The following is a 53,669-nucleotide window of genomic DNA, read 5'->3' on the forward strand; positions in this document are numbered from 1 at the left end:
AACGCGGGCGCCGACGCCGAACTCGTCCAGTAACTCGCGCAGGCGCTCCTGGATTGCATACGAGTGACAGTGGACCAACCCCTTCTCGTCGGGGTGGGCGGCCATGATCCGGACGATCGTCCGGGCGATGTCGGGCAGCGTCTCCTCGCGGTGTTCGTAGGTCATCTTCCCCTGGGTCACGTCGTACAGCGGCCGGTTCTCGACGGGGAAGGTGTGGCCGACCTCGACGAGCGCGACGTTGTCCGGGTCTAGCCCGACGCCGGCGCAGAACGCCTCCTTGTTGAGGATGGTCGCCGACAGGAGGGCAAACCGGTTGCCCCGGTCCCAGACAGTGTGTTTGAGGTAGCGTTCGGGGTTCATCGGTTTGATCGTCACCGCGCCGCCCACGCCGTCGGGCTGGTCGACGACCCAGGTGGTCGCGCTGTCCGTGTCCCGGTAGTCCTCCCGGAACCACTGGAGGTCCTGCCGGAGCGTATTCAGCGAGTCCCGTTCGGCCACCTCGTCGGGCGAGAGTTCGGCGTTGCCCCGAAGTTCCTTCACGCGGCGTTCGGCGACGTGTTCGACGCGTTCGGCGAGGGAGACGGCGTCGTCCAGCCCGTCGAGGTCGGGCACCTCGATGTCGCCCCACAGCGGGATCGTCCCGGGCGAGAGATCGATCGTCGCGTACATCTCGGCCCAGTCGCCCAGCCCGTGGGCCTCGTCGACGACGACCACATCGCGCTTGCCGAAGACGTCGCTGCCGGCGGTCTGCATGAAATACGCCAGCGTCATCGCGGCGATCCGGCGGTTCGAGGCGATGGCGCGGTCCGAGAAATACGGACAGCGGTGTTTGACCTGGCAGTCGAACTCCCGTTCCCGAACGCAGGGGGCCTGGTTCACCGGGGTATCGGTCTCGCCGGGGAGGATGCAGTCGTAGTTGTTCTTCCCGCGGATCACCGACAGATCCGACAGCAGGGGGTCCTCGGCCACGTCGTCCAGTTGGGAGACCTGTGGCGTCGTGTAATAGGCGTCACAGACCTGTTCGGGAGCGGCTTCCCCGGCCGTGCGGGCACAGCCGGCGATCGCCCGGGCCAACAGGGACTTGCCGCTACCGGTCGGCGCGCGCACGAGGACGATGTCGTTGCCGGCTTCGAACGCCGCGCGGATGTCCGCGAGGGCCTGCTTCTGGTTCCCGCGGTAGCTGGGGGCGGGAAACTCGTCGTGAATCCGCGCGGGGTACACGACAGGAGTCAGGGTCAGGGTCGGCGTAAACCTTTCCTGTCGGGCGCCGGCTCACAGAGAGCGGCGTTCCATATGCCCAGATCGCCCGATGGATCGACTCCGGAAGCGTCACCGCTCCGCTGTCGCCGCAGCCAGTCGGGCGTCTCCCCGCCGTTCGTGGGCAGTGGTGACATACACACGGTCGTGTGAGCGGTACTCTCAGAACTCTTATCCCCCGTCCGGCTCTACAGTTATTTGAAATGGCGCAAGGAACTGTTGATTTCTTCAACGACACTGGCGGTTACGGTTTCATCGAGACTGAGGACGCGGACGAGGACGTTTTCTTCCACATGGAAGACGTTGGCGGCCCGGACCTCGAAGAGGGACAGGAGATCGAATTCGACATCGAACAGGCTGACAAAGGTCCGCGCGCGACCAACGTCGTCCGCAACTAAGCTGATTTCGGACCGCCAGCCGGCGGTCACGTCTGAAGCGTTTTCTTCGAAGCTACCCGACGAGCGACCGCGCTGTGGTCGCGTCGAGTTCCCGAGTCGGGAGCCACGCTACTCCTCGAGGGCGGCCACGTCGTCGGCAGTGACCTCGCGGTCGTCGGGCAACCGGTCGATACAGTCGTAACACAGGAACTGTTCGGTGTCGTCGGCCAGTTCCAGGATGATCCCTTCGGTTGGCTGGCTCTTGCTGGCCCAGATGCCGGTGATACCGCCGCCGATCGACACCTCGGTGCCACAGCCGTCACAGGGCTGGGATGCCATACCGGTCGTTAGGGGGTGGTGCGGGAATGTCTTTCCCCGCAGTGACAGTGGGAACGGTACCCGACACGGCAGTATCTCGGGACGAAGCATTGACTACATGTAACGATACATGTAAGCCGTAGGACACTGTAGCGACGGATATGGCGAGCGACAATAGTCCGGAGGAAACGAAAGTCAGCGACCGGGGCATGGTCACTATCCCGGCATCGCTTCGTCGACAGCTCGACATCGAACCCGGTGACAAACTCCGCTGGGACGCCGACGGCGAGGGGAACCTGTCCGTCGAGGTGGTCAAGCAACACTACGGTGCGTTCGACGACTTCGAACCGGTGTCGATGGGCGGTGGGAACTCCGAGACGCACGACCTCGCCGGCAACGAGGACGATCCGGCCGCCTCGGAGAATCGCTGATGGGAGTCGCAGTCGTCGATACGGGCGTACTCATCGGAATGGCAGACGCCGACGACCAGCACCACGAGATCGCGATGGAACTGGTCCGCGAGATGGACCACGGTGACCTTCCGACGGGGCGAGTGACGAACTACGTCGTTCTTGAAACACTCAATTGGATACACGAGCGCAAACACCATCGCACGGCAGTCGAGACGTACGAGCGGCTGAACCGATCTGCAGGGTTCGAGATCGTCCACGCAGCACAGAAGGACTTTGTCGGTGCGATCGCTCGGTTCCGGACGTACGACGGCCTCTCGTGTGGGGATGCGACGATCGCTGCGTATATGCAACGAGAGGGTATCGAGTACCTGTACTCGTTCGACGACGACTTCGACAGAGTCGAGGGGATCACGCGACTAGAGACCCCGGACAACCCGTTCAATTAACCCAAGTCACGATACCCACATCTCACGGTCGTATTGTCGATCGCTCGTTCACCGAGACGTACTTCACCGACCCGTTCGAAGCCGCGTCCATGAAGAAGTCCATCGACGAACACGCCGAGCGGTTCTCTGATCACGCCGCTGACTACGACGAGAGCCAGGACTCCCCGGAGTACCGGGCCTGTGCGGACCTGGTCGTCGAACACGCCGCCCCCGACGGCGACGACGTGGTGCTCGACCTCGGGACCGGCACCGGCGCCATCGCGTTCGGTCTCACGGCCGACGCCGGGCGCGTGATCGGCCGGGACATCAGCGAGGGGATGCTCGAACGGGCCCGCGAGAAGGCCGACGACCGCGGCGTCGAGGCCGTCAGTTTCGGCGAGGGGCAGTTCCGCGAGCCAAACGTCGAGGCGTCCGTCGACGTCGTCACCTCGAACTTCGCGATGCACCACCTGAGTGACGACGAGAAACGCGAGGCAATCGACGTCGTCGCCGACCTGGGACCGCGCCGGATCGTCCTCGGCGACGTGATGTTCTTCGGCGAACCGAACCCCGAAGACCCCTTCTACAGCCCCGAGGTCGACGACCCGGCGACGGTCGGCGTGCTGGCGGACGCGTTCACCGACGCGGGCTACGCCCTGACCGCCGTCGAGCTGGTCAGCGACCAGGTCGGCGTGCTGGTCGCCGAACGACGCTGACGCGGGCCACTGTGACCGTGACACGACGGCCGACCTTTTAACCCGCTGCCGACCCGTGTGGCTGTATGCACGTCCTGGTCACCGGTGCGACGGGGTTCGTCGGCGGACGGCTCGTCGACGCGCTGTGTCGGGCCGGCCACGACGTCCGCGTGCTCGTCCGTGACCCCGCGGGGTACGACCCGCCGGCCGGCGTCGACGTCGCCGTCGGCGACCTGCTGGACCCGGAGAGCTTCGCGCACGCCCTGGAGCGAGTCGAGGCCGCGTACTACCTGGTCCACTCGATGCGTGCCGGCGCGGACTACGCCGACCGGGACCGCCGGGCGGCCCGGAACTTCCGTTCGGCGGCCGACGACGCCGGCGTCGGTCGGGTCGTCTACCTCGGCGGCCTCGGCGGCGAGGACGGCCTCTCGGAACATCTGGCCTCCAGACGTGAGGTCGAGACGGTGCTGGCCGAGGGCGACTACGACCTGACGGTGCTGCGTGCGGCGATCGTCGTCGGCGAGGGCAGCGCCAGTTTCCGGATCATCCGGACGCTGGCGACCCGGTTCCCGGTACTGCTGACACCGAAGTGGGTCCGGACGGACTGTCACCCGATCGCCATCGACGACGTGATCGCCTACCTCGTCGGCGTCCTCGACGCGCCCGAGACGGCCGGGGAGACCTACGAGATCGGCGGGCCGGAGGTGATGAGTTACGCGGAGATCCTCCGACGGACCGGCGACCTGCTCGGCGGGACCGCTCCGCGGATCATCCCAGTACCGTTGTTCACCCCCAGCATCGCCTCCTACGTGGTCGGGTGCCTGACCGACGTCCCGACGGCGGTCGCCCGGCCGCTGGTCGACGGACTGAAGACGCCGGTCGTCGCCGACGACGCGCGGATCCACGACGCCGTCCCGGTCGAGCTGACGCCCTTCGAGGAGGCTGTCAGGCGGACGAGCGCCGACCGAGCCGGGCGGGCGACACCACGGCGTGCGGTCGCCGCCGGCGGTGAGAACCGATGAGCCGCGGGGACCCGCACCCGGTCTACGGCGAGACCTGGGTGTACGAGAGCATCGTCGGCGCGCTGCCGGGGATAGAAGTACCCACGTGGGCAGCCGTGGCGATCCAGCTCTCGATCTTCGAGATCGGTATCGTCGGGCTATCGTGGTACTACGACGTCTGGCCGGCCGCCATCGCCGGGACCGCGGTGGTCATCGTCGCCTCCATCGGCAGCATCGAGATGCTCCGGATCAGCACGCTCGTCCGACGGATCGACGTCCCCGAGACCTACCAGGCGCTGTTGTTCTCCTCGAACGTCGAGGTGGTGTTGTCGGTGCTCGCCTACATCGCGATGCTGACCCACCTGTTCGTGTTCGATCCACAGATGAGCCAGAACCCGATCGTCACCGACCTGTTCGGCGAGGAACCGCCGGTACTGGTCGTCTACCTGATGTTGCTCATTCTCTGGGACGTGAGCTACCGCATCGGGACGGGCTGGTGGGCCAGCGTCACCGGCCTCTGGCGGTCGGCGCGCTACCAGTTCGACCCACAGACCGCGCGCGTCTTCCAGCGGGCGGACCTGGAGACGCTCGGGTTCGGCATCCTCCAACTCGTGTTGGTCCCGTTCGTGCTGAACTACCCCGTGTTGCTGGCGGCGCTGCTCGCACACGTGACGGCAGTGACGGTCGTGACGGGCCTGTCCGTACTGCTGTTACGAGTCAGGTCCAGAACCGGAGACGCTAGTCCGAGTTGATCTGCTTGAACTGATCGAGGAGTTCCTCCGTCGACTCCCCGGAATCGTACTCGACGGACCCGTGATACGCTGTCCGGTCGTCGTCCTCCGAGAGGTCGACCTCGTTGTTCTTGCGCTCACGGCGTTCGTGTTCGTCGTCGTCATACGCTCCCATCGACATAGCTTACCACACTCAACCTTGTGAACTAATGCCTATCAATGTAACGGTCAGCCGGATTTTCCGTTTCGTCCCGTCGAGCGTGTCCCATTCGCCCGATCCAACCCGGTACGGACAGACGGAACCCACAAGACACCAGCCGACCTAGAGGACAGTGTGGCTGGCCCGATCCGATTCCGTCACTCGAAGGAACGCTGGAGCGAGGACCGCGTCCGGCAGGACCTGCTGGCACCGCTCGCGGAGTCGTTTGGCGCCGACCTGAACTCGCCGTGGTTCGCGCCGCCCGAGGGGTGGGCAGCCAAGCGTCTGGAGATGCACAACGGCGACCTGGCGCTGTTTTGCTGGAACGGCCAGGAGGCCTACTGGCTCGGGAACACGGAGACCCCCCGTTCTCTCTGGCAGACGACGAAGTACACCTTCGACGAGGCTCCCGACCCCATCGCGGAGTGGGCACAGCGGGAACTGTTCGCACAACTTGAGGTCGAAGACCCGTGGCTCACCGAGTACGAATCCCTCGCGGAGTTCTTCCTGCCGGTGTTGCTCTCGAAGGACGGCCGGGAGTCGACCCGTGAGTTCTTCCGGGACCACGCCGCGGGCTTTCCCGACGCCGACCGCGAAACGGCGCTGTCCTTCTACGACGAGTTTCTGGGCAGTGGCGTCCTCGACGAGTTCCGGTACACGATGGCCAGCAAACTGGGGACCAGCGAGGGGTTCGACCGGACCCGGATGGCGGCGACGATGGGCGAGTTCAACGTCGCCAAACTCCTCGCGGACGCGGGCAACGACTTCGAGCCGGAGGTCGAACTGGGGTCGGGTCACTCCGTCGACTTCCGTGTCGAGGACACCCTCGTCGAGGTGACCCGTCCCCGACCGCCGACCCGGCGGCAGGTCGATACCGCCATCGGCGCGCTGACGGCCTCGACGGACGCGAAGACCCGCGACCAACTCGCGGCTCATCCCGGGGCCGTCCTCGTGGTCGACTGCTCGTCGTTCCGCGACGACGAGTGGGGCCGCATCTACGCCGAAAAGCCCGACCCCGGCTACCAGCCGACGGTGGTGTTCCGGTGTCGCCCCGACGACAGCGTCGAGGGGTACGCCGTCGGCTCGGTCCCGTTCCCGTTACCGTTCTGAGCGGAGTTTTTAGGCCCCTGGGACGCCACCGACCCGTATGTACGATCAGGTGGCCGATCTCGCGCTGACTGTCGATGACTGTTCCTTCGAGGTGCGCGAACGTGCCACGTCCAGCGGGTTCGACCGGGCGACGACGACCGTCGCGCTCTCCGGCGCCGACGAGACGGGCCGCGGGGAGGACGTTACCTACACCAACGCGGCCCACGACGCACTGGCCGACCACACTGTCGAGGTGGCCGGCGAATACACGCTCGATTCGTTCTCGGACCGCCTCGATGCCGCTGCCCTCTGGCCCGAGCCACCCGACGAGGAGCGGTTTCGTCACTACCGCCGGTGGGCCTTCGAGAGCGCCGCGCTGGACCTCGCACTGAAGCAGGCCGACACGGACCTCGGTGCCGCGCTCGGCCGGTCGTACGACCCGGTGACGTTCGTCGTCTCGACGCGGCTCTCGGCCCCCGACGACGACGCGCCGCCGTCGACCGACCGGCTCGACGGCCTCCTGGCGATACACGACGACCTCGCGTTCAAGCTCGATCCGACCCCAGACTGGGACGAGGCGTTCGTGGCGTCGGTCGCCGACTACGACATCCGCGTCGTCGACATGAAAGGATTGTACGACGACGGCGAGGTCGCCGTCGACGCCGACGCCGACTTCTACCGCCGCGTGGCCGACGGCCTCCCGAACGCCCTGGTCGAGGACCCGGACCTGACCGACGAGACCCGACCGGTGTTCGACGGTCGCGAGGGGCGGGTGAGCTGGGACGTGCCGATCACCGGCGTCGAGAGCGTCGAGAATCTGCCGTTCGAGCCGGACTGGCTCAACATGAAACCGTCCCGGTGTGGCACCGTCGAGTCGGTGCTTGAGACGATCGCGTACTGCGAACGCGAGGACATCCGGCTGTACGGCGGCGGCCAGTTCGAACTCGGCGTCGGCCGGGACCACATCCAGGCGCTGGCCTCGCTGTGTTACCCCGACGGCCCCAACGACGTGGCCCCGGGCGGGTACAACGACCCCGACGCCGCGGGGGACCTCCCGGCGAGTCCGCTCTCACCGCCTGCGGACCCCCGGGGGATCGGGACCGGCTTCGACTGACCGTCACTCCTCGGCGAGGTAGTCGTCCTGGACCGCGACCACGTCACTGGAGTCCGCACAGTCGGCGTAGCGGGCCAGCGGTTCCTCGTTGAGTTCGAGGAAGGTGTGCCCCCAGGAGAACTTCGAGAGGATGCGCTCGGCGTGGTCACGTTCTCCGAGGATACAGAGCGCGCCGGCGAAGGCCTCGACGGTGTTCAACTGGAAGGCGGTCCCGTAGTTGACCGGGTTGCCGGCCACGAGGAAGGGGAGCGAGCGGTGGACCCCCTCCAGATCGAACGCCTCCCGCTCGGCGGTCTCCCACGAACAGTCCAGCGCGACCAGGCGGGCGTGGCGGGCGCCGTCGCCCGCCGTCGGCCGGTCGGCCGGCGAGAGCGCACGGTCCGCGAAGGGGTTGAGGACGATCCCCGGGGGCGTCGAGCGGGTCGCCCGGTGGAGGTCAGCCAGATCGAACCGGGCGAGTTTCCGGGCGCTGCACTTCTCGGGGTCGTCGTCGCCCTCGTACCGGACGTGTAGTTCCACACCGCTGGCTACCGGGCCGACGGGCAAAAACCGCTCGTTCGTCGGGGGAGTCCCGGATCACGGCTAACAGACCGCCCTCGGGACGGCGAGCGGAGAAACACTGTTAAGTGACAGGACGGCAAGTACAGACTGTGATTTCAGAGGGGACGGTGGCCCCGTCGTTCGAGTTGCCCGCCCTCGTCGACGGCCAGCGCCGTCGGGTCGCGCTCGACGACTACGTCAGCGAGGACGTGGTCATCCTGGCGTTCTACCCGGCGGATTTCAACCCCGCCTGTGACGGGGAGTCCTGTGACCTCGACGAACTCGACCTCTTTACGATGCAGAAAGACGTCACGATCCTGGGGGTCAGCCCCGACTCCGTCTACAGCCACCGTGCCTTCGCCGAACAGTACAATCTGAACGTCCCCCTACTCTCCGATACCGACCACGACGTGGCCGGGGAGTACGGAATCGACTTCGTCGACGACATCGGGCAGCAACTGATCGAGCGCGGCGTCGTCGTCATCGACCACGACGGGGTCGTCCAGTACACCTGGAGTACGGCCGATCTCACCGAGTTACCCGCCGTCGAACCGATCAAAGACGCCATCGCGGAGACCGGCGGGGACGATACCGCGTTCGCCCGCTACCGGGTCGGCCACGCCCACTACACGGAGGGGCGGCGGGCGTTCACCTCGGCGATGAGCGCGTTCCAGGGCTCCGAGTGGATGATGGCTCAGGGGGACTTCCAGCAGGCCCGCAAGGAGTTCGCCGAGGCCGAAGACCGGTTCGACACCGCGTTGCGGTTCGTCGACGACGACGGGACGGGTGCCATCTACGAGGGGGCCAAGACGAAGGCAAACGCCCTCTGGCAGGCCGCCGACTGGCTGGCCGAGTCCGCAAGCGACTACTCCAGTGGCAGCGGTGCCGCCGGCCAGGAATGGCGCGACGACGCCGAACGCCCCCTCGAAACCGCCCGGAAGTACGAGGAGCCCCCCGACCCGGACGACTGGCCCCCGGAGATGGATGACCTGGAGAAAGACGAGAGCCAACAGGAGAGTATCCTTCCGAGGGCCGACGAGCCCGACGACGCGGCCCTGGACGTGGATATCGACGCCGAGGTCGAGGAGAGCGAGGCGTCTGGTGAGTCGGCCGAACCGAGCGAGGCCGAACCCACGCCGGCAACAACCTCGGCCGATCCCGAACCGACCGAACCCGGGGACGACGGGACAGCGGTCGCGGCCGACAGCGACCAGACGGCCGATTCCATCGACGACGCCGAACTCGAAGAGATCCAGGCCGAACTCGAAGCTACCCATCCCGAGTCCGAGCCCACTCCCGAGGAGATCACCGAAGAGCCGACGGCCATGGTCGAGGCACCGCCCGACAGCGTCGCTGACAGCGCCGACGCCGGCAGGCCAGCCGAAGACGAGGAGTTGGCGGACCTCCAGGCGGAACTGGCCAGTCAGCCCGACAACACCGACGAGAGCGTGCCGGAAGAGCCGACAGCCATGGTGGACGCGCCGCCAGGAGACCCGGCTGACGGCGGGACAGCCGGAACCGAGGACGCGGATGCGCCCGGGGACCCGACCGATTCCCAGGCCGACAGCGGCGAGGACGACACCGAAGCCACCGACGACGATGGGAGCGCCCGGACGACCGACTCCGTGGCCGCCGACGAGGGAGTATCCGAGACAGCCGAAGACGTGTCACGAGCAGCACCCGACGACCGGGACCGTCCCGACGACGCGGCGACCCCCTCCGAGGACGGGGAATCCGGTGGCTACGCCACCCCGGACGACGAGTTCGGCGGCTACGTCACGCCCGACACGGGACCAGTGACCGGGAGCGAGGACGACGAGGACGACGAGGACGACGAGGACGACGAGGAGGCGGAGGACTGATCCGTGAAACCGACCGACCTGGTCCGGGCGTACTACCGGGCCATCGACGCCGGCGAGTACGAAGACCTGGCCGATCTGCTGGCCGAGGGGTTCGTCCACGACCGCCCCGATCGGACGCTCGACGGCCGTGATCGGTTCGTCCGGTTCATGCGCGAAGAACGTCCGCAGACCGACACGACCCACGTTCTCGACCAGGTGTACGAGCCGGTCGACGGAGAGGGAGCGGTCGCCGTCCGCGGTCGGCTGGAAGGAGCCGACGGGGACGTGTTGTTCGGCTTCGTCGACGTGTTCACCGCCGACGGCGAGATCACGCGGCTACACACCTATACCGACTGATAGCACCACCCGGCACGGGTGACACGCTCCAGGAGTAGCCGGCGGCTACCGGCCGGTGGCACTGGCGCCGACGCGAGAACGGATCGGTAGGGACCAGTTGTTTACCCGTCTGTCCCGAGATGGACTCGTGTATGGCCAGCGACCCGAGTATACGGCAAGCCCTCCCCGCCGACAGCCATCCCGACAGGTTCACAGTCCGACAGGGAGCCAAGGCGCTGGTACGGACCGACGACTCGGTCCTGCTGGTCAGGGAACGCCACAGCGACGGAACGCCGTTCTGGACGCTACCCGGCGGCGGTGTCGAACCCGAAGAACGTCCCGAAACAGGACTCCGTCGGGAACTCCGCGAGGAACTGAACTGCCGTGCCCACGTCGGGGAGCCAAGCGCGTGGTTCCCCTACCGCCACGAGGGGGAGTCGGACGTGGTGTCGGTCTACACCGTCTTCGACTGTCTGCTGGCCTCCAGGACCAGCCCGAACCCCGAGGAAGGCGTCCTCGCGTGTCGCTGGATCGATCCCGAATCCGTACCGCCCTCGACGCTCCCGCAGGTCCGACAGCTCTGTCGGTCGGTCGTCGACGGCGAGTGAGCGGCGTTACTCCTTCTCGCCGGCGCCGACCGCGCTCTCGCCGACGGGTTCGTGGCCCTCGATCCGTTCCTGGCCGCCCATGTAGGGACGCAGCGGCTCCGGCACCGTGATCGTCCCGTCCTCGTTCTGATAGTACTCCATGATGGCGACGAGGACGCGGGGGACCGCCAGCCCGGAGCCGTTCAGGGTATGGAGGTAGTCGGCGGACTCGTGGCGCTCGGGCCGGTACCGCAGGCCGGCCCGGCGAGCCTGGAAGTCCTCGAAGTTCGAGACCGAGGAGACTTCGAGCCAGCGGCCGCCGACCTCGGGGCCGTCCTCCATGTCGTCGCCGGGCGCCCACACCTCGATGTCGTACTTCTTGGCCTGTGTAAAGCCCATATCTCCGGTACACATGTCCAGCACGCGGTAGGGGAGATCCAGGCGGTCGAGCACTTCCTCGGCCTCCCCCAGCAGGGCCTCTAAGCGGTCGTAGCTGTCCTCGGGCCGGACGAAGTTGACGAGTTCGACCTTGTGGAACTGGTGGACGCGGACGTACCCGCGGGTCTCGGTTCCGTGTTCGCCGGCCTCCCGGCGGAAGTTCGGCGAGAACGCCTGGTGTTTCACCGGGAGGTCGTCGTCCAGCAGGATCTCGTCGCGGTACATGTTCGTCACGGGGACCTCCGCCGTCGGGAGCAGCCAGAGGTCGTCGTCGTCGTAGCCGTCGTCCTGGCGGGCACTCACGCGGTAGGCGTCCTCGTCGAACTTCGGGAGCTGACCGGTTCCCTCCATCGAGGCGGAGTTGACGGGGATCGGCGGCAACACGTCGGTATAGCCCTGCTCTCGGTGGATCTCCAGCATGAACTGGATCAGCGCGTGCTCCAGACGGGCGCCTTCGCCTTTGACGAACTGGTAGCCCCCGCCCGAGACTTTCGCGCCGCGCTCGAAGTCCAGGATATCCAGTTCTTCGCCCAGGTCGTAGTGGGGGACGACATCGGCGGGGAGGTCCCGCAGGTCCTCGAAGCCGCGGCGGTACCGCTCGACGTTGTCGGATTCGTCCTCGCCGGTCGGGACCGACTCGTGAGGGACGTTCGGCAGTTCCAGCAGCGCCGCCTCCAGGTTCGCCTCCAGTTCGTCGGCGCGCTCCTCGATTTCCTGGAGTTCGGCTTTCAGTTCCTGGGAGCGCTCGATGGCCTCCTGAGCGGCCTCCTCGTCCCCGTCCTGTTTGTACTGGCCGATCTTGCTGGAGATCTCGTTGCGCTCCTGGCGGAGCCCGTCGCCGTCGGCTTTCAGCCCGCGCCACTCCTCGTCGATTTCGAGGATCTCGTCGAGGTCGACGCCCGTCACGCCCTTGCGCTCGATGGCGTCACGGACCGTCTCGGGGTTCTCCCGGACGAACTGTCTCGATAACATGGGCGTCCGTTCTCGACGGCGGAAATTAGGCGTGTCGGTCCTGCGGCGGGCTCTCTCACACGGCGTCGGATCGTGACTGCCGCGAGGGAAGCGGTTTTGGCCGACCAGCAGTTAGGGACGGCTATGAGTCCACAGACCCTCTCGGTGACGGGAATGTCCTGTACTGGCTGTGAAGACAGCGTCGAACAGGCGCTGGAGTCGCTCGCCGGTGTCGTCTCGGTATCGGCCGACCACGGCGCGGGGACGGTGACCGTCGAGACAGACGGCGATGTCGACGAGGAAGCGATCGCGTCGGCAGTCGCCGACGCCGGCTACGAACTGGCTTAGTCGGCCGCCGCGGCCTCGTGAGCCCGTTCGACGCTCGCGAGCAACACGTCCCGGCGCTCGTGATAGGTGAGGTGGGTCGGACAGTCACAGTCCGAACAGCCGAATCCGGTGACGCCCCCGAACCCGTCAGCCGTCGGATCGGCTATCCGGCCAGCGACCGCACACTCGACATCGGCCTCGGTCGTCACGACGGTGTCGACGGTCGTCGCCGGATCGCCGAGGAGGTAGTCGACGTGCCAGTGGCGGGTGTCGTTCTCGCCGGCCGCGACCGCACGATGACGGTCGATACGGCCGAACCCGCCCGAACCGAGCGCGCTCCCGGTATAGGCGTACCATCCGGCCGGAAACTGCCGCCGGCCGAGCGCGCCGACCTCGATCGTCGCGTCTTCGCTCCGTTCGAGGACGAGCGTGTACGTCCCGCCGGCCATCGGGTCAGGCGCCCTGGCTCGGATCGGCGGCCAACTCGCCGAAGCCGTCGAGCCGGTAGGCCCGTGAGTCCGTACAGTCCTCGGTCTCGGCGGCGAGTTCGCCGACGAGCCAGTCGTAGCGGTGAGGGAAATCGCCGTAGGGGGCGTCCTCGAAGCGCTCCAGCAGGGCCTCGGCCGTGAGGTCGCGCTCGTAGTCCTCGACGAAGGCCGCGAGCTGTTCGGCGGCCTCGGCGGCGGTCCCCTCGTCGGTCGATTCCGCGAACGCCTCGGCAAGCGACTCGCTGAGCGTGTCTGTCATACCCGATCGAACGCGGCCGGCCCACGTATGCGTTCTGGATTCGGGCCGACCTTTCTTGTGGGAGTGGTCGGAAGTACGGACTATGCCCCGCCTCACGGACAGCCCCACAGTGGTCACCCTCGGGGCCATCGGCGTCGTCTTCGCCCTCCAGCAGGTCGTCGGCTTGCTCGTCTCACAGACGCTCGTGTTCGGGATGTCACGCCCGTTCAGTCAGCCCTGGACGCTCGTGACCAGTGTCTACGCCCACGGCGGCCCCTCGCATCTGTTGTCGAACGCCCTCGCGCTGGCGGTCCTCGGGTTCCTGCTCGAACGGGAGACCACCAGCCTCCGCTATCACACGTTTTTCCTCCTCACCGGAATGCTCGCCGGCCTGGCCGAGGTGTACGCCGCGCGGCTGCTCGGACCGATCGTCCCCTGGATGGTCAGCCAGGTCAACGTCCTGGGGGCGAGCGGCGCGATCTTCGCGTTCCTGGGGTATCTGCTCGCCTCGAACCGGCTGACCGAGACGGTCGTGGGCGGGATCTCGCTGTCGCCGCGGGCACAACTCGCGATCGGGGGGCTCTGCGCCGCGGCGATCACCATCGCGACCGCGAACCCTGGTGTCGCACTGATCGCACACTTCACCGGCCTCCTGCTGGGTATTCTGGCCGGGCGAGCACACCTCCTGCGCCCCAAGAGCGTCCTCGGAGGGCCGGCCCCCACAGAGCCCTAGACGAACAGTTCCTCGTCGAGGTCGCTGGTCACGCGGTCGGCCAGCGTCCGAAGGTTGACGGTGTCCTCGCGGTTGTACGAGATCAGCGTCTCTAAGGAGCCGTCGACGCCGCGTTCGTGTTCGCGCCAGAGCCGCACCGCGTCCCGCCCGGAGATGTCCGGCCGCTCGCGCTCGATGCCGATGTCCTGCTCGACCTGCTTGAGCCCGCCCGAGAGTCCGAGTTTCTTGCAGGTGTACATGAGATCGAGGTGCGGGTACCCGAGATCGATATCGAAGTTCGCCTCCAGGAAGGGGACATCGAAGCGCTTGCCGTTGAACGTCACCAGGAGGCCGGCGTCGGCGAAGGCCGCCCGGAGGTTCTCGGCGGTGAGATCGTCGCCGGCCACGAGCGTCCGTGTCTCGCCGTCCTGGTGGAGACTGACGGTGGTCACCTGGTTGCGGTGTTCGTCCAGGCCCGTCGTCTCGATGTCGAAGAAACAGGCCCGGTCGCGGAACGTCTCGTAGAGGCGCCACTGCTCGCTGTTGGGGAAGGCCTGGTCGAAGTAGTCAACATCGGCCGCCGCGACACGGTCGCGACCCTCCTCGATGAACGACCCGATCCGCTGGCCGCGTTTCCCGCCAACGACCGACGGCTCGAACTCGTCCCAGTGGGTGATCCCCTGCTCCCAGATGCTCCGTTCGGTCTTCTCGCCGACGCCGTCGACCCCGATGAAACTGTTCTCGACGCGCACGCTCTCCCGTAGGGGCGGCGGTCGACGTAAGTTCGTCGGAGCCGATCGGCGAAAGGGCGAAGCCACCGGCGTCCGCAGGGACGCCTATGACCGAATATCTCGTCGCCACCTCGTCGGTCCACGTGACCGCCGCAGCGGCCGACTACCTCCGTGACCGACTGGACCCCAGCGATGACAGCGTGGTCGTCGTCGCGGTCCGTGATCCCTCGGCACCGAGCCGTGACGCCGGCGACGCGGCCAACGTCGCCCGTTCGCGACTCGCAGCCGCGATGCCGACGACCGAGACCAGGGACGGCGACCCGACCGAGGAGGTTCTGGCGGAGATCGACGACCACGACCCGGACACCGTCCTGATCGGCGCCAACCGCGGCACAGAGGGGGCGGACGGCGTCGGGGAGACCGCCCGGGCGGTGCTGTCGGCGGCGAGCCGTCCCGTCGTCGTGGTGCCGCTGCCGGATCTCTAGAGGAGTCCGCCGGAGTCGAACGAGAGCCCCAACTCCAGGTCCAGCAGTGCCTCGGTGGTGTCGGCGACGGCCGGCGCGAGTGGACTTTCGGGGTCCAGCGCGGACGGCCGCGTCGGGTTCGGGTCGCCGGCCGGAACCGTGTGGTCGGCGTCCTCGACGGCGACGGCCTCGGTGGCGTCGGTCCGGGTGGCGACGACGGCGTCGGCGGGTGCGTCGACGTCCCGCAACCGGCCACGCTGCTGGGGGAGGAGATCACGGCCCCGGGCGGTCGCTGGAACCACGAGTGCACGGCGTTGTGCGGCGTCGACGGCCGCCAGCGCCTGGTTGGCAGCGACCGGCGGAACGTCGAGCAGGACGTGGTCGTACTGGCCGGCCGCCTCGGCGACGGCCCGTTCGAACGCCTGTGCGTGCTCGGATGTCTTCGCCCGGGCGATGCGTTCGAAGGGCGCGTGGGCCGGACACAGCGCGACCTGACCGGCCACGTCGAAGTCGGCGTCGTAGGTCGCCTCGGCCAGGGACGCCTCCCCGGTCGCGACCGCCGTCAGGTCGCCCCGGATCTGTGCCGGGACCCGCGTGGCCAGTCCCTGTGTCGCGAAGGCGGCATCGAGGACCGCGACTGAACGGCCGTCCCTAGCCAGGGTCGCGGCCGTCTCGACGGCCAACCGCGTCGTTCCCGCACCACCCGTCGCACCGACGAACGCGAGCGTCGACACTCCCATACACTTCGTTGCACTCGTTCTACGGTAAAAAGATACGGCTTAAACGCCGTCCTCGATGGCCGCCGCGATGTCGTCGAGTTCGTCGTCGCTCAGGTCGGGTCGGTCGCTGACGAGCGCGTGGATCGGCCGGCCGCCGTCGTCCTCGAACCGCGGGACGATGTGGCCGTGGACATGGGGAACTTCCTGGCCGGCGGCCTCGCCGTTGTTGAACGCCACCGTCGTCGCCGGCGCGTCGACCGCCGCCTCGACGGCGGGCGTGAGCGCGTGGACCGTGCTCATGACCTCGCTGGCGGCGTCGGCGGGCAGGTCGTTCAGCCGTTCGTGGTGGGCCTTCGGGATAACGAGCGTGTGCCCCGGCGAGAGCGGGTTGGCGTCCAGAAACGCCAGCACGGAGTCGTCCTCGTAGACGGTCCGACTCGGGATGTCCCCGTCGACGATCTGACAGAAGATGCAGTCGCTCATATCCGGGTCGTCGGCCGGCGATTACATGAAGGTTCGGCCCCGCTACGGGCGACAGCCAGCGACCGTCTCGCGGATCGCGTCGACGTACTCCGCGCGGTCGTAGCCCAGTCGCGCGAGCCACACCTCCTGGTAGCTCGGATGGAGGAGTGGAACGACAGGCACGCCGAGTGTGTCGCTGTATCGGGGTTCCAATACGTTGTCGAGGAAGCCGTCCAGCGAGTCGCCGTCGAGCGCGAGCACGGTTCGCGTCGCGTGGTTCCCGGTCGTCACGACCGCCCGCGGGGCGACCGTCTCGATCTCCTCGATCAGGTAGGGGCGACAGTTCGCGAGTTCGTCGTCGGTCGGGTCGCGGTTCTCCGGCGGGTGGCAGTTCACCGCGTTCGTGAAGTAACAGTCGTCGTGGTCGAACCCGGCGTCGGCCAGCAGCGAGCGGATCTGTCGGCCCGACGCTCGCGAGGTGTAGGCCATCCCGGTCAGGTTCCCGCCCCGCCAGCGGTCGGCGTCGGGGTCCCCCTCAGCCGGTGCCTCACCGACGACGACGAGGTCGGCATCCAGCGGGCCGTTTCCCCAGGAGATGCACGTACGGCTCCCGGTGAGGTCGGGGCAGCGCCGGCAGTCCGCGGCGAGCGCGTTGCGGCTGTCGTCGTCGGGAAACGGTGGCATCGGGCGTAACGACGGTTATTCGTCGGCCAGGTGGCCGGGAGTCCACTCGCCGTCGAAGTCACGGTGAGTGAACGGGAGGGCGTCGTCGCCGGCGTAACTCGCGACCAGTTGGCCGTTACCCTCCAGGTAGTACTTGTAGGTCGTCAGCCCCTCAAGTCCGACCGGGCCGCGGGCGTGGATCTTCCCCGTGGAAATACCGACTTCCGCGCCCAACCCGTAGCGGTAGCCGTCCGCGAACCGGGTCGAGGCGTTGTGGAAGACGCTGGCGGCGTCGATGCCGGTCATGAACGTCTCCGCCGCGTCGGCGTTCTCGGTGACGATCGATTCGGTGTGTTTCGAGCCGAAGGTGTTGGCGTGGTCGACGGCCGCGTAGACGTCCTCGACGACCTTGATCGACAGTTCGAGGTCGCCGTACTCACTCGACCAGTCGTCGTCGCTGGCGGGGTCGACGTCGACGATCTCCCGAGTCGGGGCGTCCCCGCGCAGTTCGACGCCGGCCTCGCGGTAGCGCTCGACCATCCCGGGGAGGAAGTCGGCGGCCACGTCGTCGTCGACGAGTAGCGTCTCGACGGCGTTACAGACGGCGGGGTACTGGACCTTCGCGTCGAAGGCGATCTCCGCGGCCATTTCGAGGTCGGCCGCCTCGTCGACGTAGACGTGACAGACCCCCTCGGTGTGGCCCAGGACGGGGATCTGGGTGTTGTCCTGGATGTAGGAGACGAACTCCGAGGAGCCACGGGGCATCACCAGGTCGACCTTGTCGTCCAGTTCCAGCAGGCGGTCGACCTCCTCGTGGGCCTCGATGAGTTGTGCCCAGCCCTCGGGGAGGTCGGCGTCGGCCTCCGTGACGGCCTCGACGATCGTCTCGTAGAGGGCGCGGTTGGATTCGCTAGCCTCGCTGCCGCCCTTGAGGATGACGGCGTTGCCCGACTTCAGCGCGAGCGCGGCGATCTGGACCAGGGCGTCGGGACGGGACTCGAAGATGGTCCCGACGACGCCAATGGGGACCGCGACCTTGTACAGCTCCAAGTCGTCGTCGAGTTCACGGGCGGCCAGCGTCTTGCCCAGCGGATCGGTCTGGTCGGCGACGGACTCGACCATCCCGGCGATCGATTCGAGTTTGCCCTCGTCGAGTTTCAGCCGGTCGACCAGCGCCTGCGTGTACTCGCCCTCGGCGAGCATCTCCTCGGCCTCGGCGACGTCCTCGGCGTTTGCTTCGAGGATCGCCTCGCTGTTCTCCCGGATCGCGTCGGCGATGGCACCGAGCGCGGCGTCGCGCTCGGCGGCGTCGACGTTCGCCAGCCGCAGGGCCGCGGACTGTGCCTGTTCGACCTGGCGTTCGGTGTCGTCAGTCATCTACCCCACCGTTGATCGGGACGAATATTGTGCCCACCGATTCGGCCCTGGCGACCTTCTCCAGCACGTCGGGCTCTGTCGACCGGGCGATGATCGCCGGGATACCGTGTTCGCTGACGTCCCGGGCGCCGCTGACCTTCGTCTGGATGCCGCCGAACCCACCCGTCGAGCTCTCGGAGACCAGCTCTTCGACCTCGTCGTAGTTCTCGCCGACGACCGGGATACGCTCGGCGTCGGGGTTCTCCTTGGGGTTGCCAGTGTAGACCCCGCCCACGTCGGTCAGGGTCACCAGCAGGTCCACGTCGACGCCGATAGCGATAGAGGACGAGATCATGTCGTTGTCGCCGATCTGGAGTTCCTCGGTCGCGACAGCGTCGTTCTCGTTGATGATCGGGACGACACCCCAATCGAGCAGCGTCTCGACGGTGTTGCGGAAGTTGGTGAACCGCTCGGGGTTCTCCAGGTCGTGTTCGGTGATGAGGATCTGGGCGACCGTCCGACCGTACCGTTCGAAGCTCTCGGTGTAGCGGCGCATCAGGTGGCTCTGGCCGACCGTCGAGAGCGCCTGGGACTCCTCGACGGTCCCGGTTGGATGGTCGACCCGGCCGATACCGGCCCCCACGGCCCCCGATGAGACCAGCAGGACCTCCTTGCCCCGCGAGAGCAGATCCTCGATGTCGTCGACGAGTTTGTCGAGTTTCTCGTCGTCTAAGTTCGACTCCTCGTCGGTCAGTGAGTTCGTGCCGGCCTTGACGATGACCCGCTGGGCGTCGGCGGCGAGTTGTCGTGTCGCCGAGACGGTCTCGGCGTCGACGACCTCACGCATCGTCGAAGTCGGCCGCCAGTTCCTTCGAACGCCGCTCTGCAGCCGCGACCGCGTCGGCGACGGCCTCGTCGACGTCGCTGTCCCAGAGGACCTCCATGCCCTCGATCGTCGTCCCGTTCGGCGAGCAGACGGCGTCGATCAGTTCCTCGGCGCTTCGGTCGTCCCGCAGGATCGTCTCGGCGGCACCCTTGAACGTCTGTGCCGCGAGGGTCTCGGCCTCCTCGTGGTCCAGCCCGCCCGCGACACCGGCCTGGGTCATCGCGTCGATGAGATAGAAGACGAAGGCCGGCCCGCTCCCGTTGACGGCGGTCGCGATGTCCATCTGTGCCTCCTGGATCTCGGCGAATTCGCCGACGTCGTCGAGCAGTTCCCGGACGGCCGGCGAGACGTCGCCCGTGGCGGCCGCGGCCATATCGCGGGTCTCGGCGGCCAGGTTCGGCATGATCCGGACCACGTCGGCGTCGGTCCGTGCCTCGACGAACTCCGTGGGGACGCCCGCGGCGATCGAGACCAGCGTCTGCTCTGCCGAGAGTTCCAGTTCGTCCAGTACCGCCTCGACGATGTCGGGTTTGACCGCGACGAACACGACATCTGCCTCGGCGGCCCGCGAGATGTCCTCTGTCGTCTCCGTGCTGTAGTCGGCGACGGCCGCCAGCGCCTCGGAGTCCAGATCACACGCGATGACTGTGTGGTTTCCCGACTTCCAGAGGCCCGTGACGAGGGCACTGCCCATGTTCCCGCAGCCGATGACGCTCGTGCGTACCATTGTCTCTACCACATCTCAGGAGATGCAGAGACTAACTGTGTTTTCATCCCGTGCTCCGTGCAGGTGGTAGTCCGATGAGTGAAACCGGAACGCGTGTCGGAGGACGGATCGCACGCTCTCGTGTCTGATACCGCGTGTGGGACAGAGAGCGCGTATCGGTCATAGAAACTCTTCGGTGTTGAACCGAGCGTCCAAGAGACGGGACGCCGCTCCCACACTTCTGCTCGTCCGAAACCCGACAGTAACACGAACTGCTTCGTTTTTATTCTCCCGTCAGTTCGTCTATGCACTCGGTACAGACGTCCATACTACTCTCCTCGCCGGCGAGGTCTTCTTTGCCGTGACTGATCGACTGGATCAGTTCTTTCGTAATAACGTCCGGCGTCACGGTTTGAACGGTTTCCACATCACGGTCACATCGAGCACAGTTGACCATAGAACCGAGTAGCAACGTCACTGAGTATTGTTAGTAGCCACAAAATCACCCGTAACCCGATCCTATCGGTACTGATCCCCTGACTTCAGCCGCTGTATCGTTCACCGCCCGGTATAGCCAGAGTTGTCTCAAATGAGCTACCCCGGGTGTACCGAAGGAACCTGGATTCGAACGGCCAGAAAGGCCCAACCGGCTGATCAACCGGCAGCGGTGAGGGCGCTCCGGCTCGCTGTGGTCCCGAAGTCCCGACCACCACTAGCGACCACAAGACTTGTTCGGCCTGCGTCGCCCCCTGGGAGTGATGCCCTCCTACGAGTACAAGGTGTTCGAGATCGACTCGGGGATGTTCGGCTCCAGCAGCGTCCCCGAAGAGCAGTTAAACGAACTCGGCGCGGACGGCTGGGAGGTCGTCGCACCGATCACGGAGAACAGCGGCCAGACCGCCGCGCTCCTCCTCCAGCGCGAGCGCTGATCGCGCCGATCTGACGGCGACACACACAATCGATTGTCCTTTAATGCCGGCGGCGAATGTGACCGGTATGGACCGATTCGCCGCGATCGACGACCAGTACGATCCGGAGGCCGTCGAGGAGACGGTCTTCGACTACTGGGACGACGTCGACGCCTACGAACAGACGAAGGCACATCGTGCCGACGGGGAGACGTACTTCTTCGTCGACGGGCCGCCGTACACCTCCGGGGCGGCCCACATGGGGACGACCTGGAACAAGACCCTGAAGGACCTCTACATCCGCTATCTCCGGATGCAGGGGTACGACGTCACCGACCGGCCGGGCTACGACATGCACGGCCTGCCCATCGAGACGAAAGTCGAGGAACGGCTCGACTTCGAGAACAAGAAAGACATCGAGCAATTCGGCGAGGAGAACTTCATCGAGGAGTGCAAGGACTTCGCCGAGGAGCAACTCGAAGGGCTCCAGACGGACTTTCAGGACTTCGGCGTCTGGATGGACTGGGACGACCCGTACAAGACCGTCGAGCCGGAGTACATGGAGGCCGCCTGGTGGGGGTTCCAGCAGGCCCACGAGCGCGGCCTGGTCGAACAGGGGAAACGCTCGATCAACCAGTGTCCCCGGTGTGAGACCGCCATCGCCAACAACGAGGTCGAGTACCACGACGTGGGCAAGCCCTCGATCTACGTGAAGTTCCCCCTGGCCGACCGGGAGGGCAGCGTCGTCATCTGGACTACCACGCCCTGGACTATCGTCGCCAACACCTTCGTCGCCGTCGACGGTGACCTGGAGTACGTCGGCGTCGACGCCACTGCGGACGGCGAGACCGAACGGCTCTACGTCGCCGAGCCCTGTGTCGAGGGGGTCCTGAAGGCCGGCCGCTACGAGGACTACGAGGTCGTCGAGGAACTGTCCGGCGAGGACCTCGTGGGCTGGGAGTACGACCACCCGCTGGCCGACGAGGTACCGGACCACGCAAGCGCCGAGGGGTCCGGCCAGGTCTACACCGCTGACTACGTCGAGGCCGATCGCACGGGGCTGGTCCACTCCGCGCCCGGCCACGGTGAGGAGGACTTCGAGCGCGGCCAGGAACTGGACCTGGAAGTGTTCTGTCCGGTCGGCAGCGACGGCGTCTACACCGCCGAAGCCGGCAAATACGAAGGGAGCTTCGTCCGGGACGCCAACGACGACGTGATCGCCGACCTCGACGGGAAGGACCTGTTGCTGGCTCACGAAGAGGGCCACTCCGTCCGGGAGGGGCAGTGCTGGCGCTGTGACACCGACATCGTCCGCATCGTCACCGACCAGTGGTTCATCACGATCACCGACATCAAGGAGGAACTGCTGGACAACATCGAGGACAGCGAGTGGTATCCCGGCTGGGCGCGGGACAACCGCTTCCGGGACTTCGTCGAGGACGCGCCGGACTGGAACGTCTCCCGCCAGCGCTACTGGGGCATCCCGATCCCCATCTGGACGCCCGAGGACTGGGACGGCTCGATGGACGAGGTCGTCGTCGTCGGCGACCGCGAGGAACTGGCCGAGGTCGTCGACCAAGACGTCGACCCCGACGCCGTCGACCTCCACAAGGGGACCGTCGACGACCTCACGATCACCCGGAACGGGACGACCTACACGCGCGTCGGCGACGTCTTCGACGTGTGGCTCGACTCCTCGGTGGCGACCTGGGGGACGCTCGACTACCCCGAACAGACCGAGGCCTTCGAGGAACTGTGGCCCGCCGACCTCATCATGGAGGCCCACGACCAGACCCGCGGGTGGTTCTGGTCGCAACTGGGGATGTCGACGGCCGCGACCGGCGAGATCCCCTACAAGCAGGTCCTGATGCACGGCTACGCCAACATGCCCGACGGCCGCGGGATGTCCAAATCGAAGGGCGTGCTCGTCGACCCCCACGAGGTCATCGACGAGTACGGCCGCGACCCGATGCGACTCTTCCTGCTGTCGGTCACGGCCCAGGGCGAGGACATGAACTTCTCGTGGGACGAGACCGCCGAGATGCAACGGCGGCTCAACATCCTCTGGAACGTCGCCCGCTTCCCGCTGCCGTATATGCGGGCCGACGATTTCGACCCCGACGAGACGAGCGTTGGGGCGCAGCCCCAACGAGGTGAAGGCGGTGAAGCCGCCGGAACAGCCGCCGAGGACGTTCGCGATGACCTCGAACTCGTCGACGAGTGGGTGCTCTCACGGCTCCAAACCGTCGAAACCGCGATGACCGAGCACATGGAGAACTTCGAGAACGACAAGGCCGCCGGCGAACTGCTCAATTTCGTCGTCGAAGACGTCTCCCGGTTCTACATCCAGGTCGTCCGCGAGCGGATGTGGGACGAGGCCGATTCGGCCTCCAAGCAGGCTGCCTACGCGACGCTGTACCGCGTCCTAGAGGAGGTCGCCGCCCTCTTCGCGCCGTTTACCCCGTTCGTCGCCGAGGAGGTCTACGGCGCGCTGACCGGCGACGCCGGCCATCCGACGGTCCACATGTGTGACTGGCCCGACCCGGACGCCTCGCTGCGCGACCCCGAACTGGAAGACGAGATCGAGGTCGTCCGCGAGGTCGAAGAGGCCGGCTCGAACGCCCGCCAGCAGGCCGAACGGAAGCTCCGCTGGCCGGTCACGCGCGTGATCGTCGACGTCGACAGCGAGGCCGTCGCCGACGCCGTCGAGTCCCAGACGGCCATCGTCGCCGACCGGCTGAACGCCCGCACAGTCGAGGTCGTCGGCGCCGACGAGGAGTGGGGTGAACTCCGCTACTCCGCCGAGGCCGACATGAGCGAACTCGGCCCCGCCTTCGGCGACGACGCCGGTCGCGTGATGAACGCGCTCAACGAGTCACGGGTCACCGAGCGATCGATCGACGCGCTCGAAGCGGCCGTCGCCGACGAACTGAGCGAACCCGTCGATCTGACCGAGGAGATGGTCGAATTCCGCCGGGAGACGCCCGCGGGCGTCACCGGCACCGAGTTCGCGGCGCTTTCCGGCGGCGGCGTCGTCTACGTCGACACGAAACTCACCGAGGACATCGAGAGCGAGGGCTACGCCCGCGAGGTCATCCGCCGGGTCCAGGAGATGCGCAAGGACCTCGAACTGGACATCGAGGAGCGGATCGTCGTCGACCTCGAAGTCGCCGACGACCGCGTTGCCGCGCTGGTCGACGACCACCGGGACCTGATCGCCGAGGAAGTCCGGGCCGACGAGTTCGGCGAAGTCGTCGACGGCCACCGCAAGACCTGGGCGGTCGAGGACGTGGAGATGGAGATCGCGGTTGCACCGGTCGCGGCCGCGGAAGCCTCCGACTGAGCGAAGCAGCAGACGGACGCTCCCACGCCCGGACTTTTCTTTCTGCGACGGCGATCGGATATCTTCGGCGGACCGTAACCGATTAGACGGCCAGTCCGCTGTCCACACGCAGTGACCGCACGCCGTCAACTCCAGGCCCTGTTTCTCACCCGTTTCGCCACCGCCTTCGGCATCGTCACGCTGCTGACGCTGTTGCCGACCTACATCGATCTGCTGGACCCCCAGGGGTTCGTCCTGGGGATGTTCGCGACCGGGCTGACTCTGGCCCAGGCGGGGACCGTCATCCCGGTGTCGTATCTGGGCGACCGCTTCGACAAGCGGACGGTGCTGCTGGTGGGATTGGGGCTTGCAGCGGCCGTCTACGGACTGTTTCCGCTCGTATCTTCCAGTTGGGGCTTTGTCTTCGTCCGGGGACTCCAGGGGGTCGCGGCGACGACCGCAGGCCTGGTCGGGTTGGCTCTAGTCGGCCAGCTAGCGCGGGACAGCGCCCGCGGGACCACCATCGGAACCTCCAACGCCTGGCGGTTCGCGGCGGCGATCGGCGGCTCGCTGTCGGCGGGCCTGCTGTACGATCGGTTCGGCTTCGACGCCGTCTTCGGCCTGCTCGTGGCGATCACGCTCGTCACCTTCCTGGCGGTCCTGGCGTTCGTCGACCCCGACGAGACGACGACGGAGGGGTTCGCGCTCGCCGATCTGGCCGTGAACCGGCGCATCCTCACCATCACGAGCTTTCGCGCCCAGTACGCCGTCGCGGTGACGCTGGTCCGAACGTGGGTACCGATCTTCGCCGGCGTCGCCGCCGCTCGCGGCGGGCTGGGGTACAACGCGGCGATCAACGGCGCGACCGCCGTCGCCGTCGTGCTGGCCGCCGAGAAGTTCACCAACATGCTCTGTCAGCCCTACACCGGCGGACTCTCTGACCGGCAGGGCCGTGCGCGGTTCGTCTTCATCGGCGGGCTGGCCTACGGTGTGGTGGCGCTGGTCGTCCCGTTCACGCCCGCGATCGGCGCGTCGCTGGGGCTCCCCGCGGTGTTCCCGTACTTCGGCGACCTCTCGCCGGCGTTCCTGCCGCTCGTGGCATTGAACGGTCTGCTCGGTATCGCGGACTCGATCCGCGAGCCCGCGAGCATGGCGCTGTTCGCCGACGAGGGCAGCGGGAAGGGCGTGGCGTCCAGTTTCGGCGTCCGCGATCTGGTCTGGCGGCCCGGTGCCGTGCTGGCACCGCTTGCCGGCGGTTGGCTGACGACCAACGCCGGCATGGAGTGGGTGTTCTACCTGGGTGCGGCGTCGGCGTTCACCGGCGTCGCAGCCTTCGCCGGCATCCTCACGTACCGCCACGGGCGGGCGGGGCTGGGTGCGTGGTGACTCACTCCTCGAACTTCCGCAGTAGATCGCGGTAGAAGCTCCCGGAGTCGTCCGCGGCGAGTTTCTCGACGATGAGTTCCGGCGTCGACCGGGCGAGTTTCCCCTTGACCGGTGAGCGCTCGACGACGAGTTCGCCGTCCTCCAGGCCGACGGCCTCGATGCCGTCGATGCCGATGTCGATGGTGGCGGCCTCGCGGATGTCACGGGCCAGGTGGGAGACGAAGACGGCCGTCGCCCGGCGTTCACTGAGCGCTTCGAGGATGCCCGCCATGATCTTCGCGCTCGCGCCGGGTTCGGTGATCGATTCGAGTTCGTCCACGAGCACGAGCACACGCCGTTCGTCGCTCCCCTCGCCGACGCTCCCGACCAGGTCGCCGAACTCCCGGATCGTGGCCTCGAACGCGCCGGCATCGAGCGTTCCCTGTGTCTTGGCGTGGTAGTGGAGTTCGGTCACGCGGCCGATCCGGGCCGACTCGGCGGGCACCGGCAGCCCCATGTGGGCCAGCGTCGTCACGAGCGCGACCAGATCCAGCGTCGAGGTCTTCCCGCCGCTGTTGACGCCCGACAGCACCGTCACACCTTCGACGGCGTAGTCGACCGGCTCGACCTCGGCGAAGGGGACATCGAGCAACGGCGAGCGCCCGCCCTCGATGGCGAAACCGCTCTCCTCGGTGAGCTCCGGGAGCGTACAGTCGAAGTCGGCGGTGAAGCGGGCAATAGCCAGTTCCACGTCGACTTCCAGGGCCGCCGAGACGAGGGCGGCGGCGTCGTCCCGCAGTCCCGCGAGGTCGTCGGCCAACTCCCGTTTGCGCCGTGTCGCCCGCCGGTCCCGTGCGGCGGTCAGTTCCTCGCGGAGTCGGCTGACGACGTCCTCCTGGCGCTCGACGGGGTAGGTCGGCTCGTCGGCGAAGGCCCGGCGGGCCATCGCCTCCGTCTCCCGCAGCGAGAGCGTCTCGACGAGGTGGTCCCGTGCCTTCGCGACGGCAGCGGCGTACTCGTCGGCCAGTTCCCGGGACAGCAGCGAGTCGACGCCCGCTCCCCGTTCGACCAGCGACAGCAGGTCGGTCCCCTCGATGGTGACGTCGCGTTCCTCGATGGCCTCCCGCAGGTGGTCGTTGGCGACGTTCTCGGCCATCCCGACCGCCGCGTCCAGGTCGTCGACGGCCGTCGCCAGCCGATCGAGTTCCTCGTCGCCACGGACGGTGCCGTCCTCGGCCAGTTGGTCCAGCGCCGACTCCAGCGTGTCCAGATCACAGGGCGGGTCCAGATCGGCGATCCGGTGGACCTCGGCGGCGGCCAGGACCCGATCGCGGTTCCGCGAGAAGAACGCGAGAACGCGCTCGGGGACGACAGCGGAGGGGTTCTCTAGCGCGTCGGGTTCGACCCGAACCTCGCCTTCCACGTCGACGCCGGCGAAGGCCTCGTCCAGCGCAACGACCGTCGAGTACGAGCGGGCGAGTTCGGCCAGTTGGCGGGCGTCGTCGACCACCTCGACGCTGACCTCGGGGATCGCCTCCTGGGCCTGGGCGTACCGCTCGGCGTCGCTCGTGGCCAAACAGCGGTCGCGGACCCGGACGCCGTCGGGTTCGGAGAGCGGTGCGACCGCCGAGAGTGGGTCCCGAACGTCCAGGTCGGGGTCCCGGGCCATCGCCGACTCGACGAACGCCCGGACCTCCTCGATCCGGCTCCGGGTCCCGCTGGGATACAGCGTCTCCAGGCGTTTCTCGGCGTAGTCGGTGACGGTCCGCTCCTGGACCAGGCCGAGCGCCTCCCGGAACAGTTCGCGAGCCCGCGCGGTCGCGGCGAACCCACCCGGGTCGTCGTGGTCGGCACGGATCGCTCCCCGGGCCACGCGGGCCGCTCGGCCCTCGCTGACGCCCGGGGCCTGTGACAGCGTGGCGACGTCTCCCTCCCGGAGCGCGCGCTCAGGGTCGTCGAGTTCCCGGAGCGCCGCGGCCGTCTTGGCCCCGACGCCCGGCACCGATTCCAGGTCCATCTATCGCTCCGTTCGGCGCCGGTCAGAAAAAACCCGTCGCCGGCTACTCCCCTGACTCGTCGGTGGGAGCGTCGTCGGGCGCCTCGACCGCCGCCGGGTCGCTCGCGGCCGCCGCGACCGACACCACCCCGGCCAACCCGCTGTAGGCGGCCGCGACCGCCGACGAGGGTGCGGTTCTGACGACCGGTTCGTCCCCGACCACGTCGGGGCGGTCGGGAATCCACGCCAGCAGGTCCGTCCCGAGTTCGTCCGCGACCGCCTCGGCCGCACGCTCGTCGGTCCGCGTGACGGCGACACCCAATACCGTCCCGTCGGCCCTGTCCACGAGCGACGCCGTCCGGGACGTGTCCGAGACGGCGGTGTCGTCCGGCGTCGTCACCAGAACGGTCCCGTCGGCGACCCCGCACGGGACGACGACCTCGTGGCTGACGCCAGCGCCCGTATCCGCGAGGACGATGTCGAACTCGGTTCGGAGCCGACGGAGGACCCGGCCCAGTCGGGATGGATCGGCCTCGCGATACGTCTCCACGGACGCGTCGCCGGGGACGAGTGCGACCTCGCCGCTGGTGTCGACAGCGTCGGCCAGGTCGGCCTCGCCGGCCAATACGTCGTGGAGTGTCGGTTCGTGGTCGACCCCGAGCAGTCGCCCGATATTCGTCATCGACAGGTCGGCGTCGACGACGGCCACCTTGTGACCAAGTGTGACCAGTTCGTACGCCGTATTGACGACCGTCGTCGTCTTTCCGACCCCTCCTTTCCCACTCGCAACCGCGTAACACTGACCCAACATCAGATATAATCTCCCTCGTTATTTGTGAAAATAATGTGAGTGTGTTAGATATCTATAACTATCGGGAGACACCGAATCATGTGCCGAACGCGACGCGCTTTTGAGCATCCAGACCAAACTGCTTACAATGTCCTCAGTCGCGACGAAGGCGTCTGCCGCACGGGACGACCTCGCCCAGCGCGACGGCGTGTTGATCGCGTTTTCCGGCGGCGTCGACTCCAGTGTCGTCGCCGCGCTGGCCCACGACGCCCTCGGTGACGACGCCGTCGCCTGTACGGCGAAATCGGAGACTCTGCCGGAAGCCGAACTCGGTGACGCGGTCCGGGTAGCCGAGGAGATCGGCATCCGTCACGAGATCGTCGAGTTCTCGGAACTCAGTAGTCAGGAGTTCCGAACCAACGACGAGATGCGCTGTTATCACTGCCGGTCGATGCGCCTGGGCGCGATGTACGACCGCGCCCGGGAGTTGGGGATCGGTATCGTCTGTGACGGGACCAACCTCTCGGACGTCGGCGAGGGGCACCGTCCTGGCCTGCGAGCCGTCGAGGAACTAGACGCCTACTCCCCGCTGCTCGAACACGACATCGATAAATCCGAGGTGCGGGAGATCGCCCGCGAGTACGACCTCTCGGTGGCGGATAAACCGTCGATGGCCTGTCTCTCCTCGCGTATCCCGACCGGGCTCGAAGTGACCGAAGACCGACTCTCCCGTGTCGAGAAGGCCGAACAGTTGCTCCGTACCTGGGGGTTCGAACAGTTTCGGGTCCGCGACCACGACGGCCTGGCCCGCATCGAGGTCGGCGAGGCCGAACTGGAGACCGCGCTCGATCCGGACTTCGTCCGGGCCGCCCGTGACCACATCGAGGACTGTGGATTCGATCACGTGACCCTGGACCTGCACGGCTACCAGACCGGCAGTGTCAGCCCCGAAGACGAGGAGAGCGAGGACGACGTCGTCGCCGACGTCTTCGACGCCGACTATCCGAGCGTCGAGTAACTACTCCCCGTCGATCGGTCGGATCTCTGTCGCGCCACACTCCGGACAGTCGTCGTGATCGGTGTGGAACCGCGACTCGCAGGCCGAACACTCGTACTCCGCCTGTTGGTCCGCGGCGTCGGTGGCCGTCTGTTTGAACCGTTCGACGTTCCGCCCGAGTTTGTTGAAAAGGCCCATTTGTTCGACAGAGACACGCCAGGCCGATAAACGTTCGTCAGCGCCAGTCGGTCAGTTCCTCGGCGAGTAGCCGTGCCCCGCCGTCGTCGATCCCGATCTCGTTGATCGCGCAGTTGTCCTGGGAGTGTGGCGCGAGTGTCGCCGAAATCGACCGGTCGTCGACTGTCGCCAGCAGGACCTTGATGACGCCGCCGTGGGTGACCAGCAGCGTCGTCTCGCCGGGCTCGACCGATCGAACCAGTCGCTCCCAGGCGTCCCGAACGCGGTCACAGAACGCCGCGACGGTCTCCCCGTTCTCCGGGGCGGCCGGCAGCGCCGAGACGCTGTCGCCGTCGTCGTGGGCGGGGTACCGTTCGAAGAGGTCCTCGGCGAGCAACCCCTGGAGGACGCCGAAGCCGCGTTCGCGCCAGTCGGCGTCGAAGGTCGGCTCCGGCAGTCCCTGTCCGGCGTCCCGGATACCGTCGGTCGTCTCACGAGTCCGCTGTAGATCCGAGGCGACCACGCGGTCGACGGCGTACCGCTCGGTGACCGCCTCGCCCAGCGCCGCGGCCTGGTCGTGACCGCGGTCGGTCAGTCCGGTCGGCGCCCATCCCTGGACCCGATTCGTACGGTTCCAGTGGGTCTCCCCGTGGCGCGCGACGAGGACGGTCGCGGCGTCAGCCATCGGTCGACGCCCTCCGGCGTTTCCCGACGAGGATCGCGGCCTCGAAGGCGACCACGAGCGTCCCGCTGACGGCGACGGCCGCCGCCGGCGTCAGGCTCACCTGGTCGACCAGGCGGAACAGCGTCGGGTCGGCACTGGAGAGGTAGCCGACGACGATCGCCGCCCCCCAGACCGGGAGTCGGATGCGGCGCAGTGCCCGCCAGAGCCGGATGTTGACGACGTAGTTCTTGTTGACGTAGGCCAGCGCCTCGAAGGCCACGATAGCGCTCCCGCCAACGAGCAGCGGCGGCGCGAGCCCGACGCTGTTGAGCGCGTCGGTGATCGCCGTCGGCAGTTGCTGGTAGTAGCCCGTCGGCACCGGTGCCGGGCTGAGGACGTAGCCGACGAGGCCGGCCCCAAGCCAAGCGATCGGGCGCTGGGCCGCGGCCTCCTCGGCCGTCGGGATCGGCGAACTCTCCTGGGTCCAGCGCAACAACAGGAGCGTCCCCTCGAAGAGGCCGATCATCGTCACGGCGACCATCAACGGCGCCATCCCGGTCGGGTCCGGGCTGAAGACGAAGGCGATGGCCGCGAACCCGCCCCAGAAGTACAGCCGCCGGTCTTCGAGCCACTGGCGAGTCGTGACCCCCATCATGATCGCCAGCATCACGAACAGCGGGATCTGGAAGACGATCGCGAAGAAGCCAAGCATCAGGATGATGAGGTTGAACGTCTCCCCCAGGCCGAAAGCGAGGTCCGCGGCGCGGTCGGAGTAGGTGATGAAGTAGTCGAACATCGCCCGCAGGACGAGGAAGTACGCGAAGGCGACACCGACGGTCGCGAGCACGAGGCTGGTCGGGACCGCGGCGAGGTAGTACCGGCGTTCCTTGGGGTACAGCCCCGGCCGCATGAACAGGTACGTCTCGTAGACGAACACCGGGAGCGCGACGATCAGGCCGACGAGCGAGGAGACCTTCAGTCGGGCGAGGATCAGCGCGAGCGGGCTGTAGACGTGTGGACAGTCCGCCCCGGAGACAGTGCTCTCGCCACCGGGCTGGGCGTCAGCCGCGAACTGGCCACAGGCCTGGGCGGGGCCGTCGAGGAACGAGTACCACAGGAAGTTGATCAGTTGATCGGAGGAGGGCAACGCGAGGACGGTGACGACCGCCATCACGCCGACGACGACGAACAGCCGCATCGCCATCTCCTCGACGTGGTCGGCCAGGGGCATCTCCTGATCGTCCGGAGCGCCCTCGTCGTAGTCGAACTCGGCGTCGGGGTCGGGCACCGACGTGCTATCGCCCGGCGTCGAGACGGTCTCCCCGCCGTAGGACGTGTGTGCGGTCGGCGATCCCGGCATCCCCCAGTCGGAGGGAACGTCGGCCGGTGTCGCGGCGACCACGTCGTCGGGGTCCCGGTCGAACAGCGGCGTCGCCGGCTCGACGGGCGCTGCGTGTGCGCCCGCTGTCGATTCGTCCCCACCGGCGGGCGCGTCGGCCGGCGCGTCGATGTCATCGTCGGACGGCGGTGTCCCCTCGCCCTCGCTCTCGGCGGAGGTCCCGTCATCGTCGTCGGGCAGCAGTGGCTCTGTCGGGCCATGCTGTTCGTCGCTGTCGTCGCCGTCCGGCATCTGGATGGGCTTAGCGGGAGGTGATTGTAAACTTTCTTTTCGAGATGCCTCGCATGGCCGTCTCCCGAGAGCTGGTTCCCGCCCGCCAGTGGGATGAATAAATTGATAACGCACAATAGGCTACACCCAGGAGAGATGGCGAGCGCGATCGACGAGGACACCGTCAAGACGGTCCAGAGTGGCCGTGCGACACTGGGTGCGATGCTCAGCAGCGCCCAGACACACCTCCAGAAGGTGTTTATCGTCTTCGTCGTCGGGATGATCGGGACGATCATGGGGCTCCAGTACGGCGTCTGGGACCGGCTGCGCCAGGACCTCCTGTACTCCCAGATGGACCTGACCACCCAGGAGGCGACCAGTATCGTCGCTGTCACCCCGTTCGACGTGATCCTCCTGCAGGTCAAGATCGGTGCCGTCGTCGGCATCCTCATGTCGGTCCCGCTGCTCATTTATTTCGGCCGTGACGGACTTCGCCGCCGTGGCTGGTGGCCGGCCGAACACATCCCCGCCTGGAAGCTCCTGACGTTCGCGACGGTCAGCCTGGCGTTGTTCGCCGGCGGCGTCGCCTACGCCTACGAGCTGTTCTTCCCGATCATGTTCAACTTCCTGGCGGGTGACGCCTTCGACGCCGGGTTCACGCCACAGTACTCTATCGTCAAGTGGTTCCAGTTCGTCTTCATGCTGGCCGTCTCGTTCGGCCTGGCCGCACAACTGCCGCTGCTGATGACGATCCTCTCGTATACGGAGATCGTCCCCTACGAGACGTTCCGGGACAAGTGGCGCTACGCGGTGATGGGGATCTTCGCCTTCGGCGCGCTGTTCTCGCCGCCGGACCCGTTCACGCAGATCATGTGGGCCGCGCCGCTGTGTGGCCTCTACGGCGTCAGTCTCGCGCTGGCGAAGGTCGCGGTGCTGTTCAAACGCTCCAGCGAACTGGTCAGCACCCGGGAGGTCGCACTCTCGAACTGGAACACGATCCTGGGCGGGAGCCTCCTGTCGGGGGCAGCCGCCTACTACCTGCTGTCCTCGCCGGCCTTCCAGTACGTGCAAGCGGCCGAGGCATTTGCCGCACAGTACTCCAGCCGGTTGGCCGGAAACGTCCAGCCGCCGGCGCTGTTTGGCCTGTCCGTCGAGGGGACGGCAGTACTGTTCGGCGCACTGTTCGGGCTCGTCGGCGGCGTCGTCGCCCTCTACGTCCACGTCCTGCGGGAGCTATCGGCCCACACGGCGCCGGCCCAACACGGCGACCCGGCGGCTATCGACATCGACGAACTCAACGCGGAGGCCGTCAAGGTCGCACCGCCGGAGGTCTTCGAGGAGATGACCGAACAGGAGGCCCTGGCCCACGCAGATACGGCGCTGACGGTCGGCGACGAGGAGAAGGCCGGGCTCGTCCTCGACCGGTGGGACATGGCAAACGAGGACGACGAGAACGACGAGGAAGCAACCGACACCGACGGCGAACCCGAGGAAGACGACGTCGTCACCTCGACGACGGCAGGGGTACTCAACGCCTTCACCGAGGACGAGACCACCGAGGACGACGTGGGCGGCTACTACTACGACCTCCGTTTCATCTTCGATTCGATCGCCTCCAAGGCGTTCTGGATCCTGGGCATCTTCGGGGTCGTGATGGGCGCCGCCTTCCTGTTCCTCTATCAGGGCGGCATCGGCCGCATCCAGCGGACCTTCGTCAGCCGGCTCCCGCCGGAGATGGCAAACGACGTGGGGATCGTCACGTTACACCCGGTCGAGCACCTGGTGTTCATCGTGAAGTTCTCGACGGTCGTCGGGGCCGTCGCGGTGATCCCCGTGCTCATGTACTTCGCGTGGCCGGCGCTGCGCGAACGGGGCTTCGTCGTCGGGAACCGCAATATCCTGGCTGTCTGGGGTGGGACGATGTTCGCCGCGCTCATCGGCGGGAGCGTGCTCGGGTTCCTCTATTTCGCGCCACTGACGATCTCGGCGATCGCCTACGACCAGCTCCAGGCCAACATGGTCATCGCCTACCGGGTCAGCAAGTTCGGCTGGCTCGTGTTCTTCCTCACCGTCGGGATCGGCCTGCTGGCGGAGATCCCGGTGACGATGTTCCTGTTCCACAAGGGCGGGATCGTCCCCTTCGAGACGATGTACACCCGCTGGCGGGAGGTCGTCATCGCCATCGTGGCCATCTCGGCGATCTTCTCGCCCAACGGCATCTTCACGATGTTCATCGTCGGGATCCCGACGGCGCTGGCGTACCTCTTCGGCCTGGGTGTCCTCTGGGTGTACACGCTGGGCGGTCGGCGGACCTCCGAGCGCCGGAGCGAACCGGCCGACTGACCCACCGGTCCCCGAACGCCGCTGTATCCGCTTGGTGTCTCCGAGAGAGCCTGATCGAGACACCACGTGGGAAGCGCCGAGGACCGGCCATCGAACCGCAGTGGCTATGAGTCCGCTTACAGTATTCTCCAGGTATGCCCAAGATAAGCGTCGAGATGCCCGCAGAGTTGTTGGAGGATCTAGACGAACACGTCGGCGACGACGGGAAGTTCGTCAACCGGAGCGACGCGATCCGCGCCTCGGTCCGGAAGACACTGGACGTACTGGACGACATCGACGCCCGCCACGGTCGCTTAGACGATGACGAGTGACGACGGCTCGCCACAGCGGGTCGCGCTGATCGGCCTGTTCGTGACGGCACTGGTCGTCGCGCAGGTCACCGCCTCGAAACTGCTCGCGTTCGGCCTGCCCTTCGGGGTACCCCTGACGGGCGACACGCTGGTGTTACCCGGTGCGGCGCTTGCGTACGCGCTGACGTTCTTCGCGTCGGACTGCTACGCCGAACTGTACGGCCGGCGGGCGGCGACCGTGTTGGTCAACGTCGGGTTCGTCATGAACTTCGTCCTGCTGGGACTGGTCTGGAGCACGATCTTCGCACCCGGGCTCCCGGCGGCCGCACAGCCGGTCGACCCGACCGCGTTCCGGTCGGTACTGGGTGCCAGTACGGGCATCGTCGTCGCGAGCCTATCGGCCTACGTCGTCAGTCAGAACTGGGATGTCTTCGTCTTCCACGCGATCCGTCGGCGCACCGGCCCGACGAAACTCTGGCTCCGGAACATCGGGTCGACGGCCACGAGCCAACTGCTCGACACTGTCATCTTCATCACGATCGGGTTCGTCGTCTTCCAGGGCGTCCCGCCCAACGAGGCGCTGGCGCTGATCGTCGGTCAGTACCTGCTGAAACTCACCATCGCGGTGGTCGACACCCCGTTCGTCTACGCCGTCGTCGGACTCGTCCGCCGTCGTGAGGCCGGCTCGTCGTCGGTCGTCCGGTAGCTACTCCGCTGGCTGGGCGAACGCGTAGCGCGGTTTCACGTCGTCGATCCGGACGTCCAGGGTCTCCCCCTTCTCGACGCCGCCGACGAAGACTGTGAAGTTCTCGACTTTCGCGATTCCGTCCCCTTCCTCGCCGATGTCCTCGATGGTCACCTCGACGACATCGCCCTCGCGGACCGGCGCCGTCAGCCGGTGTTTGGCGACCAGATACAGCTCCGAGGACGAATCTCGGGAGGCGTCCGGGCGGACCTCACGGACGTACTCGAACTCCGGTTCGATGTCTGCCTTCAGGTCGTCCAGATCCTGGCCGTCGAACACCTTCGCGGCGAAGTCCCCGCCCGCGTCCAGGAGGTCGGTCGCGACCTCGAACGCCTGCCGGACGAGATGGACCGACCGGGCGTGGTCCAGGTCGTACTCGCCGGTCATGTTCGGCGCCATATCGGAGATGACCACGTCGACGGGACCGCCCTGGTCGCCGTCGCCGCCGACGATCTCGCGGATCTCGGCCTTCGTGCTGTCGTCGGTCATGTCCCCGCGGACGTACTCGACCGTCGGCTCCGGGTCCTCCAGTGGATCGATGCGCTGGCGGTCGACGCCGACGACGGTCCCGCGTTCGCCGACCCGTTCGGCCGCGACCTGGAGCCACCCGCCGGGAGCGGCGCCGAGGTCGACGACAGTCCGACCCTCGCCCAGCAGGCCGGCCGTCTCGTCGAGTTGCTGGAGTTTGTAGGCAGACCGGGCGCGGTACCCCTCCTGTTTGGCTCTGTTGTAGTAGTCGTCTTTACCCGACATAGTTGCCTCCCGACGCGTATCGACCGCGAGAGACGGGCGAGCTATCGATCATATCTGTACTGACGCCGTCGACGCTGAAAGGGGTGCCGGATCAGGTGGCGTGGCCCCTCAGATCACGTCCCCAGGCTCGTGAACGCGCTCCATCCGCTGTGCTTCGGCGGCGTACTGCTCGCGCAGGTCGGGGTCTTCGACCGCTCCGAGATTCCCCGGGTCGGTCTCGACGGCTGCCGTCGTGTCCCGAACGTCGGTGAAGGAGGTGAGCGCCCGCTCCTTGCGGAAGTACCGCTCGCCGTCCGGGGTCGCGTACGTGAGGATGATGAGGTTCTGCTCGTCGTCGGAGTAGGTGCGCTCGACGAGCCACACCTGGACACGGTCGTCCGTCTCGTCGTCCATACGTGGCTGTTCGGTGGCAAGTGACAAATCGGTGACGACCCGTCCCTCGCCGCTTGCACGAACAGGCGGCCACACGACAGCAGAAGCCGTCAGCACTGAGATGGGAGCCGAGGGGCCATGAAACGAGCAAAGCGGTGTGGAGACGTGCTGTACTCCACGTGCGTCTCAGCCTCCGGACTCGAACGCCCCGGTCGAACTGTTGTACTCGAACTTCGTGCCCGAGGAGCCGGTCGTGACGGTACAGGGCCTGGAGATCAGCGTACCGGTGTCGCCGCGTGCGCTGCCGATGGAGGTCCCCTGCCCGCTACGGACGGCGCCGTCGTCGGTCGTATTGTACACCGTCGGCCCGGCTTTGTACACGACGGGACCGTCGCCGGTGTCGGTCCAGTGGACCGCGGTCGGGCCGTCGCCATCCGTCGCCGCGACCGCTGGTGGGGCAGCGGGCGGGGTTCCACAGAAGGCGATCCAGCTGATCGCGCGCCGGTCCCGGCAGTCCTCGGGGACGGACCGTTCCAGTTCGATCGCCAGCCCTCCGTCCTCGGTGTGTGCCCGGACGGTGACCGGGGTCCCCGGTTCGACATCCCCGAACCGGAGCGTCGTCGACTCCGCGGGACCGACCGTCACCTGTCGGTCGGTCCCGGAAACGGACACGGACAGCACCAGCTCCGCCCCGACAGCCCGGTTCGTGACCGTAGCGTGCAGGTCGTCGCCCCGACAGCGGGCGTCGTAGCCGAGCGCAGCGCGGTCGTCGGGGACGATGCCGACGGTGGCCGTCCGTTCGACTTGGCCGGCGGTGAAGCCGCCGGTTCCGACCGAGAAGACCCCGACTACCAACGCGCTTCCCACCAGCAAGACGAGGAATCTACGCATGGCTCACTCCTCCGAGAACAGCGGGGGCACTCCCTCCGAGCCCAGGAGGTCGTCTTGCTGGCTGGACCAGAATACGAGCGAGGAGACGGCGAAGGCGATCGATTCGAGGATGACCCACCCCTGCACCGATAGCGCGGTCGGCGGCTGGATGCCGAGTATCGCCGCCCCCGTCGTGAGCGCCAGGACGGCCGAGAGCGAGACGAAGTACGTCGACCACCTGACCTCGTCTTCCGACACCGCCTCGACGTAGATGTCCGTCCGGTCGGCCTCGTCGGTGAGCGTGACACGCGTTCCCTGGTCGTTGAACTCGACGATCCCACCGTCCTCCATCTTCGGGAGGTGGAACTGCCGGAGCGACGTGTGGATCGAGTGGCGGTCGTCGTAGGAGACCTGTTCGGGCTCGACACCACACTCCCAGGCGGCCAGTTCCCTGGAGAGTCTGCTGACCTCGACGGCGGTCCCGTCGCCCTGCTTGAGATAGTGAAAGACCGCACGCCGGCGACTGTTGCTCATGATATCGAACAGTTCGTCGATCTCCTCTGTCCCTCTGTTCGACTCCGTCGCACCGATTGGCTGAATGACTTCTTGCATTGACCCCCACCCCGCTGTCCGACCAGTCTCCTCAGTGTACATTAATACCCAGTGAAACTTTACCCCCGAGCGGGAACTCAATGGGTCGTTGAGGTGGCTGAGTCCGATCAACCGGATGGTTCGTCGTCCGGTGTGCCAAGCCGGCCAGTCACTAACTATCTAGCGGCCGTGGAAAGAACGGGGAGAAGTGCGACGTGTCTCGCCACCAGAGTGACGAAATCCCCCGTTTGAGCGGCCTAATATGCCTGTATAACGATACCCCTCGGGAATACAGGGAAAGATACGCTCGCAGGGTGACTGCGGGCGGTGACAACAGATGGACCGACGAAAGTTCCTCATCGGACTCGGATCGCTCGCCGCCGGCGGGGCGGCCGCATCAGGCACAGGCGCGTTCACGGCTGCGACTGTCGGGAGAAACGGTGATATCGGTGTGGCAAACGACGATATGGCGTACATCAGCCTCGAACCCGGAGACGCTCCGGGTATCGGTGACAAGATCGGATACGAAAACGGTGACCTGTACATCGACTTCAGTGAAGACAGTAGTAGCGGGACTGGAGTCAACGACCAGGCTCGCTTCCAGTTGGGTGCGATGGACGACAATGCGAAGGGTGACCAGGTCGATTTCAGCAGCCTCTACGACGAAGACACGAATCCAGCGGCGGCCGGAGACGGATGGCCCTACGATGACGGGACCGATCAATCGGCGTTCGTCATCAAGAACCAGACAGACCAGGCCCTCGACATAGAGGTCGGCTTACAGGAAACGTCGGAAGCCGCGGGTGCAACGGTGTACCTGCAGGGCGTGGCGACGGAAATCGTGGGCGCGAGTTCCCCTGATCCGAGCCAGGTCGATTCGGCAACCTCGACCGAAACGCAGGCACTGGATCTGGACGACCCCACCGACGGCCAGTCAAAGCCGGAACAGGCCCTGAGTTTCAACAACGCGAACGATCCAAACGAAGCGGTGCCATCGGGAGCATCGGTGTACGTCTCGCTCCAGGTCGATACGACCGACAGCGACACGACCGGCGAACTCGATCTCACTAGTCAGTTCGTCGTCAACGCGAACAAAGCCGCCGATCCCGGAGTGGAGTAATCGGATCGGGCGGCCACGCTACAATCACTCCACGGAACGGTTAAATGTCGCTACGGGAGGGGATCACGAACGCGGTCGAGACGACACTCGTACTCGTCGTCTTAGCCTTGCTTGTCGGACAACTGCTCGGACAGCCCGTCCTGCTCGGGTTCGTTCGGACCGGGAGCATGGACCCGGCGCTCGAACCCGACGACGGGTTCGTCGCGGTCCCCAGCCCGCTTACCGGCCCGCCAGAGCCGGGCGACGTGATCGTCTTCGAGGCCAAAGCGATCCAGGGTGGAGGGTTGACGACACACCGGGTGGTCGGCACCACGGAGAAGGGGTATATCACCAAAGGAGACGCGAACGCGATCACCGATCAGACGGCCGGGGAGCCCCCGGTTCGCGACCACCAGATCGTCGCGGAGGTGCTCCAGATCAACGGCCGGATCGTCGCGATCCCCGCGCTGGGAAGTGGGATCAACGCTCTCAAGAACACAGTCCAAGGTGTCCAGTTGACACTCGCCCGCTGGTCCGGCACCGAACTGTTTCTGGGGACAGAAGGGGTGTTGACGGTACTCGCAGTGGCGGCGTTCGGGTACCTCGGGTTCGACAGCGTCTTCGGGACACGCGACGAGCGGGACCGTGACACCGATCGGAGCCGCTCGCAGGGACTCGATCCCCGGCTGCTCGTCGCCGCCTGTGCGCTCGTCTTAGCGGCCGGGTTGGTGGCCCCGACAGTCGTCCAGGACGGCACGACTGAAATGGAGATCGTCAGTTCGAGCTTCGACTCCGAACGGGCGGATGTCATCCCCGCCGGGGAGTCCAAGCCCCGGACACGGCAGCTCAGGAACCCGAGTTACCTCCCGAACGTCATCTATCTCGTCCCCGGGGACGGAGTCGACGTGTCGGATCGGGTCGTCCGGGTTCCGCCACAGAGCCAGCGTGAGGTCACTGTGACGCTGCATGCGCCCGCCGATACCGGCAGCTACCAGCGGTTGCTCACCACACACCGGTACGTCGCAGTCCTTCCAGCGTCGCTGCTGACAGAACTCCACGGCGAGCACCCGTGGCTTCCGACGATCGGTACGCTGGGCTCGATTGTCGTCCCGTTCTATCTCGTCGGGAGTGCGATAGTCGGCAGGAGTCGCCTCCGTCGCCGACGGCGGGACGGGTCGCGGCCGACGGGCGGGCTGGTGAGCCACCTCCGGTAGAACACATCCCAGAGCCGAACACGTTCGTTGCGGTTCTCGTCGCCTGAGAACCACTCTCACGCCCTGAGAGCAGGGTTCTCGGTATATGTGTCACGGCGACACATCCCTACGTGTACGGAGGTCCACACCGATGTCATCCATCCCGACGGCGACGCGACGCCGGGTGCTCCAGGCGCTCGGAGTCAGTACCGCAGCGGTCGCCGGCTGTGCACAGGCACCCGGCGCCGAGACCGAACAGACCGCCGAACGCACCACGCCCCAGGAACCAGCCATGACCCAAGCGAAATCGACCGACGTCGACCGTATCGCCGCCGACCCGACCGACATCCCCGATCCCATCGACCGGTCGGAGCCGACGACCCACTCGATCGAGATGACGACCAAAGAGCAGGTCGCCGAGGTCGAACCGGGGGTCACGTACACGTACATGACCTTCGACGGGCAGGTGCCGGGGCCGCTGATCCGGGTCCGCCGTGGCGACACCGTCGAGTTGACCGTCACCAACGAGGAGAGCAACTCGATGCCCCACAACATCGACCTCCACGCCGTTCGCGGGACCGGCGGCGGCGCGGAGGCGTCGATGGTCACGCCGGGCCAGACCAAGACCTTCCGGTTCAAGGCCACCTACCCCGGCGCGTTCATCTACCACTGTGCGGTCCCGAACATGGACATGCACATCTCCTCGGGGATGTTCGGCATGATCCTGGTCGAGCCAAAGGACGGACTGCCCGAGGTCGACCACGAGTTCTACTTCGGCCAGCACGAGCTGTACACCAAAGGCGAGGCCGGCGAGGAGGGCCACCACGACTTCGACATCGAGTCGATGAAAGCCGAGGACCCGACCTACGTCCTCATGAACGGTGAGAAGTACGCCATCACGCCCGACCGGTACGGCTCCCCGTCGATCAAGACTGGCGAGACCGCGCGGGTGTATTTCGTCACCGGCGGCCCGAACCTCGATTCGAGCTTCCACCCCATCGGCTCGGTGTGGGACGAAGTCTGGCAACAGGGGGCCATCGCCGGCCCGGCCAACAAGTTCGTCCAGACGACGCCAGTCAAGCCCGGCTCGTGTGCCATCGCGACGCTGCACGCGGAGGTCCCGGGACCGATCAAGCTGGTCGACCACGCGCTCTCGCGGGTCGCCCGCAAGGGGATGTTGGCAATCATCAACCGCGAAGGTCCCAAGAACCCAGAGGTGTTCGAACCGGAGGCCTGAGCGCTCGAACGCCTGCGCGCACGCGGGGACGATAGCCGGCTTTTTAATGGATGGGGGCGTAGCCCGCTCCAAGATGTTCAACGCCATCGTGAGCGCAGACACGCTCCAGGCGGCTCTCGATTCGGTGAGCGTGCTGGTGGACGAATGCAAGATCCACCTGGAAGACGACGGGTTGGAAATCCGGGCGGTCGACCCCGCGAACGTCGGGATGGTCGACCTCCGGCTGGACGCGGCGGCCTTCGAGTCCTACGAGGCGGACGGGGGTATCATCGGCGTGAACCTCTCGCGGCTCGAAGACATCGCGGGGATGGCTGACGCCGGCCAGCTCGTCCATCTGGAACTCGACGAGGAGACACGCAAACTCCACATCGCCATCGACGGGCTGGAGTACACCCTCGCGCTCATCGATCCCGACTCTATCCGCCAGGAGCCGGATCTGCCGGATCTGGACCTCTCGGCCCACATCGTCATCGAGGGCCGTGACATCGACCGCTCGGTGACGGCGGCGGACATGGTCAGCGACCACATCGCGCTGGGGGTCGACACGACCGAGGAACTGTTCTACGTCGACGCCGAGGGCGACACCGACGACGTCCATCTGGAACTCACACAGGACGATCTCATCGACCTGACCGTCGGAGACGCTCACTCGCTGTTCTCGCTTGATTATCTGAAGAACATGAACAAGGCCATCCCCAAGGACGCCGAGGTGGAGATGGAACTGGGCGAGGAGTTCCCCGTCAAGATGCACTTCAACTTCGCGGAGGGCAACGGCCGGGTCACCTACATGCTCGCCCCGCGCATCCAGAGCGAGTAGTCCCGTCTTGCGAGCGTCTGACGTACCGTTTTGTGGCGGGAGTGTCAAGGTGGCCCCATGGAGAATCTCGGGGATGCGTACGGAGGGCGCCGCTGGAACGGTCGGGACCCGCGGCGGATAGGCGCTGGCATCGTCCTCGGGGTCGCCGGCGTGTTGGCACTCGTGACTGCCATCCTCGTCGTAACGACATCACTGTCGGCGATGCTGGGGGTCGACGACCTCCGGGCCGCCGAGAAACTCGCCGGCGTGCTCGGGGGGCTAGCCATTCCGGCGCTGTTCCTCTCGGTCGTCGCCGTCCTTCCCTCGTCGCGCCGCCAGCAACTCGGGGTCGTCCTCGGGAACGCCGGCTGCCTGGTCGGCGTCGGGCTGTTCGTCCGGGCGTACCCGGCACGCTGGACCAACGGGGCCGAGACGCTGGCCTTCGAGACATCGATGGCGTACTTTTTGGGGAGCTGTATCGCGCTGTGGTTCGTCCTCACGGCGATGGCGAGCTTCCGGCTCCGTAACACGCCCGGCGGGACGGTCCGCCTGGAGCTGAAACACGAGGGCGGTACCGAGACGGTCCAAGTCTCCCCCGAGGAGTACAAGCGCTACGCCCGGGCCGTCCGGGGCGACGGCGGCGAGACGGAAGAAGTCATCCGGGAGCTACAGTCCCGGGCCGGCAACGACGAGCGCTGAGGCGAGCGCGAGCCCTTTTTATCGACGACGACCAAGAGTCGGACGATGGCAAACTCGAACGCGAAGGGCGACCGCCGCGAGCGGGAACTCGTCAACGAACTCGACGAGGCCGGCTTCGCGGTGATGCGGGCACCGGCGAGCGGTAGCGCCACCGAGCGGGAACTGCCCGACGTGTTGACCGGCGACGGCGAGACCTTCTACGCGATCGAGGCCAAATCCAGCGCCGGCGACCCGATCTACCTCACCGGCGAGGAGGTCGAGGCACTGCTCTTCTTCGCGCGGAACTTCGGCGCGAAACCCCGGATCGGCGTCCGCTTCGACCGCGAGGACTGGTACTTCTTCCACCCCGGCGACCTCCATACGACCGACGGCGGGAACTACCGCGTCAAGAAGGAGAAAGCGCTGTCCGAGGGCACCGACTTCGAGGAGTTCGTCGGCCACTCCGAGAAGGTGACGCTGGACGAGGTCGGCGAGGACGGGCCCGACCAGGCGACGCTGGACGTGCTCTCGGCGTTCGAACGGGGCGACCTCTCGAAGGAGGAGACCGCCGAGATGCTGGACTGATCCGGGAGGTGTCAGGCGACCAGTTCCACACCATCGACGCGCTCCAGCCGCGAGTGCGGGAAGGCGTACTCCCGCGGTGACTCGCTCCGGACGGCCGCCGGGAGGTAGACGGCGTCGACGACCAGATCCCCCGCCGGATAGCCGTCGTTGGTCCCGTGGGCAGCCACGGACCGGCCGGTCGCCTCGACGATCCGCTCGTCGGCGCGGTCGTCGGTGACGCGGACGACGACCAGGCGCTTGTCCGTCTCGCGGTCCCGGACCACGTCGCCCGGGTCGAGCCGGCAGGGTTCACAGAGGTGTGGAGTCGACGCGTCCTCGTTGACGAACGTCTCGGTGCCACAGGCGTCACAGCGGGCGCGTCGGGTACCGGGCGCCGGAACGCGGCGGGCAGTGATCTCGATGGCGACCCGCCGCAGGTGCTTGCAGCGTTCGCCGCGGATGCGGTGGTCGGGACAGGAACAGGACCGCTCGGGGACGTCGACGACGTAGGTGCGGCCGCTCTCGGCGGTGACGGCGTACTCGCCGTCGCCCAGTTCGCGGACCGCCATGCGCTCGGTCCAGGCGCGGGCCGCCCGGTCGGCGAGCGTCCGGAAGTCCGGTGCGAGTGCAGTCCGATCGGTGTCGTCGGGGGGTGTGAGTACCGTCATAGGAGCCGGACACGGCTGTGTGCTGGAGTGTATCCAGTCGAAACATAGGTGCTCCACGGGCCTAAGTCTCTCGGCGGTTCGGACGCTTCGACACCCTTTTGCCCGGGCCAGTAAAATCGCAGGACATGGATATCGAGCGGGAGACCGTCGTGCAGATCGTCATCTCGGTTATCGCCCTCGCGCTCTTCGTCGCCGCGACGGTCTACGTCTCCAGCACGTACGGAACCAACGGCGGCCTCGGCCCGCAGGGCGGGGTCGGTATCGTCGCCGCGATCGGACTGTTCGTCGTCTTCATGCTCAGTGCCGGCCTCTGGCTGGAACGGCAGAACTTCTAGGCGTTGGCTTCGTCGCCGGTATCGTCGGCCTCGTCCGTTTCGTCGGCGTCGCCGTCGGTCTCGCGCCAATCGGTCAACTCGTCTTCCTCGGAGTCGTCGATCTTCTTCTCGTAGTAGGCCATCGGATGGGCGATCGTCTCACAGAGGTCGTCTTTGTTCACACAGTCGCCGTAGGACTGCATCGTCGAACACGCCGGCGTCGAGTACTCCGTCGGACTGGTATCGCCGCGGATGTGGTTGACCTGGTAGCGGGTCGCCTCCTCGCCGAAACCGGGGTTGACCTGGAACAGTTCGACGATCTCGTCGGTCGTCATCCCGATCCCCACCAGGAACGTCGCGATCGCAAAGCGAGAGTGGTGTTCGAGGTGTTCCCCCTTCTGGACCTGATCGAGCAGCGCTTTCATGCAAGGCGGGAACAGCTCCGGGACGACGGTGTCGATCTCCCGGGTGAGATCGAGTTCCGAGAGCACCTCCCGGATTTGTTCGGCCTCCGCCTGGAGTTCCTGGCCGATGGCGTCGGGCACGTCGAAGGGCAACCCGTCCTCGATCCGGTGACGGATGGCCTGTTTGAGCAGGACGTGGAGTTCGGCCTGCGTGATCGCGACCCGCCCGTCCGCGAGCGTGCGGTTGACCAGGCGCCACTCGTCGCCCCGCTGGTCGGCCGCCATCTCCAGATACGCGCCGACTTCGATCCAGTAGCCGTCGCCGCGTTCGTCGACGACGCTGCCGAGGTCAAACTCCGCGAGCAGGTCACGCAGTTCGATCTGTGATCCCCGGGTGGATTTGAGCTCAGTCGTGCTTTCGAACTCCTCGACGAAGCGGTCGTAGGCCGTCTCGGCCTCGGCCGCGGCGTATTTCCGGGTACAGACGTGCTGATCGACGAGCGAGACGAGCACCCGCGCGACCGGGTACGAGAGGAGTTCGACCCGTGTCTGTCGGTGTGGCTCGCCGACAGTCCGGTTCGTGATCGCCGACTGGACCCGCTCCAGTGCGCGCTCGACGACCGCCTCGTCGGTCGCGACCACCTCGCCCAGGTCGACCGCCGCGGCTTCGACGGCCTCCCGAGCGGCGGTCGTAAACGGATACCGTGCGTGGAGCGGTTGCATCTGTGGCCTCTTGCGGACGTACCCGAATAAAATTGCCGTCACCGGCCGCGAACAGACAGCGGTGAATCATCACACCGTACGTACTTGGTCAAGATACCACCGTGAGCGACCTCGACCGTTCCGTCGGCTCTGTATATTCGTTCGAATATCGCTACGTCCTCCACGGCTCCCTGCGGTCGCCGGTCCGGTTCGAGGGCTTCGCGTTGCGCAGACCTCGCTACGTCTCACGGGTCACTGCGTTCCCCGTTCGACGATTCGGAGATCCTCACTCGCTTCGCTCGTTCCGGATCTCCCTACTGCTCGCGGTTCCCTGCGGTTACCGCTCGCTTACAGTGGTCCTCGCTCCGCTCGGACCACTCATGTCCCGTGCTGCCAGGAATCCATATACTCGGCTTGCTCGTCGCTCAACGAGTCGAAGGCGACGCCCTCGGCGTCGAGTTTGATCTCGGCGACCTCCTTGTCCAGCCGATCGGGGACGTCGTGGACGCCGGCGTCGTAGGCGTCGCCGTTCGCGACGAGTTCCCGGACGACGACCGCCTGGATGCCGAAGCTCTGGTCCATCACCTCGACCGGATGGCCCAGGGCGATGGGGGTCGCGAGGTTGACGAGTCGGCCCTCGGCCAGCACGTTCAGCCGGCGGCCGTCGGCCAGCTCGTAGGCCTGGACGCCGTCGCGGGCCTCGTAGGTGTCGACAGCAAGGTCCGAGAGGGCGTCCAGATCGATCTCCACGTCGAAGTGGCCGGCGTTAGCCAGCAGGACGCCGTCGTCCATCCGCTGGAAGTGGTCCTCGACGATGACATCACGGTTGCCCGTCGTCGTGATGAACACGTCGCCGATCGCTGCGGCCTCGGCCATCGGCAGCACGTCGTAGCCCTCCATGTGCGCTTCGAGCGCACGGCGGGGTTCGACCTCGGTGACGACCACGTCGGCGTTCTGGCCGCTGGCCTTCTTGGCGACGCCTTTGCCACAGTGGCCGTAGCCGGCGACGACGACGGTCTTGCCGGCCCACGAGAGGTTCGTCGTCATGGCGATACTCGCCAGCGAGGACTCGCCGGTCCCGTGGACGTTGTCGAACAACCGCTTCATCGGTGTGTCGTTGACCGCGAACACCGGGTAGTCGAGTTCACCGTCCTCGTCCATCGCGCGCAGTCGGTGGACGCCGGTGGTCGTCTCCTCGGCCCCGCCGACAATGGTGTCGATCAGTTCGGGGTAGTCCTCGTGGACCATCGCCACCAGATCCATCCCGTCGTCGACGGTGATCGTCGGCTCGTGGGCCAGAACCGCCTCCATCGCGCCGTAGTAGGCCTCGTCGTCGACACCGCGTTCGGCGTAGCAGGTGACGCCGTCGACGGCATCCAGCGCCGCCGAGACATCGTCGTGGGTCGAGAGCGGGTTACACCCGGTCATCGCGACCTCGGCGCCGCCGGCGGCCAGGACCTCCGCCAGGACGGCGGTCTTCGCCTCGACGTGCATCGCCATCCCGATTCGCTCGTCGGCGAAGGGCTGGTCGGTCTCGAACTGCTCGCGCAGCGCCGAGAGGATCGGCATATGCTGGGCGGCCCAGTCCATCTTCCGACGGCCGGATTCGCGGGCTGCCTCGACGTCGTCGAGGCGGGCTGAGATCGGCTCTGTCATGCTAGGTCGGTAGGCGACGGGACTCTAAACCCTACCGAACGAGTGGTGGCAGTGCCGCCCCGACCCGTCGAAGCGCGAAAGAAGGAGATCGAAAATGGTCGACCGCCGTACTACGGACCGGCGTCAGCCGGTGGACCGGCGTCTTCAGGGGGTCCGGCGTCCTCGGGCGGGCCACGCTCGTCGTCGCTGTCGGTCTCGTCGTCGGTGCTGTCTTCGGTCTCTTCCTCGTCTGCGTCGTCAGTGTCGTCGGCTTCCTCGCTGTCCTCGGACTCCTCCTGATCTGACTCGTCACTGTCCTCGGACGCTTCCTCGTCTGCATCGTCGCTCTCGTCCGAGTCGTCGGCGTCGTCAGCTTCCTCGCCGTCCTCGGATTCTTCAGTTTCTTCGCTATCCTCGGACTCTTCGGCTTCCTCACTATCTTCGGATTCCTCCTCGTCGGCATCGTCACTATCGTCCGATTCGTCTGCGAACTTGTCCTCAGGGGGTCCAGCATCCTCTGGCGGACCAGCGTCCTCAGGGGGTCCGGCGTCCTCTGGCGGACCAGCGTCCTCAGGGGGTCCGGCGTCCTCGGGCGGCCCGCGTGCGTCGTCTTCACTGTCCTCGGACGCTTCCTCGTCTGTATCGTCGCTCTCGTCCGAGTCGTCGGTGTCTTCTTCGTCAGCCTCCTCGCCGTCGTCCGAATCGTCGTCGAACTTGTCTTCAGGCGGCCCCGCGTCCTCTGGCGGACCGGCGTCTTCAGGCGGCCCCGCATCCTCTGGTGGACCGGCGTCTGCAGGCGGCCCACGTTCGCCGTCAGTCTCGTTGTCGTCAAGCTCGGTTTCGTTATCTGCAGTCTCGTTGTCGTCAAGCTCGGTTTCGTTATCCGCACTCTCGTTGTCGCTGTCGTCGATCGTACTCGGGTTGTTCGCCGTCACGAACTCGGAGACCTCATCACCGACACCAGGAGTGTCCGCGTTGGGGCCAGTGTAGTACCCGCTGGTCACGAGGTACGTGATGAACGAAGAGAACCCCTCCTGGAAGTCTTCGTTGTCCTCGACCTCGATGGCCTCGCTCAGCGTGTCCGTCGTCGTGGCCGTCCGGTTGTCAGCCGTCGCGGTCACGTCGACCGTGAGGGTCTGGTTCGGCGCCGACAGATCAACCGTCCCGTTTTCGTCAGTGGTGAAGTTCCCTTCGTCCGCGTACGTGGCGTTCTCGTCACGCACGGTGACGTTGATCGAGGCGTTCGCGACAGCGGAATCGTTCGCCGTGACAGCCACGGTCACGTTCTGGTCTCCCGCTTGCGAGACATCGACGGCGAGGGAACCGCCGCCCTCGTCGGCCGATGCAGCGCCGACACTCCCGACTGCACCCGGTCCAACTGCGAACAGGACCAGGCCCAGTGTGGCGATCAGTGCTGGTAGTTTCGCGTTCATCTCGTCTCTCAGGTAGTACTGAATCCAGTGTAAACCCCCCAAGCCGTTCAGTTCGTTCACCGTCGTTCGGCCGATAGGGAAACCTCCTGAAAACCGTTCAAAGCGTTTAAAAACGAATATCGTCGTTTATTCGCCGTCTCCGGTCACACGTTCGACGAGGTCACGGGCGTGTTCGCTGGCCCGCTCGCGGACCGCCGTCTCGTCGAAGACCGTGACCTCGCGGTCCCGCATGAGAACCTGGCCATCACAGACCGTGTGGCGGACGTCGCTCCCGCTGGCGGCGTAGGCCAGATGCGAGACGAGATCGTGGGCCGGGGTCAAGTGGGGACTCTCCAAGTCCAGTACCGCCAGGTCGGCGTTGGCGCCGGCTTCGATGCGACCGCTGTCGAACCCCAGCAGGTCGGCACCGTTGTGTGTCGCCATCTCGACGACGGTTCCGGCGTCGACCGCGCTGGCGTCGTCGGCCGCCAGTTTGCCCAGCATGGCCGCGTCGCGCATCTCGTCGAACATGTCCAGGTCGTTGTTCGAAGCGGCGCCGTCGGTCCCCAGGCCGACGGTGACCCCGGCGTCGAGCAACCGCTGGACCGGTGCCATCCCGCTCGCGAGTTTCATGTTCGAAGCCGGGCAGTGGACGACGCCGGTATCGCGCTCGGCCAGCAGGTCGATCTCGGTGTCGTCGACGTGGACACAGTGAGCCAGGAAGGTGTCCGGCCCGAGCAGCCCGATGTCGTCGGCGTAGGAGAGCGGCCGGACGCCGTGTTCGTCGACGATGGGCTCGACCTCGTCGGTCGTCTCGTTGGCGTGGAGATGGACGGCCATGCCGGCCTCGACGGCCCGTGGGACGTACTCCCGGAGGTAGGACTCGCCGACGGTCGTCAACGAGTGGGGCTGGAAGGTCGTCCTGATACGGCCGTCGGCGGCGCCGTCTAGCTCCCGAGCCACGTCGAGACTCTCCTGGAGGTCGGCGTGGGCACCCTCGTCGTCTTTGCCGACGGTCACCGCGGTGTAGCCAAGCACCGCCCGTAGCCCAGCCTGTTCGACGGCGTCGGCGATCTCCTCGACGTGGAAGTACATGTCCGAGAGAAGGGTCGTTCCGGATTTGAGCATCTCGACCAGGCCGAGTTCGGCGCCGACACGGATGTCTTCGGCGGTGAGTTCGGCCTCGACGGGCCAGATGTCCTCCTGGAGCCACCGGTCGAGGGGCTTGTCGTCGGCGTACCCCCGCAACAGCGTCATCGAGACGTGCGTGTGGGCGTTGACGAGCCCCGGGATCACGAGTCCGCCGTCGGCGTCGAGATCGTCGTCGCCGCCCAGTTCACCAGGGTCGTCGACCGCCAGGATCTCGCCGCTGTCTCGGTCGACCAGAACGTCAGCGCGCTCGACTGTCCGGTCCGGTCGGAGAACCTGTCCACCGCTGACGAGGAGGTCACTCATGGTACCGGATTCGAGTGGACCGTCCTTAGTTCGGCCGGGTCCGTCCGAGAGGGGAAAGACAGTTGCCCGCCCCCCTCCCAGGGCGAATATGCGCATCGCCGTCCCTAACAAGGGCCGCTTGCACGACCCCGCAGAGGACCTGCTGGAACGGGCCGGACTCCACATCGTCGACGGCGCCGACCGTCAACTGTACGCCGACACGGTCGATCCCGACGTGACCGTCCTCTACGCCCGGGCCGCCGACATCCCCGAGTACGTCGCCGACGGCGCCGCCGACGTGGGTATCACTGGCCTCGATCAGGTCCGCGAGGCCGACCCGGATAACCTCGAAGAGCTACTGGACCTGGAGTTCGGGAGTTGTCGGCTCGTCCTCGCGGCACCGGAAGACAGCGAGATCCAGACCGTCTACGACCTCGACGGCGGCCGGATCGCGACCGAGTTCCCCAACGTCACGCGGCACTACTTCGCCGAGTTGGACGTCGAGGTCGACATCACCGAGGTCTCGGGCGCGACGGAACTGACCCCGCACGTCGACATCGCCGACGGCATCGTCGACATCACCTCGACGGGGACGACACTGCGGATGAACCGCCTGGAGATCGTCGACGAGGTGTTACAGTCGTCGGTGCGGCTGTTCGCCCGCGCGGACGTCGCCGACGACGAGAAGGTCCAGCAGGTTCGGACCGCGCTCCAGTCGGTCCTCTCGGCGGAGGGCAAACGCTACCTGATGATGAACGTCCCCCAGGACGCCCTCGACGAGGTGAAGGCGGTCCTGCCGGGCATGGGCGGCCCGACGGTGATGGACATCGCCGGCCGCGAGGACGTGGCCGTCCACGCCGTCGTCGACGACAGCGATGTCTTCGAGACGATCAACGACCTCAAGCAGGTCGGTGCCAGCGACGTGCTGGTGACCGAGATCGAGCGGCTCGTGGAATAGTACCGTTTGACTGCAGGGGGTGTCCTCGCTCGCTTCGCGCCCCTGCGGGTACCCGGTTCGCAAAAATCTACGCGAAAAACGCCCGTCACGCTCCCTCGCTGCGCTCGGTCGCGTGACGTGAAACTGCGCCTCGCGTCGCTCGGCGCAGTATGCTCCCCGCAACTGTGACCACTATCACGACAGCGGCCGCTACCGCGACGACGCCGGCCGCTCAATACACGTCGACAGTCCCGTCTTTCCGCGGTTCGGTCGCTCCCGAAAGCGTTCCGTCGTTCCAGCGGGCGATCTGTGCGCCGCCAAAGCGCAGCGGGACATCGACGGCCACGTCGTGGCCCCGGCGGGCGAGTTTCGACGCCACGTCGGCGTCGAAGCGGGCCTCGGTCGCCAGGGTCCCGTCCTCGCGGTAGCGCCAGCGTGGCTCGTCCAGCGCCGCCTGCAGTGGCATGTCACGGTCCAGCAGGTTCGAGAGCACCTGGACGTGGCCCTGGGGCTGCATGTACCCGCCCATGACGCCGAAGGCTGCCCAGTCGCGGTCGCCGAACCGCGCGAGACCCGGGATGAGCGTGTGGAAGGGTCGTTTTCCCGGCTCGACACGGTTGGGGTGGTCCGGGTCGAGTTCGAACGACGCCCCGCGGTTCTGGAGCGTGAGTCCGGTGTCGCCGGCGACGAGACCGCTCCCGAAGCCCATGAACAGCGAGTTGATAAAGGAGACCACGTTCCCCTCGCCGTCGGCGACGGTCAGCAAGACGGTGTCGGCGTCCTCGGCGGGCGAGTCGAGCATCCCGACTTCCGGGGAGTCGATCGCCGTCTCGCCGATCTCGGCGGCCCGCTCGCGTGCCCACTCCCCCGAGTTCAGCGGCGGGATCGGCTCGGACGCCGGGTCGGTGATGTAGCGGTGCCCGTCGGTGAACGCCAGTTTCGTCGACTCCGCGAGCAGGTGGGTCCGTTCGACGGGGTCCTCGGTATCGGGGACACCGACTTCCCGGGCGATGTTCAGCGCCTCCAGGGCGATGAGCCCCTGGTTGTTCGGCGGGAGTTCGAACACCTCGGTCCCGTCGTAGGTCGTCGAGACGGGGTCGGGGTACTCGACCTCGAACCCCGCGAGGTCGTCATGTTCGAGGAGGCCGCCGGCGTCTTGGACCGTCTCGACGATGCTGTCGGCGATCGCACCCTCGTAGAACGGGTCGGCACCCTCGGCGGCGAGTGTCTCCAGGGTCGTCCCCAGTTCGGGCAGCGCCATCCGTTCGCCGACCGCCGGGGCCTCGCCGTCGAGGAGGTACTGCTCGCGGGCGGCGTCGTTTCGGAGCGCAGGCTCACAGAGCCCCCAGGCCGAGGCGATGACCTCGCTGACCGGGAACCCCTCGGTCGCGTAGTGGACGGCGTCGTCCAACACGGCCGCCAGGTCCAGCCGGCCGAACCGCTCGACCGTCGCTTCCCAGCCGCGGGGCGCGCCGGGGACGGTCACCGCGAGCGGGCCGCGTTCGGGCATCTCGGCGTCGCTGGGGTCGCTCCCTTGTGACTCGGCGGCAGCCGCGCGGACCCGCTCCAGCGTCGCTGTCTCGGGTGCGCCGCCACAGGCCCGCATCGCGCCGACCCCGCCGTCGGTAGTCCGGTACAGCGCGAAGGCGTCACCGCCCAGGCCGGTGCTCATCGGTTCGACGACGTTGAGCGTCGCCGCCGTCGCGACGGCAGCGTCGAAGGCGTTGCCCCCCGCTCTGAGCACGTCGACGCCAGCCTGTGCGGCGAGTGGCTGGCTCGTCGCGACGACACCGCGGGTCCCGTAGGCCGTCGAGCGGCGTGACTCGAACCGGTCGAGGTTCGGTTCGTGATCCATGGCGGAAATGGCGGGAGCGGGCCGGAAAACGGTTTGGTCAACAACAGGGAGAGGCGTCACCCGCCGGTGAATCGCCGGTCGCCGCGAACACCTGGTCGGTGATGCGGACCCAGAGCGCGTAGCGGTCCGGGCCGGCCGCGAGATACGTCTCCTGGTCGACGCGATCGGCGAACGCCGAGAACGCACCGGTCCGATCGGTCTCGTCCCGCATGCAGGCCCTGACGACACCGTCGTCGATGGCGGTCCGAAGCAGGTCCCGCTCGCGGTCGGGGAGATCCGCGGCGTCGAGGAGGGGAGCGCCGTACGGCACCGAGCCGACCGACGTGACGGCGATCGCCGCGTCGTGGGGCATCCCGCTGTCGGCGAACGGCAGACATCGTGTGAGACGGCCCGTACAGCCGGCGGTCAGGGCGGACGCCGCTCCGGCACCGGCTGCGAGGAACCGTCGGCGATCGAGTGACATACCAGCCTGTTCCGACGGTCCCGGTAAATGTCTCGTGGACGGTCAAACCGGAGCTGAGTGGCCTCAAGCGGCCGTGGCGTCCGTCCGGAGTCGGCGAGCCAGCCCCACGGCCAGCGCCACGCCGACGAGCGGGAACAGTGCGAGCCCGAGAAACGTCCCGCTCTCGCCGACGGCCGACAGCAGGAAGCCCGACACCGCCGCGCCCGCCGCACCGACGCCGAAGTTCGCCAGGTAGGTGTAGCCGTACGAGAGCCCCCGGTCGCCGGGCGGGCTGACCTCCGCGATAGTCGCCTGATACAGCGGCTGGATGGCAAACAGGAGAAAGCCAAGCACCGCGCTGATCGCCAACAGCGGCCCGACGCCGGCCTCGGCTGCCGGGACGAACAGGACACTGACGACGGCGAGGCCGGCGAAGACGCCGG

General features: G+C 66.8%; 61 protein-coding genes (2 of these 61 cut by a window edge). 29 read left to right on the forward strand and 32 right to left on the reverse strand.

Translation table 11 applies throughout. From position 1 onward, the window contains the following. Positions 1-1,221: the 5' portion of an ATP-dependent DNA helicase gene (locus VJ109_RS07170; protein ID WP_324760121.1), read on the reverse strand. Its footprint begins 507 nt before the window's first position; only the first 1,221 of its 1,728 coding nucleotides appear in the window; the start codon lies at positions 1,219-1,221; the stop codon falls past the left edge of the window. A 239-nt stretch (positions 1,222-1,460) separates the two neighbouring features. On the opposite strand from VJ109_RS07170, the gene VJ109_RS07175 reads away from it, so the two are divergent. Further along, the gene (locus VJ109_RS07175) at positions 1,461-1,655 is read left to right on the forward strand and encodes a cold-shock protein (RefSeq protein ID WP_276178974.1); all 195 of its coding nucleotides are present in this window, start codon (positions 1,461-1,463) and stop codon (positions 1,653-1,655) included. 108 nt (positions 1,656-1,763) lie between these two features. On the opposite strand, the gene VJ109_RS07180 is transcribed toward VJ109_RS07175, so the two are convergent. Next, complete coding sequence (locus tag VJ109_RS07180; protein ID WP_324760123.1) at positions 1,764-1,973, reverse strand: DUF7561 family protein; 210 nt, start codon at positions 1,971-1,973, stop codon at positions 1,764-1,766. A gap of 140 nt (positions 1,974-2,113) precedes the next feature. Here VJ109_RS07180 and VJ109_RS07185 point away from each other — a divergent pair, with 140 nt between their 5' ends. The 5 genes from VJ109_RS07185 to VJ109_RS07205 all read left to right on the forward strand — a co-directional run bounded on the left by VJ109_RS07185 (position 2,114) and on the right by VJ109_RS07205 (position 5,238). Continuing rightward, positions 2,114-2,383, forward strand: a complete 270-nt coding sequence (locus tag VJ109_RS07185) for an AbrB/MazE/SpoVT family DNA-binding domain-containing protein (RefSeq protein WP_324760124.1) — start codon at positions 2,114-2,116, stop codon at positions 2,381-2,383. Beyond that, entirely contained in the window at positions 2,383-2,811 is a 429-nt protein-coding gene (locus VJ109_RS07190) for a type II toxin-antitoxin system VapC family toxin (protein ID WP_324760126.1), read from the forward strand. The genes VJ109_RS07185 and VJ109_RS07190 overlap by 1 nt, the downstream gene beginning before the upstream one ends. Positions 2,812-2,900: 89 nt before the next feature. Then, on the forward strand, positions 2,901-3,506 hold the full coding sequence (locus tag VJ109_RS07195; protein WP_324760128.1) for a class I SAM-dependent methyltransferase: 606 nt from the start codon (positions 2,901-2,903) through the stop codon (positions 3,504-3,506). A 65-nt stretch (positions 3,507-3,571) separates the two neighbouring features. Beyond that, positions 3,572-4,507: an NAD(P)H-binding protein gene (locus tag VJ109_RS07200; RefSeq protein WP_324760130.1), complete on the forward strand. Its 936-nt coding sequence runs from the start codon at positions 3,572-3,574 to the stop codon at positions 4,505-4,507. Further along, positions 4,504-5,238: a DUF7530 family protein gene (locus VJ109_RS07205; protein ID WP_324760131.1), complete on the forward strand. Its 735-nt coding sequence runs from the start codon at positions 4,504-4,506 to the stop codon at positions 5,236-5,238. The genes VJ109_RS07200 and VJ109_RS07205 overlap by 4 nt, the downstream gene beginning before the upstream one ends. On the opposite strand, the gene VJ109_RS07210 is transcribed toward VJ109_RS07205, so the two are convergent. After that, entirely contained in the window at positions 5,225-5,398 is a 174-nt protein-coding gene (locus tag VJ109_RS07210) for a DUF5786 family protein (RefSeq protein WP_276178964.1), read from the reverse strand. The two genes, VJ109_RS07205 and VJ109_RS07210, sit on opposite strands and share 14 nt — an antisense overlap. A gap of 153 nt (positions 5,399-5,551) precedes the next feature. Here VJ109_RS07210 and VJ109_RS07215 point away from each other — a divergent pair, with 153 nt between their 5' ends. Next, complete coding sequence (locus VJ109_RS07215; RefSeq protein WP_324760133.1) at positions 5,552-6,526, forward strand: DUF5784 family protein; 975 nt, start codon at positions 5,552-5,554, stop codon at positions 6,524-6,526. Positions 6,527-6,563: 37 nt separating this feature from the next. After that, positions 6,564-7,619: an enolase-like domain-containing protein gene (locus VJ109_RS07220; protein WP_324760135.1), complete on the forward strand. Its 1,056-nt coding sequence runs from the start codon at positions 6,564-6,566 to the stop codon at positions 7,617-7,619. Between the two features lie 3 nt (positions 7,620-7,622). Here VJ109_RS07220 and VJ109_RS07225 read toward each other — a convergent pair whose 3' ends face one another. Next, positions 7,623-8,138 (reverse strand): DUF367 family protein, encoded by a 516-nt coding sequence (locus VJ109_RS07225; RefSeq protein WP_324760137.1) that lies wholly within the window; start codon positions 8,136-8,138, stop codon positions 7,623-7,625. Positions 8,139-8,269: 131 nt separating this feature from the next. On the opposite strand from VJ109_RS07225, the gene VJ109_RS07230 reads away from it, so the two are divergent. The 3 genes from VJ109_RS07230 to VJ109_RS07240 all read left to right on the forward strand — a co-directional run bounded on the left by VJ109_RS07230 (position 8,270) and on the right by VJ109_RS07240 (position 10,944). Further along, positions 8,270-10,021: a redoxin domain-containing protein gene (locus VJ109_RS07230; protein WP_324760139.1), complete on the forward strand. Its 1,752-nt coding sequence runs from the start codon at positions 8,270-8,272 to the stop codon at positions 10,019-10,021. A gap of 3 nt (positions 10,022-10,024) precedes the next feature. Continuing rightward, on the forward strand, positions 10,025-10,357 hold the full coding sequence (locus VJ109_RS07235) for a nuclear transport factor 2 family protein (RefSeq protein WP_324760141.1): 333 nt from the start codon (positions 10,025-10,027) through the stop codon (positions 10,355-10,357). Positions 10,358-10,488: 131 nt separating this feature from the next. Beyond that, positions 10,489-10,944, forward strand: a complete 456-nt coding sequence (locus tag VJ109_RS07240) for an NUDIX hydrolase (protein WP_324760143.1) — start codon at positions 10,489-10,491, stop codon at positions 10,942-10,944. 6 nt (positions 10,945-10,950) lie between these two features. Here the strand turns inward: VJ109_RS07240 and serS are convergent, their stop codons facing one another. Beyond that, positions 10,951-12,333 carry a serine--tRNA ligase gene (serS, locus tag VJ109_RS07245; protein ID WP_324760145.1) on the reverse strand — a complete coding sequence of 461 codons (1,383 nt, stop codon included), beginning with the start codon at positions 12,331-12,333 and terminating at the stop codon, positions 10,951-10,953. Positions 12,334-12,456: 123 nt separating this feature from the next. Here serS and VJ109_RS07250 point away from each other — a divergent pair, with 123 nt between their 5' ends. Then, positions 12,457-12,660 carry a heavy-metal-associated domain-containing protein gene (locus VJ109_RS07250; RefSeq protein WP_324760147.1) on the forward strand — a complete coding sequence of 68 codons (204 nt, stop codon included), beginning with the start codon at positions 12,457-12,459 and terminating at the stop codon, positions 12,658-12,660. Here VJ109_RS07250 and VJ109_RS07255 read toward each other — a convergent pair. Together VJ109_RS07255 and VJ109_RS07260 are read right to left on the reverse strand one after the other, a co-directional pair. After that, positions 12,657-13,088, reverse strand: a complete 432-nt coding sequence (locus VJ109_RS07255; RefSeq protein ID WP_324760149.1) for a GIY-YIG nuclease family protein — start codon at positions 13,086-13,088, stop codon at positions 12,657-12,659. The two genes, VJ109_RS07250 and VJ109_RS07255, sit on opposite strands and share 4 nt — an antisense overlap. 4 nt (positions 13,089-13,092) lie before the next feature. Further along, on the reverse strand, positions 13,093-13,386 hold the full coding sequence (locus tag VJ109_RS07260; protein ID WP_324760151.1) for a hypothetical protein: 294 nt from the start codon (positions 13,384-13,386) through the stop codon (positions 13,093-13,095). Between the two features lie 82 nt (positions 13,387-13,468). On the opposite strand from VJ109_RS07260, the gene VJ109_RS07265 reads away from it, so the two are divergent. Further along, on the forward strand, positions 13,469-14,098 hold the full coding sequence (locus VJ109_RS07265; RefSeq protein ID WP_324760153.1) for a rhomboid family intramembrane serine protease: 630 nt from the start codon (positions 13,469-13,471) through the stop codon (positions 14,096-14,098). Here VJ109_RS07265 and VJ109_RS07270 read toward each other — a convergent pair. Then, positions 14,095-14,829, reverse strand: a complete 735-nt coding sequence (locus VJ109_RS07270; RefSeq protein WP_324760155.1) for a ribonuclease H-like domain-containing protein — start codon at positions 14,827-14,829, stop codon at positions 14,095-14,097. The two genes, VJ109_RS07265 and VJ109_RS07270, sit on opposite strands and share 4 nt — an antisense overlap. Before the next feature lie 86 nt (positions 14,830-14,915). Here VJ109_RS07270 and VJ109_RS07275 point away from each other — a divergent pair, with 86 nt between their 5' ends. Then, positions 14,916-15,293, forward strand: a complete 378-nt coding sequence (locus VJ109_RS07275; RefSeq protein ID WP_324760157.1) for a universal stress protein — start codon at positions 14,916-14,918, stop codon at positions 15,291-15,293. Here VJ109_RS07275 and VJ109_RS07280 read toward each other — a convergent pair. The 7 genes from VJ109_RS07280 to VJ109_RS07310 all read right to left on the reverse strand — a co-directional run bounded on the left by VJ109_RS07280 (position 15,290) and on the right by VJ109_RS07310 (position 20,491). Next, entirely contained in the window at positions 15,290-16,012 is a 723-nt protein-coding gene (locus VJ109_RS07280; RefSeq protein ID WP_324760159.1) for a ParA family protein, read from the reverse strand. The two genes, VJ109_RS07275 and VJ109_RS07280, sit on opposite strands and share 4 nt — an antisense overlap. 39 nt (positions 16,013-16,051) lie before the next feature. After that, positions 16,052-16,474, reverse strand: coding sequence for an HIT family protein (locus VJ109_RS07285; RefSeq protein WP_276178935.1), 423 nt, complete (start codon positions 16,472-16,474; stop codon positions 16,052-16,054). A 42-nt stretch (positions 16,475-16,516) separates the two neighbouring features. Further along, positions 16,517-17,137, reverse strand: a complete 621-nt coding sequence (locus VJ109_RS07290) for a uracil-DNA glycosylase (protein WP_324760162.1) — start codon at positions 17,135-17,137, stop codon at positions 16,517-16,519. Positions 17,138-17,152: 15 nt separating this feature from the next. Next, positions 17,153-18,493 carry a glutamate-5-semialdehyde dehydrogenase gene (locus VJ109_RS07295; protein ID WP_324760164.1) on the reverse strand — a complete coding sequence of 447 codons (1,341 nt, stop codon included), beginning with the start codon at positions 18,491-18,493 and terminating at the stop codon, positions 17,153-17,155. Then, entirely contained in the window at positions 18,486-19,319 is an 834-nt protein-coding gene (proB, locus tag VJ109_RS07300; protein WP_324760166.1) for a glutamate 5-kinase, read from the reverse strand. The genes VJ109_RS07295 and proB overlap by 8 nt, the downstream gene beginning before the upstream one ends. Continuing rightward, positions 19,312-20,085, reverse strand: coding sequence for a pyrroline-5-carboxylate reductase (gene proC, locus VJ109_RS07305; protein ID WP_324760168.1), 774 nt, complete (start codon positions 20,083-20,085; stop codon positions 19,312-19,314). The genes proB and proC overlap by 8 nt, the downstream gene beginning before the upstream one ends. A 262-nt stretch (positions 20,086-20,347) precedes the next feature. Then, on the reverse strand, positions 20,348-20,491 hold the full coding sequence (locus VJ109_RS07310; RefSeq protein ID WP_324760170.1) for a hypothetical protein: 144 nt from the start codon (positions 20,489-20,491) through the stop codon (positions 20,348-20,350). A 331-nt stretch (positions 20,492-20,822) separates the two neighbouring features. Here VJ109_RS07310 and VJ109_RS07315 point away from each other — a divergent pair, with 331 nt between their 5' ends. The 3 genes from VJ109_RS07315 to VJ109_RS07325 all read left to right on the forward strand — a co-directional run bounded on the left by VJ109_RS07315 (position 20,823) and on the right by VJ109_RS07325 (position 25,680). Then, the gene (locus tag VJ109_RS07315) at positions 20,823-20,993 is read left to right on the forward strand and encodes a DUF4177 domain-containing protein (RefSeq protein WP_324760172.1); all 171 of its coding nucleotides are present in this window, start codon (positions 20,823-20,825) and stop codon (positions 20,991-20,993) included. A 67-nt stretch (positions 20,994-21,060) separates the two neighbouring features. Beyond that, entirely contained in the window at positions 21,061-24,315 is a 3,255-nt protein-coding gene (gene ileS / locus VJ109_RS07320; RefSeq protein WP_324760174.1) for an isoleucine--tRNA ligase, read from the forward strand. Between the two features lie 111 nt (positions 24,316-24,426). Next, a complete protein-coding gene (locus VJ109_RS07325) occupies positions 24,427-25,680 on the forward strand; it encodes an MFS transporter (RefSeq protein ID WP_324760176.1) in 1,254 nt (417 codons plus the stop codon). A 1-nt stretch (position 25,681) separates the two neighbouring features. Here the strand turns inward: VJ109_RS07325 and VJ109_RS07330 are convergent, their stop codons facing one another. Both VJ109_RS07330 and VJ109_RS07335 read right to left on the reverse strand, forming a co-directional pair. Then, positions 25,682-27,676, reverse strand: a complete 1,995-nt coding sequence (locus tag VJ109_RS07330; RefSeq protein WP_324760178.1) for a MutS-related protein — start codon at positions 27,674-27,676, stop codon at positions 25,682-25,684. A 43-nt stretch (positions 27,677-27,719) separates the two neighbouring features. Continuing rightward, positions 27,720-28,466, reverse strand: coding sequence for a P-loop NTPase (locus VJ109_RS07335; protein WP_324760180.1), 747 nt, complete (start codon positions 28,464-28,466; stop codon positions 27,720-27,722). Positions 28,467-28,593: 127 nt separating this feature from the next. Between VJ109_RS07335 and larE the strand changes: the two genes are divergently transcribed. After that, positions 28,594-29,463 (forward strand): ATP-dependent sacrificial sulfur transferase LarE, encoded by an 870-nt coding sequence (gene larE, locus VJ109_RS07340; RefSeq protein ID WP_324760182.1) that lies wholly within the window; start codon positions 28,594-28,596, stop codon positions 29,461-29,463. Here larE and VJ109_RS07345 read toward each other — a convergent pair whose 3' ends face one another. Genes VJ109_RS07345 through tatC form a run of 3 tightly spaced genes read right to left on the reverse strand, consistent with a single transcriptional unit; the run spans position 29,464 to position 31,913 of the window. Continuing rightward, positions 29,464-29,640: an FmdB family zinc ribbon protein gene (locus tag VJ109_RS07345; protein WP_324760184.1), complete on the reverse strand. Its 177-nt coding sequence runs from the start codon at positions 29,638-29,640 to the stop codon at positions 29,464-29,466. 37 nt (positions 29,641-29,677) lie between these two features. Then, the gene (locus tag VJ109_RS07350; RefSeq protein ID WP_324760186.1) at positions 29,678-30,304 is read right to left on the reverse strand and encodes a histidine phosphatase family protein; all 627 of its coding nucleotides are present in this window, start codon (positions 30,302-30,304) and stop codon (positions 29,678-29,680) included. Beyond that, positions 30,297-31,913: a twin-arginine translocase subunit TatC gene (gene tatC, locus VJ109_RS07355; protein ID WP_324760188.1), complete on the reverse strand. Its 1,617-nt coding sequence runs from the start codon at positions 31,911-31,913 to the stop codon at positions 30,297-30,299. Before tatC ends, VJ109_RS07350 begins: the two co-directional genes overlap by 8 nt. A 135-nt stretch (positions 31,914-32,048) precedes the next feature. On the opposite strand from tatC, the gene VJ109_RS07360 reads away from it, so the two are divergent. The 3 genes from VJ109_RS07360 to VJ109_RS07370 all read left to right on the forward strand — a co-directional run bounded on the left by VJ109_RS07360 (position 32,049) and on the right by VJ109_RS07370 (position 35,231). Then, on the forward strand, positions 32,049-34,235 hold the full coding sequence (locus VJ109_RS07360; RefSeq protein WP_324760190.1) for a twin-arginine translocase subunit TatC: 2,187 nt from the start codon (positions 32,049-32,051) through the stop codon (positions 34,233-34,235). Between the two features lie 134 nt (positions 34,236-34,369). After that, positions 34,370-34,546 carry a ribbon-helix-helix domain-containing protein gene (locus VJ109_RS07365; RefSeq protein WP_276178901.1) on the forward strand — a complete coding sequence of 59 codons (177 nt, stop codon included), beginning with the start codon at positions 34,370-34,372 and terminating at the stop codon, positions 34,544-34,546. Further along, positions 34,536-35,231, forward strand: coding sequence for a queuosine precursor transporter (locus VJ109_RS07370; RefSeq protein ID WP_324760194.1), 696 nt, complete (start codon positions 34,536-34,538; stop codon positions 35,229-35,231). Before VJ109_RS07365 ends, VJ109_RS07370 begins: the two co-directional genes overlap by 11 nt. Here VJ109_RS07370 and VJ109_RS07375 read toward each other — a convergent pair whose 3' ends face one another. The 4 genes from VJ109_RS07375 to VJ109_RS07390 all read right to left on the reverse strand — a co-directional run bounded on the left by VJ109_RS07375 (position 35,232) and on the right by VJ109_RS07390 (position 37,877). After that, positions 35,232-36,023, reverse strand: a complete 792-nt coding sequence (locus VJ109_RS07375) for a 23S rRNA (uridine(2552)-2'-O)-methyltransferase (protein WP_324760196.1) — start codon at positions 36,021-36,023, stop codon at positions 35,232-35,234. It lies immediately after the preceding gene. 108 nt (positions 36,024-36,131) lie between these two features. After that, positions 36,132-36,416: a DUF7967 family protein gene (locus tag VJ109_RS07380; RefSeq protein WP_324760198.1), complete on the reverse strand. Its 285-nt coding sequence runs from the start codon at positions 36,414-36,416 to the stop codon at positions 36,132-36,134. 165 nt (positions 36,417-36,581) lie between these two features. Next, on the reverse strand, positions 36,582-37,286 hold the full coding sequence (locus VJ109_RS07385) for a hypothetical protein (protein WP_324760200.1): 705 nt from the start codon (positions 37,284-37,286) through the stop codon (positions 36,582-36,584). Positions 37,287-37,289: 3 nt separating this feature from the next. After that, complete coding sequence (locus VJ109_RS07390; RefSeq protein ID WP_324760203.1) at positions 37,290-37,877, reverse strand: winged helix-turn-helix domain-containing protein; 588 nt, start codon at positions 37,875-37,877, stop codon at positions 37,290-37,292. A gap of 316 nt (positions 37,878-38,193) precedes the next feature. Here VJ109_RS07390 and VJ109_RS07395 point away from each other — a divergent pair, with 316 nt between their 5' ends. From VJ109_RS07395 to hjc, 6 genes are all read left to right on the forward strand, one after another. Then, complete coding sequence (locus VJ109_RS07395) at positions 38,194-38,976, forward strand: hypothetical protein (protein ID WP_324760205.1); 783 nt, start codon at positions 38,194-38,196, stop codon at positions 38,974-38,976. A 44-nt stretch (positions 38,977-39,020) separates the two neighbouring features. Further along, on the forward strand, positions 39,021-40,169 hold the full coding sequence (locus VJ109_RS07400; RefSeq protein ID WP_324760207.1) for a S26 family signal peptidase: 1,149 nt from the start codon (positions 39,021-39,023) through the stop codon (positions 40,167-40,169). Between the two features lie 130 nt (positions 40,170-40,299). Beyond that, on the forward strand, positions 40,300-41,385 hold the full coding sequence (gene nirK, locus VJ109_RS07405; RefSeq protein ID WP_324760209.1) for a copper-containing nitrite reductase: 1,086 nt from the start codon (positions 40,300-40,302) through the stop codon (positions 41,383-41,385). A 73-nt stretch (positions 41,386-41,458) separates the two neighbouring features. Continuing rightward, the gene (locus tag VJ109_RS07410; RefSeq protein WP_324760315.1) at positions 41,459-42,202 is read left to right on the forward strand and encodes a DNA polymerase sliding clamp; all 744 of its coding nucleotides are present in this window, start codon (positions 41,459-41,461) and stop codon (positions 42,200-42,202) included. A 57-nt stretch (positions 42,203-42,259) separates the two neighbouring features. Beyond that, on the forward strand, positions 42,260-42,880 hold the full coding sequence (locus VJ109_RS07415) for a cell division protein CdpA domain-containing protein (protein ID WP_324760211.1): 621 nt from the start codon (positions 42,260-42,262) through the stop codon (positions 42,878-42,880). 45 nt (positions 42,881-42,925) lie between these two features. Beyond that, the gene (hjc, locus tag VJ109_RS07420; protein ID WP_324760212.1) at positions 42,926-43,444 is read left to right on the forward strand and encodes a Holliday junction resolvase Hjc; all 519 of its coding nucleotides are present in this window, start codon (positions 42,926-42,928) and stop codon (positions 43,442-43,444) included. 11 nt (positions 43,445-43,455) lie between these two features. Here hjc and VJ109_RS07425 read toward each other — a convergent pair whose 3' ends face one another. Next, positions 43,456-44,091 carry an SWIM zinc finger family protein gene (locus VJ109_RS07425; RefSeq protein WP_324760214.1) on the reverse strand — a complete coding sequence of 212 codons (636 nt, stop codon included), beginning with the start codon at positions 44,089-44,091 and terminating at the stop codon, positions 43,456-43,458. Between the two features lie 125 nt (positions 44,092-44,216). Between VJ109_RS07425 and VJ109_RS07430 the strand changes: the two genes are divergently transcribed. Then, positions 44,217-44,426, forward strand: a complete 210-nt coding sequence (locus VJ109_RS07430; protein ID WP_324760216.1) for a DUF7472 family protein — start codon at positions 44,217-44,219, stop codon at positions 44,424-44,426. On the opposite strand, the gene priL is transcribed toward VJ109_RS07430, so the two are convergent. From priL to VJ109_RS07450, 4 genes are all read right to left on the reverse strand, one after another. Next, the gene (gene priL, locus VJ109_RS07435) at positions 44,423-45,532 is read right to left on the reverse strand and encodes a DNA primase regulatory subunit PriL (protein ID WP_324760218.1); all 1,110 of its coding nucleotides are present in this window, start codon (positions 45,530-45,532) and stop codon (positions 44,423-44,425) included. The genes VJ109_RS07430 and priL overlap by 4 nt on opposite strands. A 357-nt stretch (positions 45,533-45,889) precedes the next feature. After that, positions 45,890-47,167 carry an adenosylhomocysteinase gene (locus VJ109_RS07440; protein WP_324760220.1) on the reverse strand — a complete coding sequence of 426 codons (1,278 nt, stop codon included), beginning with the start codon at positions 47,165-47,167 and terminating at the stop codon, positions 45,890-45,892. Positions 47,168-47,277: 110 nt separating this feature from the next. Further along, positions 47,278-48,579, reverse strand: a complete 1,302-nt coding sequence (locus VJ109_RS07445; protein WP_324760222.1) for a collagen-like domain-containing protein — start codon at positions 48,577-48,579, stop codon at positions 47,278-47,280. Between the two features lie 126 nt (positions 48,580-48,705). Further along, complete coding sequence (locus tag VJ109_RS07450) at positions 48,706-50,013, reverse strand: amidohydrolase (RefSeq protein ID WP_324760224.1); 1,308 nt, start codon at positions 50,011-50,013, stop codon at positions 48,706-48,708. An 88-nt stretch (positions 50,014-50,101) separates the two neighbouring features. On the opposite strand from VJ109_RS07450, the gene hisG reads away from it, so the two are divergent. Next, positions 50,102-50,950 carry an ATP phosphoribosyltransferase gene (gene hisG, locus VJ109_RS07455; protein ID WP_324760227.1) on the forward strand — a complete coding sequence of 283 codons (849 nt, stop codon included), beginning with the start codon at positions 50,102-50,104 and terminating at the stop codon, positions 50,948-50,950. A 211-nt stretch (positions 50,951-51,161) separates the two neighbouring features. Here the strand turns inward: hisG and VJ109_RS07460 are convergent, their stop codons facing one another. From VJ109_RS07460 to VJ109_RS07470, 3 genes are all read right to left on the reverse strand, one after another. Beyond that, the gene (locus VJ109_RS07460) at positions 51,162-52,784 is read right to left on the reverse strand and encodes a gamma-glutamyltransferase family protein (RefSeq protein WP_324760229.1); all 1,623 of its coding nucleotides are present in this window, start codon (positions 52,782-52,784) and stop codon (positions 51,162-51,164) included. Between the two features lie 37 nt (positions 52,785-52,821). Next, complete coding sequence (locus VJ109_RS07465; RefSeq protein ID WP_324760231.1) at positions 52,822-53,247, reverse strand: hypothetical protein; 426 nt, start codon at positions 53,245-53,247, stop codon at positions 52,822-52,824. A 63-nt stretch (positions 53,248-53,310) separates the two neighbouring features. Then, positions 53,311-53,669 carry the end of an MFS transporter gene (locus tag VJ109_RS07470; protein WP_324760233.1) on the reverse strand. 916 nt of this gene lie beyond the right edge of the window, so the window shows 359 of its 1,275 coding nt (coding positions 917-1,275); its start codon lies beyond the right edge, outside the window; it ends in the stop codon at positions 53,311-53,313.

Source organism: Haloarcula montana, from assembly GCF_035666295.1.
Lineage (GTDB): Archaea > Halobacteriota > Halobacteria > Halobacteriales > Haloarculaceae > Haloarcula > Haloarcula montana.

What these genes read in the sequence shown, in the direction of transcription:
- VJ109_RS07315 (WP_324760172.1), top strand. Translation starts at nt 20,823, where the DNA reads ATGCCCTCCTACGAGTACAAGGTGTTCGAGATCGACTCGGGGATGTTC.
- VJ109_RS07205 (WP_324760131.1), top strand. Translation starts at nt 4,504, where the DNA reads ATGAGCCGCGGGGACCCGCACCCGGTCTACGGCGAGACCTGGGTGTAC.
- VJ109_RS07180 (WP_324760123.1), bottom strand. Translation starts at nt 1,973, where the DNA reads ATGGCATCCCAGCCCTGTGACGGCTGTGGCACCGAGGTGTCGATCGGC.
- VJ109_RS07250 (WP_324760147.1), top strand. Translation starts at nt 12,457, where the DNA reads ATGAGTCCACAGACCCTCTCGGTGACGGGAATGTCCTGTACTGGCTGT.
- VJ109_RS07465 (WP_324760231.1), bottom strand. Translation starts at nt 53,247, where the DNA reads ATGTCACTCGATCGCCGACGGTTCCTCGCAGCCGGTGCCGGAGCGGCG.
- VJ109_RS07200 (WP_324760130.1), top strand. Translation starts at nt 3,572, where the DNA reads ATGCACGTCCTGGTCACCGGTGCGACGGGGTTCGTCGGCGGACGGCTC.
- VJ109_RS07290 (WP_324760162.1), bottom strand. Translation starts at nt 17,137, where the DNA reads ATGCCACCGTTTCCCGACGACGACAGCCGCAACGCGCTCGCCGCGGAC.
- VJ109_RS07370 (WP_324760194.1), top strand. Translation starts at nt 34,536, where the DNA reads ATGACGAGTGACGACGGCTCGCCACAGCGGGTCGCGCTGATCGGCCTG.
- VJ109_RS07280 (WP_324760159.1), bottom strand. Translation starts at nt 16,012, where the DNA reads ATGGGAGTGTCGACGCTCGCGTTCGTCGGTGCGACGGGTGGTGCGGGA.
- VJ109_RS07365 (WP_276178901.1), top strand. Translation starts at nt 34,370, where the DNA reads ATGCCCAAGATAAGCGTCGAGATGCCCGCAGAGTTGTTGGAGGATCTA.
- VJ109_RS07275 (WP_324760157.1), top strand. Translation starts at nt 14,916, where the DNA reads ATGACCGAATATCTCGTCGCCACCTCGTCGGTCCACGTGACCGCCGCA.
- VJ109_RS07190 (WP_324760126.1), top strand. Translation starts at nt 2,383, where the DNA reads ATGGGAGTCGCAGTCGTCGATACGGGCGTACTCATCGGAATGGCAGAC.
- VJ109_RS07390 (WP_324760203.1), bottom strand. Translation starts at nt 37,877, where the DNA reads ATGCAAGAAGTCATTCAGCCAATCGGTGCGACGGAGTCGAACAGAGGG.
- larE (WP_324760182.1), top strand. Translation starts at nt 28,594, where the DNA reads ATGTCCTCAGTCGCGACGAAGGCGTCTGCCGCACGGGACGACCTCGCC.
- VJ109_RS07450 (WP_324760224.1), bottom strand. Translation starts at nt 50,013, where the DNA reads ATGAGTGACCTCCTCGTCAGCGGTGGACAGGTTCTCCGACCGGACCGG.
- VJ109_RS07295 (WP_324760164.1), bottom strand. Translation starts at nt 18,493, where the DNA reads ATGACTGACGACACCGAACGCCAGGTCGAACAGGCACAGTCCGCGGCC.
- VJ109_RS07220 (WP_324760135.1), top strand. Translation starts at nt 6,564, where the DNA reads ATGTACGATCAGGTGGCCGATCTCGCGCTGACTGTCGATGACTGTTCC.
- VJ109_RS07415 (WP_324760211.1), top strand. Translation starts at nt 42,260, where the DNA reads ATGGAGAATCTCGGGGATGCGTACGGAGGGCGCCGCTGGAACGGTCGG.
- VJ109_RS07410 (WP_324760315.1), top strand. Translation starts at nt 41,459, where the DNA reads ATGTTCAACGCCATCGTGAGCGCAGACACGCTCCAGGCGGCTCTCGAT.
- VJ109_RS07385 (WP_324760200.1), bottom strand. Translation starts at nt 37,286, where the DNA reads ATGCGTAGATTCCTCGTCTTGCTGGTGGGAAGCGCGTTGGTAGTCGGG.
- VJ109_RS07395 (WP_324760205.1), top strand. Translation starts at nt 38,194, where the DNA reads ATGGACCGACGAAAGTTCCTCATCGGACTCGGATCGCTCGCCGCCGGC.
- VJ109_RS07255 (WP_324760149.1), bottom strand. Translation starts at nt 13,088, where the DNA reads ATGGCCGGCGGGACGTACACGCTCGTCCTCGAACGGAGCGAAGACGCG.
- VJ109_RS07185 (WP_324760124.1), top strand. Translation starts at nt 2,114, where the DNA reads ATGGCGAGCGACAATAGTCCGGAGGAAACGAAAGTCAGCGACCGGGGC.
- ileS (WP_324760174.1), top strand. Translation starts at nt 21,061, where the DNA reads ATGGACCGATTCGCCGCGATCGACGACCAGTACGATCCGGAGGCCGTC.
- VJ109_RS07210 (WP_276178964.1), bottom strand. Translation starts at nt 5,398, where the DNA reads ATGTCGATGGGAGCGTATGACGACGACGAACACGAACGCCGTGAGCGC.
- VJ109_RS07260 (WP_324760151.1), bottom strand. Translation starts at nt 13,386, where the DNA reads ATGACAGACACGCTCAGCGAGTCGCTTGCCGAGGCGTTCGCGGAATCG.
- tatC (WP_324760188.1), bottom strand. Translation starts at nt 31,913, where the DNA reads ATGCCGGACGGCGACGACAGCGACGAACAGCATGGCCCGACAGAGCCA.
- hisG (WP_324760227.1), top strand. Translation starts at nt 50,102, where the DNA reads ATGCGCATCGCCGTCCCTAACAAGGGCCGCTTGCACGACCCCGCAGAG.
- VJ109_RS07345 (WP_324760184.1), bottom strand. Translation starts at nt 29,640, where the DNA reads ATGGGCCTTTTCAACAAACTCGGGCGGAACGTCGAACGGTTCAAACAG.
- VJ109_RS07445 (WP_324760222.1), bottom strand. Translation starts at nt 48,579, where the DNA reads ATGAACGCGAAACTACCAGCACTGATCGCCACACTGGGCCTGGTCCTG.
- serS (WP_324760145.1), bottom strand. Translation starts at nt 12,333, where the DNA reads ATGTTATCGAGACAGTTCGTCCGGGAGAACCCCGAGACGGTCCGTGAC.
- VJ109_RS07335 (WP_324760180.1), bottom strand. Translation starts at nt 28,466, where the DNA reads ATGTTGGGTCAGTGTTACGCGGTTGCGAGTGGGAAAGGAGGGGTCGGA.
- VJ109_RS07240 (WP_324760143.1), top strand. Translation starts at nt 10,489, where the DNA reads ATGGCCAGCGACCCGAGTATACGGCAAGCCCTCCCCGCCGACAGCCAT.
- VJ109_RS07440 (WP_324760220.1), bottom strand. Translation starts at nt 47,167, where the DNA reads ATGACAGAGCCGATCTCAGCCCGCCTCGACGACGTCGAGGCAGCCCGC.
- VJ109_RS07330 (WP_324760178.1), bottom strand. Translation starts at nt 27,676, where the DNA reads ATGGACCTGGAATCGGTGCCGGGCGTCGGGGCCAAGACGGCCGCGGCG.
- proC (WP_324760168.1), bottom strand. Translation starts at nt 20,085, where the DNA reads ATGGTACGCACGAGCGTCATCGGCTGCGGGAACATGGGCAGTGCCCTC.
- VJ109_RS07430 (WP_324760216.1), top strand. Translation starts at nt 44,217, where the DNA reads ATGGATATCGAGCGGGAGACCGTCGTGCAGATCGTCATCTCGGTTATC.
- priL (WP_324760218.1), bottom strand. Translation starts at nt 45,532, where the DNA reads ATGCAACCGCTCCACGCACGGTATCCGTTTACGACCGCCGCTCGGGAG.
- nirK (WP_324760209.1), top strand. Translation starts at nt 40,300, where the DNA reads ATGTCATCCATCCCGACGGCGACGCGACGCCGGGTGCTCCAGGCGCTC.
- VJ109_RS07360 (WP_324760190.1), top strand. Translation starts at nt 32,049, where the DNA reads ATGGCGAGCGCGATCGACGAGGACACCGTCAAGACGGTCCAGAGTGGC.
- VJ109_RS07175 (WP_276178974.1), top strand. Translation starts at nt 1,461, where the DNA reads ATGGCGCAAGGAACTGTTGATTTCTTCAACGACACTGGCGGTTACGGT.
- VJ109_RS07350 (WP_324760186.1), bottom strand. Translation starts at nt 30,304, where the DNA reads ATGGCTGACGCCGCGACCGTCCTCGTCGCGCGCCACGGGGAGACCCAC.
- VJ109_RS07425 (WP_324760214.1), bottom strand. Translation starts at nt 44,091, where the DNA reads ATGACGGTACTCACACCCCCCGACGACACCGATCGGACTGCACTCGCA.
- hjc (WP_324760212.1), top strand. Translation starts at nt 42,926, where the DNA reads ATGGCAAACTCGAACGCGAAGGGCGACCGCCGCGAGCGGGAACTCGTC.
- VJ109_RS07265 (WP_324760153.1), top strand. Translation starts at nt 13,469, where the DNA reads ATGCCCCGCCTCACGGACAGCCCCACAGTGGTCACCCTCGGGGCCATC.
- VJ109_RS07375 (WP_324760196.1), bottom strand. Translation starts at nt 36,023, where the DNA reads ATGTCGGGTAAAGACGACTACTACAACAGAGCCAAACAGGAGGGGTAC.
- proB (WP_324760166.1), bottom strand. Translation starts at nt 19,319, where the DNA reads ATGCGTGAGGTCGTCGACGCCGAGACCGTCTCGGCGACACGACAACTC.
- VJ109_RS07380 (WP_324760198.1), bottom strand. Translation starts at nt 36,416, where the DNA reads ATGGACGACGAGACGGACGACCGTGTCCAGGTGTGGCTCGTCGAGCGC.
- VJ109_RS07195 (WP_324760128.1), top strand. Translation starts at nt 2,901, where the DNA reads ATGAAGAAGTCCATCGACGAACACGCCGAGCGGTTCTCTGATCACGCC.
- VJ109_RS07285 (WP_276178935.1), bottom strand. Translation starts at nt 16,474, where the DNA reads ATGAGCGACTGCATCTTCTGTCAGATCGTCGACGGGGACATCCCGAGT.
- VJ109_RS07460 (WP_324760229.1), bottom strand. Translation starts at nt 52,784, where the DNA reads ATGGATCACGAACCGAACCTCGACCGGTTCGAGTCACGCCGCTCGACG.
- VJ109_RS07400 (WP_324760207.1), top strand. Translation starts at nt 39,021, where the DNA reads ATGTCGCTACGGGAGGGGATCACGAACGCGGTCGAGACGACACTCGTA.